This is a genomic window from Aestuariivita sp., from assembly GCF_049276915.1.
GTDB lineage: Bacteria > Pseudomonadota > Alphaproteobacteria > Rhodobacterales > Rhodobacteraceae > Aestuariivita.
This window is the reverse complement of sequence record NZ_JBASXK010000036.1, coordinates 1-46,688: the sequence shown is the minus strand read 5'-3', so window position 1 is coordinate 46,688 and position 46,688 is coordinate 1. Positions and strand designations below refer to the sequence as shown.

Genomic DNA, 46,688 nt, shown 5'->3' with positions numbered 1-46,688 from the left:
GTGGCGGAAGATCTCCGGGCCAAACCGTCTGCCCGAGGTCATTCAGGGGGTTGAGTTCAAGGACGGGATCAAGCAACTTCAAAACGCCGCCTGATGAAGGCCGTCACCAACTTATGGGCATATCTCTTGGAAGGATGTATTTGATGTTTTACAAAGACGAACGGCTTGCGCTGTTCATCGATGGATCGAACCTTTATGCCGCCGCCAAAGCATTGGGATTTGACATCGACTACAAGCTGCTACGTCAGGAGTTCATGCGACGTGGCAGGTTGGTGCGGGCGTTCTACTATACTGCGTTGCTGGAAAACGACGAATACTCACCGATCCGGCCATTGGTGGACTGGTTGCAGTACAATGGCTTTACAATGGTCACAAAGCCCGCCCGCGAATACACCGACAGCATGGGTCGGCGTAAGGTCAAGGGCAACATGGATATCGAGCTGACCGTTGATGCCATGGAACTTGCCCCGCGTGTGGACCACATCGTGCTGTTTTCCGGAGATGGTGATTTCCGCTCGCTGGTGGAAAGCCTCCAGCGTCAGGGTGTGCGTGTCTCGGTTGTGTCCACGATTCGCAGCCAGCCACCAATGATCTCGGATGACCTGCGCCGCCAGGCCGAGAACTTTATCGAGCTTGATGATCTGCGCGACGTGATCGGACGCCCCCCGCGCGAGGTGCCGGTCGTGCAGGATGTTGTCGTGGCAAACAACTAGTTTCCTGCCTGCGGAAATGTCCGCAGATCCTTCAGCAGATCTTCCACCGCTGCCAGAGCCGAGGGGACATCGCGCACGATCGCGTCGATTCCGATCTGGGCGATCAGATCCGGTTCTCTATTGGTGATTTCACCGCTCAGGATAATCTTGAGGTCCGGTCGCACCACCCGCAAGGCAACCACAAGCTTGAGAAGCGCGGCGCGCTGGCGCCTGCCGGATGCCGAGAGGCCCAACAGGACAATATCCACGTCCTGCGCCGCTTCCACGATCTCATCATGGGTCATGTACACCAGATGGGTCACTTCCCACCCGGACCGGCGGAACATGTCAGCCGCCATTTCCACACCCAGGGTGTGCTGCTCACCCGGGACCGCAGCGAAGGCAAGTCGGGGTGTTTCGGTGGCAAAAGCCGGCGGGAATCTGCGGCGCAGATCATCAAGGATCATATAGATCCGCGCCATCGCAACACTGACCTCTTCAAAGGTCATTTCGCTGGTTTCCCACTGCGCTCCCAGATGGCGTGCGGCAACCGCCAGATACCCGTGATAGATCCGCTCCATCGACACACCGGCCTGATGCAACTCATCTATCATCTGATTGGCTTCGTTCTGTTGGCGCGAACAGAGCGCCTCGCACAATATGCGAATATCTTCCTTGGGTGCCGACCATTCGGGCTTGTCGCGCGAACGAAGCCGTTCGATCACCTCTTTGGCAAGCCGTTCGATCGTAGACATGGACATGACCGAACGCAGCGTTTCCAGTGTATCTTCTGGCGCTTTCGGCACGGTGTTTTGTCGGTCCTCGAGCATCTGGCCTTCCTGCTTCTGGCGAACAGCAGACGGAATCATCCACCCCTCAGAAGAATGATCATGCATCATGGATGCACAAAATCCACAAATCCAGACAGCGGCATGACGCCCCATGGGCAGGTACAGCCCAACCGCACTGCCAGCAAAGCGTCATGCGGTCTGGACGATCGTGCATGAACCCCTTACCTCTTGGGCCAAGGAGACAAAGATGACGAAGCCGCCCCTGACCCTCTATCTTGCTGCACCACGCGGCTTTTGTGCCGGCGTCGACCGTGCCATCAAGATCGTCGAAATGGCGCTTGAGAAATGGGGCGCTCCGGTCTTTGTGCGTCACGAGATCGTGCACAACAAATATGTCGTCGACAATCTGCGCGACAAAGGCGCGGTCTTCGTCGAGGAACTGGACCAATGCCCCGACGACCGACCGGTGATCTTCTCGGCCCATGGCGTGCCCAAAGCCGTCCCGGCAGCCGCCGCCGCCCGCAAGATGATCTATGTGGATGCCACCTGCCCGCTGGTCTCAAAGGTGCATATCGAAGCCCAGCGCCATCACGACAACGGCCTGCAGATGATCATGATCGGCCATGAAGGCCACCCCGAGACCGTGGGCACAATGGGCCAATTGCCCGAAGGTGAAGTCTTGCTGGTCGAAACCGTTCAGGACGTCGCCCATGTCACGGTCCGTGATCCCGAACAGCTGGCCTTCGTGACGCAGACCACGCTCAGCGTGGATGACACGGCCGATATCGTGGCAGCCTTGCAGGCCCGCTTCCCGGCGATCGTCGGCCCGCACAAGGAAGACATCTGCTATGCCACGACAAACCGCCAGGAAGCCGTCAAGGCACTGGCACCTCTGGCAGATGCCATGCTGGTGGTCGGCGCGCCGAACTCGTCGAATTCACGCCGCCTGGTCGAGGTTGGCACCAAGGCCGGCTGCAGCTATGCACAGCTGGTACAGCGCGCCACCGATATCGACTGGCGCGCCCTGGAGGGCATCACCAGCATCGGCATAACCGCCGGAGCCTCGGCCCCGGAAACGCTGGTGAACGAAGTGATCGACGCCTTTCACGACCGCTATAATGTCACCACCCGGACCGTGGAAACCGCCATCGAGAATGTCGAGTTCAAGGTTCCCCGCGTACTGCGCGAATCTGCCTGAGCCAGCAGGATGCGCATCCCCGCCGCACCGCTGATCCTGGGCCTCGCCGGGCTGATCCCCTTCCTTTGGGGCGCGGCCACCTATCTGATCGCCCCCCTGGCCGATTGGGGCAACGCGACGCTGGGCGCGCGATTTGTCGGCCCCTATGTCCAGCTGTTTTACGGATCGGTCATTCTCAGCTTCATGTCCGGCGTGCTCTGGGGCTTTGCCACCAGGGCCAACGGCGCGCAGGCCGCCACCGGCTATGTGCTCTCGGTGATCCCGGCGCTCTGGGCCTTCTTCATGACGGGTGGCGGTCCGGTCAGTGCCGGCACAAACCTGATCTTCGGCTTCCTGGGCCTGCTGATCCTGGATTACGCGTTCTTCTCATGGGGGCTGACCCCTCAATGGTGGATGCGTCTGCGCATCCTGCTCAGCGCCATCGTGATTGCCTGCCTGTCAGTCGGAGTGCTGCTATGAGCGATGCAGAAACCCGCGCCGCCTATAGCGCGCGCGCAGATGAATATGCCCGCCTGACCAACGAGGCAAACGCCGCCGATCCGCGCCTGGCCGGGTTCATCGCAGCACTCCCTGCACGGGGATCGGTCCTTGACCTGGGCTGCGGGCCGGGGGCCTCGGCGGCGGTCATGGCCAAAGCCGACCTCAGGGTCCAGGCGGTCGATGCGACCCCGGAAATGGTTCTGCTTGCCGCGCAACACCCCGGTGTCAGCGCGCGACTGGCGCGTTTTGAGGACATAACAGAGCTTCAGGCCTTTGACGGCATCTGGGCGAATTTCAGCCTTCTGCATGCCACCAAGGCAGACCTGCCCGGCCATCTCGCCCGTCTCTACCGGGCGCTGAAACCCAAAGGTCAGTTCCATATCGCGATGAAACTGGGCACCGGCGAGAAACGCGACCGGCTGGGCCGGTTCTATGCCTATTACAGCGAAGACGAGCTGGACACCCTGCTGAGCGAGGCCGGTTTCACCATCACCGAGCGCGCCTATGGCAATGATCCGGGGCTGTCGGGTGACCGGGACGACTGGATCTCGATCCGCGCCCATGCCTGATCTGTTCGCCTATACCGACGGGGCCTGCTCCGGCAATCCCGGCCCCGGTGGCTGGGGCGTATTGATGCGCGCGATGGATGGCGCAACCATTCTCAAGGAACGCGAGTTGCAGGGCGGCGAAGCCGAGACGACCAACAACCGGATGGAACTTCTGGCCGCGATCCATGCGCTGGAAACACTCGAACGGCCCTCCAGGATCACCATCATTACCGACAGCGCCTATGTGAAGAACGGTGTGACGGGCTGGATTCATGGCTGGAAACGCAATGGCTGGAAAACCGCGGCAAGAAAGCCGGTCAAGAATGTCGAACTCTGGCAGCGCCTGGACGACGCGCAGGCCCGCCATGATGTCACCTGGAAATGGGTGAAAGGCCACGCAGGCCATCCCGAAAACGAACGCGCCGACGAACTGGCGCGCGCCGGCATGTCCCCGTTCAAATCAAAGGGTGCCGCCGGCTGAACCCTCGGCCTGCACTTGCTGCCTTGCATCTTTCTGGTCGCAAATACCCAAACACCACCGTCGGCCCGGGGCACGACCAAAGCCTCGGAAGAACTGTCACCTGCGCCAGTGAAACGGCACGATGATCAGCGCGCCGATGGACGAGACGATGGCGTTCATCCCCGCGCTCGAAAACCCGAAGCCGAACATGATGCGCACAAAGTAGAACAGGAATGCCCCACCGACGCAGATGATGATGGACTGCACATACCCATTGCGCGTCCAACCGGTTTTTTCGGACGCATAGCCAATGATCCCGGCAATCACCACGGTACCCATCAAGGTCAAAAACATCTCACGTTCCTCTCAACACAGCGCCCGGCGGGATCGGGTGCCCGCGCAAGAAGACTTCGGTATCCTGCGCGCCCTTCCCGGCGCGCTGCAAGCGCAAAAGCTCGATCGCACCAGTGCCGCAGGCAACCCTCAACGCGCCATCCAGAACCTGCCCGGCATCCCCCGACCCCTCGCTGACCCGGCTGGCCAGCAGCTTCAGCCGCTCACCGTCATGCAAGGTCCAGGCCCCGGGAAAGGGCGACAGCCCGCGGATCAGGCGATCCACGTGCTCGGCGGGCAAGCTCCAGTCCACGCAGGCCTCGGCCTTGTCGATCTTGTGGGCATAGCTCACGCCCTCGACGGGCTGTGCCTCGGGCTCCAGCTGATCCAGCTTGGCAAGCACCTCCACGATCAGTTCCGCGCCCATCACCGACAGACGGTCGTGCAACGCAGAGGTGGTTTCTTCGGGCAAGATTTCCGTCGCGCGCCGCATCAGGACCGGACCGGTATCCAGACCGGCCTCCATCTGCATGATGCACACCCCGGTCCGGGTATCGCCCGCCATGATCGCGCGGTGGATGGGTGCAGCGCCGCGCCAGCGCGGCAAAAGGCTCGCATGAATATTCAGACAACCGTGGCGCGGCGCGTCCAGCACCGCCTGTGGCAGGATCAGGCCATAGGCCACGACAACCGCCACATCTGCCTTGAGATCCGCGAATTCCGCCTGCGCTTGCGCCGTTTTCAGCGAGATCGGGTGGCGGACCTCGAGGCCCAGCGTCAGGGCGCGGGCATGCACCGGCGTGGGGCGATCCTTTTTGCCACGCCCTGCGGGCCGGGGCGGCTGGCAATAGACGCAGGCGATCTCGTGACCCGCCGAGACCAGCGCCTCCAGTACCGGAACGGAAAACTCCGGGGTTCCCATGAAGACGACTCTCATGCGCGCGCCACCAAGACCCGTGTCACAGCTGGACCTTGCGCGCCTTGCGCAACAGCATGCCGCGTTTCATCTTCGAGAGGTTGTCGAAATACATCCGGCCATTCAGGTGATCGATCTGATGTTGCACACTGGTGGACTCGAGATCCGAGAACTCGCGCTGGGTGATCGCGCCATGCTCATCCAGATACTGCACCGTCACCCGCTGCGGCCGCTTGAACCTGGCCGACACGCCCGGCAGGTTGGGCGAGGCCTCGTCATGTTCGCGCAGCTCGGTTGACGCCTGAAGGATCACCGGATTGGCCAATCGCACCGCGCGCCCCCGCTCATCCGAGCCATCCACAACCGCCAGACGCAGCATCACACCGATCTGGGGCGCGGCCAGCCCGACACCGGGCATGGCCTCCATCGTGTCGATCATGTCCGCCCAGATCGCGCGGATCTCATCCGTGATCTCATCGACAGGGGCCGCGGGCGTGCGCAAACGCTTGTCGGGCCAGCTCAGGCAGACACGCACGTTCATGCGGCATACTCCGCTTCGGCCCGCGCGCGGTCTTCGGCCGACAGCCGATCCAGCGTCACGATCCCGTTGAGGTGATCCAGTTCATGCTGAACACAGGCGGCGGCGAACCCCGTGAACACCTGGCTGATCCGCGCACCCTCAAGCGAGGTCCAGACCAGATGCACGCTGTCGGGGCGCGTGATCCGCGTCGTCACGCCCGGGATCGACAGGCAGCCCTCATCGCCGTCCACCAATGTTTCGCTTGCCTGCAGGATCTCGGGGTTGATGTACACCTGCGGATCAGGCCGTCCCTCTTTCCACGAGACATCCGTCACGAACATCCGGTTCAGCACGCCGATCTGAGGCGCGGCCAGCCCGCGCCCCGGTGCGGCATACATGGTCTCAAGCATGTCTTCGGCCTGCGCCCTGATCTCTGCGGTGATCTCATCGACGGGGTCGCACCGCGTGCTCAGCCGCGCATCCGGCCATGTCACGATCTCGCGCAGGCTCATGGGCGCGCCCGCTCGCGCTTGAGCTTTTGCATCTTGCGCGTGATCAGCTGACGCCTGAGAGGCTTGAGGTAATCGATGAACAGCTTGCCATCCAGATGGTCGATCTCATGCTGCACGCAGGTCGCCCAAAGCCCGTCAAACACCTCTTGTTGCGCCTTGCCATCCCGGTCCAGCCAGGCAACCTCGACCTCCTTCGGGCGGGTCACATCGGCATAATGTTCCGGAATGGACAGACACCCCTCTTCATAGACATTCGTCTCGTCCGAGGAGGCGACGATCTCGGGGTTGAACATGATCAGCGGTCTGGGCGCGGCCTCGTCCGGCTTGACGCAATCCAGCACGATCAGACGGTTCATCTCACCGACCTGAGGGGCCGCCAACCCGATACCGGGCGCGGCATACATGGTTTCCAGCATATCATCGGCCAGCTGGCGCAGGCTGTCGGACAGATCGTCGACAGCCGGGCACAGCTTTTTCAGCCTTGGGTCGGGGTGCAAAAGGATCGAGCGTTTCATGCGCCACGATTTAGGCGGTCTTGGATCACATCGCAACGCCTCTTGCACCTGCGCCCCAGCAGGTTAGCTTGCCAATCAGCAACATTCCGGAGATCAGCCATGAGTTTTGACGACATCATCGACCGCCGCGGCAGTCACTGCATAAAGTGGGACATGATGGAGAAACTCTATGGTGTGCCGGCCGGTGACGGTATCGCCATGTGGGTGGCGGATATGGATTTCCGCCCGCCCGAGGTCATTCAGAACGCTCTGAATGCGCTGATCGATCATGGCATCTATGGCTATTTCGGAGATGACAGCGCCTATCTGGCCTCGATCCGGTGGTGGATGTCAGAGCGTCACGGCTGGAGCGTGGATCCGTCCTGGATTTTCACCACCCATGGCCTGGTCAACGGCACGGCGATGTGTATCGATGCCTTCTCGAAACCCGGCGATGGCATCGTGCTGATGACCCCTGTCTATCACGCATTCGCCAAGGTGATCCGTGCAGCAGGGCGCGCGGTCGTGGAATGCGAGATGATCAACGACTCGGGCCACTACGAGCTGGATATCGCGGCCTGGGATGCACAGATGCAGGGCCATGAAACCATGATGATCCTGTGTTCGCCGCATAATCCCGGCGGGCGCGTCTGGACGCGGGCCGAATTGCAGCAGATCGCCGATTTCGCCAAACGTCACGACCTGATCTTGGTCTCGGATGAGATCCACCATGATCTGGTGATGCCAGGCCATACCCATATACCGATGGCAACGGTGGATGCCTCGATCACTGACCGGCTGGTGATGATGACGGCCACCACCAAGACCTTCAACATCGCAGGCGCGCATTCGGGCAATGTGATCATCGAAGACCCTGAGTTGCGCAGCAGGTTCGGCGCGCGCATGGCGGCATTTGGCCTCTCGCCCAACTCGTTTGGTCTGTTCATGGCAACCGCCGCATATTCGCCCGAAGGTGCCGCCTGGGTGGACGAGCTGGTGGCCTATCTCGACGGGAACCGCAAACTCTTTGACGCGGGCGTGAATGCCATCCCCGGTCTCAGCTCCATGGCGCTGGAGTCCACCTATCTTGCCTGGGTCGATTTCTCGGGCACGGGAATGGACATGGCCGATTTCACAGGCCGCGTCCAACAGGGCGCAAGGATCGCCGTGAACCACGGCCCCACATTCGGCAAGGGCGGAGACAGCTTTCTGCGTTTCAACATCGCCACGCCGCGCGCGCGCGTTCAGGACGCTGTCGAACGGCTGTCACAGGCATTCGCCGATCTGCAGTAAGCCACGCGCTTTCGATCAGACCCGGCACCCGGCAGGGCAGCTATCCCTTGCCAAGCAAGGCCACCGGCGCATCAGGCGCGCGGTAGAAATCCAGAGGCGCTGTCTCATGTGCTTCGGTGGACCACTTGAACTCATAGCGCATCTCACCCGCCTCTTCCTCAGAGGCAATGATCAGACACTGCGCCAGATGGCGCGCGCCGTCATAAAGGTCGACATGACCACGCAAGGACGGGGCCAGCGCGGCCTCGACCGCGAAGCCACCTTGCCACATACGCAGCACGGGAAACGTCATCGCATCCGAGTCGACACGCAAGCGCGACGTCTTTCTCAGCGCGGCAATACGCGCGGTATCAAGGTCCTGCTGGACCTCTTTGGGCAGAAAAGTCGTCATGGGCGGCTCCATCCAAGCTCAGGATACACTCTGCGCTGATTCCCTTAAATTTCAAATGACACGCATCAGCACCAGCACACGGTGTTGCAAATTGTGCACTGACGCAGGGTGGTTGCGCGGACCTTCAGGCTGGGTCTTCGGCACGAAGCGCTTATGTTAAGGCAACACCAGAAGAAGGAATGGCGATATGGGACTGCTTGTTGACGGGGTCTGGCATGACGAATGGTACGATACCACATCCACGGGCGGCAAATTCGTGCGCTCGGCTTCGCAGTTCCGCAACTGGATCACCCCCGATGGCAGCGCAGGCCCATCCGGGCGCGACGGTTTCGCCGCACAAAGCGGGCGCTATCACCTCTATGTCTCCTATGCCTGCCCCTGGGCACATCGCACGCTGATCTTTCGCAAACTCAAAGGTCTCGAAGATCACATCACCGTATCTTCCGTGCACCCGGACATGCTGACCAAAGGCTGGACCTTCCAGACGGATGATCATGGTGCCTTGGGGGATGCTCTGTTTGGCGCTGACTTTGCCCATCAGATCTATACCCGCGCGGATCCGGAATACTCCGGGCGCGTGACCGTGCCGATCCTCTGGGACAAAGACCAGAACACGATGGTGTCCAACGAAAGCTCCGAGATCATCCGGATGCTCAACAGCGCCTTTGACGACATCACGGGCAACACCGATGACTATTGGCCCCAGGACATGCGCGATGCCATCGAAGAGGTGAACGAGCGGGTCTATTCGCAGGTCAACAACGGGGTCTACAAATCCGGTTTTGCAACCACGCAAGAGGCCTATGACGAGGCGGTGCGCGAATTGTTCGACACTCTGGACTGGCTCGAGGCCCGTCTGTCAGGCAACCGATACCTGATGGGCACGCGGATCACCGAAGCCGACTGGCGCCTGTTCACCACGCTGATCCGGTTCGATCCGGTCTATCACCTGCATTTCAAATGCAACCGCCGCCGGATCATCGACTACCCCAATCTCTGGGCCTACACGCGCGAGCTTTACCAATGGCCGGGCGTTGCCGAAACGGTGAACATGGCTCACATCGTGCGCCATTACCATTACAGCCACGACTCGATTAATCCCTACCGTATCATCCCGATCAATCCCGTGCTCGACTACACCGAACCCCACGGGCGCGGTTAAGAAGCGGCGGCATAATACTCGACCATGGCCGCCAGATCCTCGGGTGGCGTCGAGGATTGCAGGAATGCGCAGGCATTGGGGCTGTGGGCAAAGATCGAACCGTCGGAAAAGAACGTCGTGTTGGTGACGAAGATCACCCGTGCGTCCGGCTGGCGATAACTGGCGAAATCCGCCACCGCCAAGGCGCTGCCACCCGGCAGCACCAGATCCAGAACAATGATATCGAACGCCTTGTCATAGAGCGCAAGAATCGCGCCTTCCTGGCTTGAGACAAGGTCAACATCACCGCCCTGTCGCTGTAGATGGCGCTGCCACAACTGACCCAGTTCGAGCTGGCTTTGTACGATCAGAACATTCATGTTTGCTTCCTGGGAGGGCTTTGCTCACATCCACGATGTGCTCCCGTCTTAACGGTTTGTTGGGAAATGATTAACAAATCCTTAACGGCTCACGAGAGGGCTTAACATCGCGGTGTTTTCCAAGCAAAACCGGCGGAAACTCGCCCGCCACCGGGCTTACCCAAGGGAACCTTTATGCCTCAATCCGCCCCCTCTAGCGCCCAGCGTGATCACGGTGGCAATCTGGATGCGGCCATCACGCAATATGGCGGTTCGCGCAGGGACTGGCTGGATCTGTCAACCGGCATAAACCCGACGCCCTACCCCCTCTCGACGCTGGCGCCCAGCGACTGGACCGACCTGCCGGACGCAGCCGCCCAATCGGGCCTTGCGGATGCGGCGCGGTCATTCTGGCAGGTGCCGCAGGCCGCCAGCATTCTGCCCGCACCCGGAGCATCGGCGCTGATCGCACGCCTGCCCGGTCTTGCCGCAATCGGCAGGGTCAGGATCACACCGCCCACCTATAACGAACATGCCGCCGCCTTTGCCGCTGCCGGTTGGTCGGTCACGGACACCGGCAAGGCGGATGCGCGCGTGCTGGTGCATCCCAACAATCCCGACGGGAGGCTGTTTTGCGCGGATGATGTCTCGGCCCCCCTCACGATCATCGATGAAAGCTTCTGCGACGTGATGCCGGACAAAAGCCTGATCGCCGAGGCCACCCGCCCCGGCGTCGTCATCCTGAAAAGCTTTGGGAAATTCTGGGGCCTTGCCGGTCTGCGCCTTGGCTTTGCCATCGCCCACCCCGCCACCATCGCACCGCTGCGCGATATGCTCGGGCCTTGGTCCGTCTCGGGTCCGGCCCTTCGCATCGGCACGCAGGCCCTGTGCGACAGCGACTGGGCCGCCAAGACCCGTCTGGCGCTGGCCGAGGCGCGCACGCGACTGGACCGGGCCATGACCGGGGCCGGGGCAGAGATCCGGGGCGGTACCGATCTCTTTGGTCTCTACCAGGTGGAGGATGCCGCACTCTGGCAAGACCGGCTGGCGCGGGCGCATGTCTGGACGCGCATCTTTCCCTATTCCCGCACCCTGATCCGCCTTGGCCTGCCGTCATCGGATCACTGGGCAAAACTGGAAACCGCCCTGTGAGCGCCGCGATCCTGTCAGCCGCCCTCGTGCTGGATGCCGCGCTGGGAGAGCCGAACTGGCTCTGGTCGCGCCTGACGCATCCGGCGGTTCTGATGGGGCGCGCGGTCAGCTGGTGCGACACCCGCTTCAATCAGGGCACCGACAAGCGCAAGGGCGGGATCACAACGGTCGCGCTTCTGCTCGCGGGTGCCATCGTTCTGGGCCTTGTCCTGTCGCTCTTCGGCCCTCTGGTCGAGATGATCGTTGCGGCCATATTGCTGGCGCAGCGCTCGCTTGTTCAGCATGTTCAGGCCGTGGCCGATGCCCTGCGCCTGTCAGTTGCCGACGGGCGCATGATGGTCGCCCGTATCGTCAGCCGGGACACGGCCCAGATGGATCAAGGCGACATCTCGCGCGCCGCCATCGAAAGCGCCGCCGAGAACCTCTCGGACGGCGTCATCGCGCCGGCCTTCTGGTTCCTGATCGCCGGCCTGCCCGGCATTCTGGCCTATAAGGCCGTCAACACCGCCGACAGCATGATCGGCTATCGCACCGAAAAATACGAAGAGTTCGGCTGGGCCGCCGCACGTCTGGATGACGTCATGAACTGGATCCCGGCCCGCCTGACCGCGCTTCTGATCGCGCTGTCTTCGCGGCTGCTGAGCGGGTGGGGCGCCATCCGCGATGATGCCGGGCTGCATCGCTCGCCCAATGCTGGTTGGCCCGAAGCCGCCATGGCGCGCGTCCTCGACGTCGCCCTGTCCGGCCCGCGCATCTATGATGGAGAACGCCACAACCTGCCCTTTGTCCATGAAGACGGCGCGCATGACATCGGCCCCGAATCCATCGACGCGGCAACAAGGACGCTCTGGCGCGCCTGGGGGCTGATGCTGGCTCTGTGCGTAGTGATTGCGATTTTCTGACCAGCGCTTACTGTGCGCGAAATTGGTTTGTCAGGATTTATCATGCGCGTTTTTGCATCTCTCACAGCTTTCTTCATGCTTGCAACACCCCTCCACGCGGCCTGTGGCGGCGCTTTCGGAACCTTCGTCTCGGGCCTCAAGGAAGAAGCCATCGCACGCGGCCACGCGGCGGCAACCGTCAATGCGTTCTTTGCCCAGGCGCGTCTGGATGAGGCCGTGATCCGCGCCGACCGGGCGCAAGGCGTGTTCCAGCGCCCTTTCGTCGATTTCTCCCGCCGCCTGATTTCGCAAAGCCGCATTGACCGGGGTCGGCAGAACGCGCGGACCTATGCCTCGACCTTCGAGCGCATCGAACAGCAATTCGGCGTGTCACGCGGCGTGCTGCTGGCATTCTGGGCCTTCGAGACGGACTACGGCGCGTTCCAGGGCGATTTCAACACGCTCAACGCGCTGGTCACGCTCAGCCATGACTGCCGCCGCCCGGACCTGTTCCGCCCACAGATCTTTGCCGCGCTCAAACTCTATGAGGCCGGAGATTTCGACCCGGTGCGCACCACCGGCGCATGGGCCGGTGAAATCGGCATGGTGCAGATGCTGCCACAGGACATTCTTGAAAACGGCGTGGATGGCGATGGCGACGGCCATGTCTATCTGAAAACCTCGGCGCAGGACGCGCTGATGTCAGGCGGCAAAATGCTGCAACATCTCGGCTGGCGCGCCGGAGAGCCCTGGCTGGAAGAAATCAGCCTGCCCGCCGACATGGACTGGAGCCTGACCGGCCTGCAGACCCAGAAACCGGCCCGGGACTGGGCTGCCCTGGGCGTCACTCCCCGGTCCGGTCAGTTTGCCCGCCCCGACCTGCCGGCATCGGTGATCATCCCGCAGGGCCACAAGGGTCCCGCCTTCCTGACCTATCCGAATTTCCGCGTCTATTTCGAATGGAACCAGAGCTTTACCTATGTGCTGACCGCCGCTTACTTCGCAACCCGTCTCGAAGGCGCACCGGTCTATGATGCAGGCACTCCCGAACCCGGCCTTGACCCCGATCAGATGAAAGCGCTGCAGCGCAAGCTGCAGGAACGCGGTCACGATGTGGGCGGGATCGACGGCATTCTGGGCGCGGGAACACGCGCGGCCGTTCGTCTGGAACAGGCCCGCCTGGGACTTCCCGTGGATGCCTGGCCCACGCGCGCGCTCCTGAACGGTCTCTGAGCCCGAAGCCCGACCGCTCACATGGCCGCGCGAACCGCTGCCATGTGGTCGGGCCTGATGCCACAGCATCCCCCGATCACCTGCACGTTTCGTGCCAGCCACCGACTGGTGAGCGCTGCATAGTCCTGCGGCGCGATGGTGCCCTCGAAGTTCCATTGGGGATCGATGAATTCGCCGGAATGCGCATAGACGCCAACGATGCCGGGCCAGTGTTCATCGGTGACATCAAGGCAGGCATCGACATATTTGACATCCGTATGCATGATATTGACCACGGGTACGTTGTGCCCCTCCAGAGACGCAAGCGCATCCGACAAGGGTTCGCCGTTGTAAAGGCACATCCGGCCGCTGTCATCGGGCTCACAGCTGAAGCCGACCCAGACCGGCAAACCACTGGTCTGCGCGGCTTTCAATGTCACCAGCATGCGGTCAATATCGACCATCATTTCCAGCATCAAAAGGTCCGCCCCTGCGCGCGCCATGATGGCTGACTGGGCCATGACCCCCTCGGCAAGCACCTCAAGGGGAGGATGGTTTTCGGTAAAGGACCAGTACGAAATTCCACCTGCAATCAGAACCTCTGGACTGTGCATCCTGTCGCGGGCCTCGCAAGCCAGTTCCACGCCCCGGCGATTGTACTCTTCGAACAGATGATCGACACCTGCGTCTCTCAGCGTGTGGCGGGATGTGGCGAATGTGTTTGAAATGACGATCTGTGCGCCATGGCGAATGTAATCCTCGTGGATGCTGCGCACGATGACGGGATGGGACAGCGTACCGCCACCGTTCCACGCGTTTTCCAGTTGTGGAACACCGCGCCTTTCAACCTCGGTCCCGGTTCCGCCATCAATCAGAATGGTCTCTGCCCCCTGCAGGCGGGTCAGCAATGTCTCATAGCGCGCCATTCTCAAGACTCCTTTGGGCATCATGGCCATGTCCGCATGTGGTCTGGCAGCGCCTTCACGCATCAAGACAGCTCAACACCCAACACAGCTTGAACGTAAGGATCAGCTCCCTGCCGGGTCAAGACTACGCGGCGCAGGACTTGGCTCAGGGCAGAATGCCCGCCTCGGATTTGACCGGATAGCGTTCGCCACGCGCCGTCAACAACACCAGCCGCCCGCCATTGCGCACATACATGTCGCAGCGTTCAAACCCGTTGCGGTACTCGATGCAGATGCGCCCGCCCTCCTCGACCCGGAACCGACCGAACGCGGTCCCGCCGCCATTGGCATAGGTATAGGAATAAGCCCCGCCCGCGGAAAACAGCGAAACGCCATCGTCGAAGTAAGTCAGGGATCCGCCATCCGCGATCAGCGCCAGAGCCGATGCATCCAGAACCACATCCGAGGTGCGCAGGTTGAACTCCTGTGCCGCGGCGCTGCTGGCCAAAACGGCCAGGACCGGCCAGAGTTTCAAGCTTTTCATCCGACCAGCCTAGACCATCTGTCAAACGGCGCGGATCACATTTCGCGGAGCGGCCCTCAGGCCACCAGAGCTTCGGCCTTCTTGAGATCGACCGACACCAGCTGCGACACACCCTGTTCGGCCATTGTCACGCCAAACAGGCGATCCATCCGGCTCATCGTGACCGCGTGATGCGTGATGATCAGGAAACGGGTTTCGGTCTGCCGGCACATCTCGTCCAGCAAGTCGCAGAACCGCGTGACATTGGCATCGTCCAAAGGCGCGTCGACCTCGTCCAGCACACAGATCGGTGCCGGGTTGGCCAGGAACACCCCAAAGATCAGGGCCAGCGCCGTCAACGTCTGCTCGCCCCCGGACAACAGGCTCAGCGTCGACAGTTTCTTGCCCGGCGGCTGACACATGATCTCAAGCCCCGCATCCAGCGGATCGTCGCTTTCGACCATGACCAGATTGGCCTCTCCACCGCCAAAGAGGTGCTTGAACAGCATCGAGAAATTGCTGTTCACCTGCTCGAACGCGGTCAGCAGACGCTCGCGCCCTTCGCGGTTCAGGCTGGAAATGCCGCTGCGCAGGGTCTTGATCGCCTCTTCGAGGTCGGTCTTTTCCTGCACCAGCGTGTCGTGTTCTTCCTGAACCTCCTTGGCGTCTTCCTCTGCCCGCAGGTTCACCGCACCCAAAGCATCACGCTGACGTTTCAGCCGGTTCACCTCGGCCTCCAGATGATCCGCATGGGGCATCTCATCGGGGTTCACGTCCAGCCGGGTCAGCAACTGGTTGGGCGTAAGTTGCTGATCATCCGCAATCCGCTCGGCCGCCGCCGCGACGGTCTCCTTGGCGGCCTCTGCCAGGGCTTCGGCACGCGCGCGGGCTTCGCGCGCTTCCGAGGCCATGCGCTCGGCGTCACGCTCGGCCTGCAGCGCGGCGCGCTGCGCGGCTTCACCCTCGGACAAGGCGTTGGCCGCATCCGCCTTGCGGGCCTCGGCCTGGGTGATCTCTCCGGCAAGGGCCGCGCGTTTGGCTGCGATCTCTTCGGGGGCCACACGTGCCTCGGCCAGTTCCGCCTCGGATGTTTCCTTGCGCGTCGTCAGCTCGGCGATCCGCTTTTCTGCGGTCTCCAACCGGTGCTTCCAGCCGCTGATCTCCTTGGTGACCTGTTGCGCGCGACCGACGCGGGCTTCGCCTTCACGGCGCAGCTCATCATGGGCCGATCGCTTGGCCATCATGGTCATCCGCGCGGCTTCGACGGTGATCTTGATGTCTTCGACCTCGGCGCGCGCCTCATCCAGATTGCCCAGACCCGCCGCAGCCTGTTCCGCCTCGCGCAGCTGAAGCCGCGCCGCCGTGGCGTCTTCCTTGTGGCGCGTCACCGCAAGGTTCATGGTTTCCAGCCGGCCCTCGGCCAGATTGCGATCCGCCTCGGCCCGGCTCAACGCCCGGCCTGCATCGGCCACCTGAGTGTCTGCCTCGCGACGCGCCTGCCGCGCGGCGCGGTCCACTTCGGTCAACTCGGCCAGCCGCCTTGTCAAAGCCTCATGCGCCAGACGCGCCGCATCGGCCCGTGCGCCGACGCGCTCCATATCCTGCTTGAGCCCTTCCAGCCGGTTCAGCTGCTCAAGCCGCAGGGCCGCGGCACTGGGCGCATCCTCGGCCCAGGCACGATAGCCGTCCCAGCGCCACAAATCGCCGTCAATCGACACCAGCCGCTGGCCCGGCTGCAACAGCGGCTGCAGGCGCGGCCCGTCATCGCCGTCCACCAGCCCGATCTGGGTGATCCGCCGGATCAGGGCCTTGGGCACCGTCACGAAGGCCGCCAGCTGCTGCACCCCATCGGGCAGGCGCTGGTTCTGGGCATAGGGCGGCAAACTGGTCCAACCCGAAGGCCCGTCCTCATCGACCACAGGGGCGCGCAGATCATCCGCCAGCGCGGCACCCAAGGCCTTTTCATAGCCCGGAGTGACCGTCAGCTGGTCCAGCACCTGACCATCTTCCGAGGCATCCCGCTGCACCAGCTTGGCCAGCGCCGACACCTCGGCGCGCAGGGCCCCCATCTCGCCTTCGGCTTCCGACCGCTGGGCGCGGGCCTCGGCTTCGCGGGTCTGTGTCTCGCCGCGCGCGATATCTGCGGCATTCAGCGCTTCATCCGCGCGCTCGGCCAGCACCTGCGCCTCGGCTTCGGCCTTGCGCGCGCGCTCCTGATCCGCGGTGGATGTGTTCAACGCCTCCTGGGCGGCAGCCACCGCCGCCCGCGCCTTTTCCGCTTCGCCTTCGGAACGGGCCAGGGTCTTGCGGCTGTCATCCAGCAAGCGCTGTGCAGATTGGTGACGCGCCGCCAGCCGGGCCACATCTTCGGTGATCTGGCTCAGACTGGTTTCGCGGTTCTGCAGGGTGATCGCCGCCTCATGAGCCACCTCGGCCGCATCCGCCAGGCGCTTGTCATGCCCCTCCGAGGCCTTGGCCAGCTCGCGGGCTTCCCATTCCAGCCGCTCGATCGTTTCGCCGGCATCGCGGTTCAGGCCACCCTCGCGGTCGATATCCCGGGCCAGCTGTTCAATCCGGCTCTGCAAGGTCTCGATCATGTCGCGCGCGCGGGTTTCCTCGTCCGTCAGACGGTCACGCTGCACGACAAGGCGCTGCAACACGGCAGCGGCAATCGCTTCTTCTTCGCGCAGCGGCGGAAGTGCCTCGTCGGATTTCAGCCGGGCCGCCCCCGCCTGGCGCGCGGCGGTCTCGGCCTGCGATGCTTCGGTTGTGCGGCCGCGCAGGGTATCCTCGGCCTTGGAGCGCGCCTCGTCCGCCTCGCGCCAGCGCCGATACAGCAACATGCCCTCGGAAGCACGCAGCTCTTCACCGATCTCGCGATAGCGCGCCGCCTGCCGCGCCTGCCGCGCCAATTGCTGAAGCTGATTTGCCAGTTGCTCGATGACATCATCAACCCGGGCCAGATTGTTCTCGGCCCCTTTCAACTTGAGCTCGGCCTCGTGACGGCGCTGATAAAGCCCGCTGATCCCGGCGGCCTCTTCCAGAATACGCCGCCGCGCCTTGGGTTTGGCGTTGATCAGCTCGGAAATCCGCCCCTGCCCGACAAGTGCAGGCGAATGCGCCCCGGTCGAGGCATCGGCGAACAGCATCTGTACATCGCGTGCGCGCACATCCTTGCCATTGGTCTTGTAGGCACTGCCCACGTCCCGCGTGATCCGGCGCACGACTTCCAGCATATCCGTGTCGTTAAAGCCAGCAGGTGCCAGCCGGTCGCTATTGTCGATCTGCAGCGCGACCTCGGCAAAATTGCGCGCCGGACGCGTCGAGGCCCCGGCAAAGATCACGTCCTCCATCCCGCCACCGCGCATCGAGGTGGGACGGTTTTCGCCCATGACCCACCGCAGCGCTTCCAGCAGATTGGACTTGCCACAGCCATTGGGGCCCACCACGCCGGTCAGCCCATCCGATATGATCAGATCGGTCGGATCGACAAAGCTTTTGAAGCCTGTGAGCCTGAGCTTGGAAAACCGCACCGATGGGACTCCGTGATTCCGGTTGAACGCCTAGCGTGACGGGTCAAACCCCATGCTGTCAACGCCTCAACCGCTGCATATGGAAGCGCTTGGGCGGTTATCCACAAGATATTGACGCTTTTCCCGCCTAAATCGCGATGCAATCATAATCGGCAAACCGCGGCTCCCCCTCCAGCCGCAACGGATCATCTATGCGTTCGCACTCAAGCGCCAAACCCGGTTGCGGTTGATAATCGACGTTGCGCCCGCCGCAATCCAGCTGCCCCAACATCAGCGCCTGATCGCCGGTGACCCGCGTGACACGGCATCCGCTCACCAGCGCCATGGCCGTGGCCGCCCGGCCCTCGATCGGACCCAGCCGGGGGGCATACTGCATGTTGATGCGGATCGCTTCGGCCAAGTCGCCGCGCAGGCGCACATCGAAGGTCGAGCCCTCGACGCTGATACGCTGCGCCACAGCGCCCCGAAACGGCATGGTGGGCGTGTTGCACGCCGCCAGCGCGACGGACAGAGACATGATGAAACCCCGCATCCGGCCATCCTGCGCGAGGTTGGTTAACAAAGCGTTGCGATGCCCGCGGTGCTTTCGATTGCAGCAGGGGCCATCTGGTCATATATTTTGACCAAACCAGCGAGGCCACATGCCCTTCGAACCCGTTCAATCCGAGAAACTCTCGACTTCCGTCGTTCGCCAGATCGAAGGCCTGATCCTGCGCGGCATCCTGCGGCCCGGCGAACGCCTGCCCTCGGAGCGGGAGCTTGCCGAACGGCTGGGTGTCTCGCGCCCCTCTCTGCGCGACGCATTGGCCGAGCTTCAGGAGCAGGGCCTGCTGGCCACCCGCGCCAGCTCGGGCGTCTATGTCGCCGAAGTCCTCGGCTCGGCCTTCTCGCCCGCCCTCACGCGGCTCTTTGCAACCCATGAAGAGGCTGTGTTTGACTACCTCTCGTTTCGCCGCGACATGGAAGGACTGGCCGCCGAGCGCGCAGCCCGCATGGCCTCGGACAGCGACCTCAAGGTCATTCAGGTGATCTTCGACAAGATGGTCACGGCCCATGCCAAGAGAAACCCGCAGGACGAAGCGGCCCTGGACGCGCAGTTTCACACCGCCATCATCGAAGCGAGCCATAATGTCGTCATGCTGCACATGATGCGCGCGATGTTCGATCTGTTGCGCGAAGGTGTGTTTTACAACCGTCAGGTCATGTTCAGATTGCGCACCACCCGCGAAGCCCTTCTGGATCAGCACCGCGCCATCAACACCGCCCTGCAAAACCGCGACCCCGCCGCCGCCCGCGCCGCCATCGACACGCATCTGAACTATGTGGTGCAGGCGCTCAGCGAACAGCAGCGGATGGAGAAGAACGAAAAGGTCGCGCGCAAACGTCTCAAGCAGGAACTGGGAACCTAATACTCGAAAGGCTCGGGATCGCCGTAACCATTGCGCCCCTCGTCACTGGGCTGGATATAGAAATAGATCAGGACAAGGGCACCGATCACCGGGACCAGGCTGATCAGCATCCACCAGCCGCGCCGATTGGTATCATGCAGCCTGCGCACGCTCACTGCGATATTGGGCAGGATCAACGCAAGCAGAACCACCACCGACAAAGGCTTGCCCGCCTCCTCCGCCCAAAGCCCGAACCCCATCACCGGCGCGATTATCAGACCGTCAATCAGCTGCGTGACGCACAGCAGCAGGAACAGCGCCAGCATCCAGAGCCAGAATTCAGGCCGCGAGGCCCGGCCCGAAAAGATCGCATATTTCGACAGAACGGTTTTGACTGCGGGTTTCACTCGATTCACCTCTCACGCTCAGACATCAGCCACCGGCTCCGACACGCGGATGCCTCTCCACATAGGAGAGGCCGGTGCAAAGTTTGAGCCCGCCTTGATGAAAAAAGCCCCGGTGCCGGGCATGGCATCGGGGCTTTGTTCCTGGATCAACCCTGGGGCTGTTTCAGTGCAGCTTGGCATCCACTTCGCCAATCGCATCGTCGATCAGCTTATTGGCCGCAGCCGCCGAGATATCCTTGGCGATGACTTCACGCGCAGTCGCGATGGCAACGGTGATCGCCTGATCGCGCACTTCGCGCACAGCCGATGCCTGCGCCGAAGCGATCTGATCCTCGGCAGTCGCCATGCGGCGCGCGATGGAAGCCTGCAGATCAGCCTTGGCCTGTTCCGCGGCCATTGCGGCCTCTTCACGGGCAGCGGCAACGATTTTCTCGGCCTGCTCCTGCATCTCTCTCTGCTTGCGCTCGTAAGAGGCCAGCAATGTCTGCGCCTCTTCACGCAGCGCGCGCGCTTCGTCCAGCTCGGACTTGATGCCGTCGGCGCGCTTGTCCAGCATGGCGCTCAGCATTCCGGGCACTTTGAAGTAGAAGATCACGCCAATGAACAGGATGAACGAGATCAGGACCACGAAATCGGTATTGGCGAGCGAAAAGAACGGTCCGGATGCAGCAAGCGCAGGGCTTGCAACGCCGGCCGAGAAGATGATGGCGAGTGTGTTGCGCATGATCTTATCCCTTGACCCGAGCATCGACCGCAGCCGCGATGGTTTTGGCATCTGTCTTGCCACCCATGGCCGCAACGATTTCCAGGGCTGTGTCTTTCGCCACTTCCCTCACGCTTTCCAGCGCACCGGCGCGGATCTCGGCAATCGCTTTTGCCGATTCAGCCGAACGTGCGCTGATCTCGGCATCCGCCTTGGCGATGGCCTCATCCAGATCAGCCTGGATTTCGGCCCGTGCCTCTGCGGAAATGCGTTGCGCCTCCGAGCGGGCCTCGGCCAGAGCGCGGTTATACGCCTCTTCGGCTTCGACCGCCTGTTGCTTCAGGTCTTCCGCCTTGGCGATGTCATTCGTGATCGTCCCCTGACGCTCGGCCAACACCGCCCCGATCCGGGGCAGGGCAACGCGCGACAGGATCAGATAGATCGCAACAAGCGTCAGAACCAGCCAGAAGATCTGGTTGGGGAATGTAGAGAAATCCAACTGTGGCATGCCGGGTCCGGCAGCTTTTTCCACGGCGTTTGTTGTCTCGGTAGCCATGTCGTCCTCCTTGGGAAGGGGCCATTACATCGGACGGCGCTGAGACGCGCCGCCCGACCGTAAGGATGAGACTTCCGAAGGGTCTTAGACGGCGAACATCAGCAGCAGAGCGACGAGGAAGGCGAAGATGCCCAGCGCTTCTGCGAATGCGATGCCGATGAAGAGTGTTGCGGTCTGACCGGCAGCTGCCGACGGATTGCGCAGCGCGCCTGCCAGGAAGTTACCTGCCACGTGGCCCACACCGATAGCAGCGGCACCCGAGCCGATTGCCGCGAGGCCTGCGCCGATGAATTGACCGAGTTCTGCGATATTGCCTTCCATGTCCTTAGTCTCCTTACGATGGAATGATGTATATAGCGGTATCGTGGGTCTGTTGACCCACCATTAGTGATGCGGGTGAAGTGCGTCCTTGAGGTACACACAGGTCAGAATGGTAAAGACATAGGCCTGAATGGCCGACACCAGCACCTCAAGACCATAGATCGCGATGACGCCGAAGATGGCGACCGGCGCGATGGCCGTGACCTGCGCAAAGCCGGCGAACACTTTCAGAACCGCGTGTCCGGCCATCATGTTGCCGGCAAGACGGATCGAATGGCTCACAGGCCGCACGAAATATGAGATCAGCTCGATGATCGCCAGAACGGGGCGCAGCGCCAAAGGCGCGCTCGCCACCCAAAACAGGCTCAGAAAGCTTGTGCCGTTCTTGACAAAGCCCAGGATCGTCACGGCGATGAACACGCCAAAGCCCATGACCGCGGTGACCGCGATATGCGACGTCGTGGTGAAGGACATCGGGATCAGGCCCAGGAAGTTGGCGCAGAGGATGAACAGGAACAGCGTCATGATATACGGGAAATACTTGATCCCGTCTTTCCCGGTCACATCCTCGACCATCTTGTAGACAAATCCATAGGCCAGCTCGGCAATGGACTGACCGCGCGATGGCACGATGGCCCGCTTCGAGGTGGTCAGCACCATCAGCGCCGTCACGGCCAGAACCGACAGGAACAGCCACAGCGTGACATTGGTTGGCGTGTACCAGCTGATCGTATCGCCGCCAAAAAGCGCCGAAACCTCAAACTGCTTCATCGGGTCAAAAGAAAGACCGCCACCTGCTGCTTCGGTTGCCACGTTCTAAGTCCTCTCGTCGTCGGCCGGGCTATCGGCCTCTTTGTCCCGCTCGGCCTGGTCGGCCAACTGTTTTTCCTGAACCTCCTTCGCCGAGCGCATCATCGTCTGGATGCCGGCCGCGAAGCCCAGAAAGATAAACACGATCATCAGCCACGGAGAGGTGCCAAACAGCGCATCCAGCCCATAGCCAATCCCGAACCCGATGCCCAAACCGGCAACCAGCTCGATCACCATCCGCCAGGCCAGTTGCGCCTGGGAATAATGCTCGTCCATTCTCGGCTCTGGTGCCTGCGCCCCCTTGGCGGCGGCGATCCGGGCCTCCAGCTCAGCCAATTTCTGCTTCTGGTCTGGCTCCGTCACGCGGGCATCATCCCCTTGGATGGTTTGGTGATGTGCTATTGCTTGTCGGGGCATGAGTCAATCGCCCGCTGCGGCGCGGAAAATTCCGCCCAAGTCATTGCTATAAAACGATTTACCGTCACACCCGACTCGGCCAGCCAATCCGCCGCAGGCCCGATCGGGCAGGTTTCGGGCCGATCTGCATATTCAACCAAATGGTTGACGATTATCCGCCCATGTGGTCAGCCCCTTGCATGATCGCAGATCTTGATACCGTCTTTGCCGCCCTCGCCGACCCCACCCGGCGGCAAATCCTCGTCATGTTGCTCGAAGACGACATGGCCGTGACCGATGTGGCCGAACCGTTCGAGATGTCGCTGGCCGCAATCTCCAAACACCTGACGATCCTGACCCGTGCAGGCCTGATCAGCCAGGACAAACGCGGCCGCGTGAAATGGTGCAAGCTCGAACCGGACGCCATGCGGGACGCCTCGATCTGGATGCAAAGCTTTGGCCAGTTCGAAGCGGTGCATCTGGATGCCTTCGAACGCTTTCTGGAAATCGAACTGAAGCCCGACGACGACTGAGCCGCAAGGGCCCGCCTATGCCTCGCTGTCCTTGAGCAGCAGCAAAAGCGCAAGGATCGTCAGCGCCACCCCGCCCAGCACAAGCCCGCGCGGCGCGCCATTGCCAAGGCCGATCTCCCAGAGGATCACCCAACTGGGCGTGAGATATGTATAGGCCATCACCTTTGCCGATGGCAGCCGCAGGGTGGCGAACTGCAACAACACGAATGTCGCCGATGAGGCAAAGACCGCTATGTAAACCAGCGTGATCCAAACGATCACAGGCAGGTTCGCCCAATCCGTGGCCCGGATGTCGCTCCAGCCCCAGGCGGTCAGGATAACGCAGCCCGCCAGCAGCATGCCGAAGGTAAAGACCACGGCAGGCTCTCCCCGGTTCAGCTTGCGCACCATCGGCGTATAAAGCGCATGTGCCACGCAGCCCCAGAAATAGATGAACTCCCCCTGCCCGATCCGAAAGGCGCGCAGCGCCGCAAGATCCGCGCGGAAAATCACCCAAAGCGCTCCCGCCGCCCCGATCGATAAGGCCAGCGCCATGCGCGCCGTGGTGATCTGGCGCATCAGCAGATAGCCGAAGCCCGCCGCCAGGATCGGCGTCAGGGTGAACACGGCCGCAGCGCTTACCGGCGGCGCGGTCTTGAGCCCCTCGAACATCAGCACGAAATAGACCGCGAACAGCCCGCCCAGAACAAGGTACCTCCAGGGCGCGGCAAAGGCCGCCCTGTTCAGCGTGCCCATGGCCAGCGCCGCAGAGCCGATCACCACCGCCGCAAGCGCAAATCGCGCCGCATTGATCGCAGCCGGCGCGATCTCGTTCGCCGCCATGGATCCCAGCGAAAACGACCCCGCCACAAGCGCCGAGAACAACAACATGGCCGCATGGCCCTTCAGGGCAGGGCTCATGTCTTCCAGTCCCGTGCATAGTCTTTCAGGAACGCCAGAAAGGCCTGCACCTTGATCGTGCGGTGCAGATCCACATGCGTCACCAGCCACAGCTGGGCCGCCCATTCATCCAGTGGCGGGTGTATCTCTACCAGATCCGGCGAACCCGCCGCCTCCCACAGCGACACGAACCCGATCCCCGCGCCTTCCTGAACGGCCTGCGTCAAGGCCTGGTCATCGGTCGAGCGAAACTTGATCGCCTCGACAGGCACATGCGCGCGCAGCCACCGGCTGAAGGGCGCGCGACTGCTGGCATTGTCAGTATCGACAAAGCGATGCTGCGCGAACGCGTCGATCGACTCGGGCACACCATATCGCTCCACATAGTCGCGGCTGGCATAAAGCCCCATGGCCATCGTGACGAAGGGCTGCACCACATTGTCCGGCTGATCCGGAGCCGACCCGGCCCGGATCGCCACATGCGCCTCGCCATATTCCAGCCGAAACAGACGCGTGCCGGTCAGATATCGCACGATGACACTGTCATGGGCCTTCTGAAACGCCGCCAGCGCAGGGGCAAGCAACGGCCCCAGCGAATCCAGCGAGGTCACCACCAGCTCGCCGGATACATCGCTCCCCCGCCCCTTGATCCGCCCCGCCAACTGGTTGAACTGATCCTCCGTCGCCTGGGCGACGCGCAACAGATCCTCTCCCGCCTCGGTCGGAGTATAGCCGCGCGCATGGCGCTGAAACAGCTTGACGCCCAACCGCCCCTCCAGCGCATCGACATGGCGGATCACCGTGGCATGATGCACGCCCAGTTCCTCGGCCGCGCCGCTGACAGTGCCCTTGCGCGCAACCTGAAAGGCGGTTCTGACTTCGTCCCAGTTGTCCATCCAAACCTCACCCGTGTTCTGTGCGCGTGCTCACACATACCAGGATTCATCCAGCGTTGCGTTCGCCTTGGCAAGAACCATTTCCGGCCCCCCTCGGATCGCGCGCCGCCGCCCGACCAAGCAAACCAACCCGATATCTTGACTCGCGCCCCCGCGCCCTCTATCAGCCGCCTCACATCCGGAAGACCTGTCTCTTCCGGTCCCCTCCAGACAGGGGATCGCCCTCCACCAGCGCGTTGCGCCCGTGGGGGCGTTTGTGCATTGAACCGTCCCTGCCTATCTGATGGGGGCACATGACAACCGGCAAAGGAGACCGAGACATGTTTGAAAATCTATCCGAACGTCTCTCCGGCGTCTTTGACCGGCTGACCAAACAGGGCGCGCTTTCCGAAGACGACGTCAAGACCGCCCTGCGCGAAGTCCGCGTCGCCCTACTCGAGGCCGATGTCTCCCTCCCCGTGGCGCGCGATTTCGTCAAGGCCGTGCAGGACAAGGCCACCGGCCAGGCCGTGACCAAATCCGTCACACCGGGCCAGCAGGTCGTCAAGATCGTGCATGACGAACTGGTCCATGTGCTCAGGGGCGACGATGATCCCGGCGCGCTGAAGATCGACAACCCGCCCGCGCCCATCCTGATGGTGGGCCTGCAGGGCTCGGGTAAAACGACCACCACCGCCAAACTGGCCAAACGGCTGAAGGACCGCGAGGGCAAGAAGGTCCTCATGGCCTCGCTCGACACCAATCGCCCCGCGGCGATGGAGCAACTGGCGATCCTCGGTGCCCAGATCGGCGTCGACACCCTGCCCATCGTCAAGGGCGAAGACCCGGTGGCCATCGCCCGGCGCGCCAAGACCCAGGCCTCGCTTGGCGGATATGACGTCTACATGCTGGATACGGCCGGTCGCCTGCATATCGATCAGGAACTGATCGCACAGGCCGCAGCCGTGCGCGACGTTGCCAATCCGCGCGAAACCCTGCTTGTGGTGGACGGGCTCACCGGCCAGGACGCGGTCAATGTCGCGACGGAATTCGACGACAAGATCGGTGTGACCGGTGTCGTGCTGACGCGCATGGACGGCGACGGTCGTGGCGGCGCGGCGCTCTCGATGCGCGCGGTGACCGGCAAACCCATCCGGTTCGTCGGTTTGGGCGAAAAGCTGGACGCCATCGAGACCTTCGAACCCGACCGCGTCGCGGGCCGGATCCTCGGCATGGGCGACATCGTCGCCCTGGTCGAGCGTGCACAGGAAACCATCGAGGCCGAACAGGCCGAAAAGATGATGCGCCGCATGGCCAAGGGTCAGTTCAACATGAACGACCTCAAGATGCAGCTTGAACAGATGATCAAGATGGGCGGCATGGAAGGCATGATGGGCATGATGCCCGGCATGGGAAAGATGGCCGCCCAGGTCAAGGACGCGGGTTTCGACGACAAGATCCTGCGCCAGCAGATCGCCCTGATCCAATCCATGACCAAACGCGAACGCGCCAACCCGCAACTGCTGCAGGCCAGCCGCAAGAAGCGCATCGCCAAGGGCTCGGGCATGGAAGTGTCCGACCTCAACAAGCTGCTGAAGATGCACCGCCAGATGTCGGACATGATGAAAAAGCTCGGCAAGGGCAAAGGTGGCATGATGAAACAGGCGATGAAAGCGATGATGGGCAAGGGCGGCATGGACCCGGCCGCCATGGCGCAAGGCATGGATCCCAAGGCGCTGGAAGCAGCCGCCAAGCAGATGGGCGGCAAACTGCCCGGTCTGGGCGGCGGCATGTCCCTGCCTCCGGGCCTGTCGGGTTTCGGGAAAAAGAAATGACCCGCCCCTTCTTCTTGCTTCAAATACGGCCCGCAACGCCCAAGGCCCAGGCCATGCGCCGCCAGTTGCGCGCAGAGGCTGTGGCGCAATGACCACCAGCTTCGTCATACCGACGCTGGAAACCCCGCGTCTTGTCCTGCGCGCGCCCGGCCTTGAGGATTTTGCGCCCATGACCGCGTTCTATGCCACGGATCACGCGAAATTCGTGGGCGGCCCGCTGACGGCGGAACTGGCATGGCGCGCGCTGGCGATGGAAGCCGGGCATTGGCTGCTGCAAGGCTTTGGCCGCTGGACGATCGTCGAAAAGGACACAGGCAAATGGGTCGGCATGACCGGTCTGTGGTTCCCGGACGGGTTTCCCGAACAGGAACTGGGCTGGGATCTGGCCGAACATGCGACCGGCAAGGGTTATGCCACCGAAGCCGCCACCGCCGCGCGCGCCTATGCCTATGACGTGCTGGGTTGGACGACGCTGATCAGCCTCGTGGCCGATGGCAACGAGGCATCCGCTGCCGTGGCGCGCCGCCTCGGAGCCAGCCTCGATGGCCGCTTCACCCATGCCCGTTTCGGGGCGATGGATCTCTATCGCCATCCCGGCCCCGAGGCTCTGAACAGCGATGATGACGGCTCGGTAGAGGCTTACGCATGACCTCCGTGACCATCCCCACGTTGGAAACCCGCCGTCTGATCCTGCGCGGACCCGAGCCCGAGGATTATCCGGACTTCAAAGCGACGTTCACCAGCTATCGCGCGCGGTTCATGGGCGGGCCGCTCAATGCCTATGAAAGCTGGATGCTCTATGCCGCCGAGATCGGCCACTGGATGATCCGCGGCTATGGCATGTGGATGATCCACGACAAGGCAACCGATCAGACCTATGGCATGGCCGGTGGCTGGAAACCTGCCCAGTGGCCCGAGGCAGAACTGGCCTGGGTGATCTGGCCCGGCGCGCAGGGCCACGGCTATGCGCTGGAAGCGACCCATGCGGCGCGGGCCTATCTCTATCGCAACGGCTGGGAGGGTGCGGTCAGCTATATCGACCCCAAGAACCTCGACAGCATCCGGCTTGCCGAACGGCTGGGTGCCAAGAAGGACGCCGAGGCGGCCTCGATCGACGGCAATGACGCCGTTTACCGCCATCCTTCGCCGGCCCAGCTCAAGGACACGCAACTGGCCCATGGCATCGACATGGAGATCGCCCATTATGCCGATCCGCTGTTCAAACCGAAAGGATGGGCGCTTGACTGACCCTCACCAATCAGGGCGCGCGTATGCACGGGGTGTGTACGGAGTGTGTACAGCCTGTGCATCGCCCCTTTTGCCCGCCGGAGACACCGCATGAGCGACACCACCACCCGCGCCGCCGACCTGCTCAAAGAGCATCGCGAAAGCATCGACAGGCTCGACGCGATCCTGATCTATACATTGGGTGAACGCTTCAAGCACACCCAGTCCGTCGGCCGCCTCAAGGCCGAACACGACCTTCCCCCGTCCGATCCCGCCCGCGAAGCGGCCCAGATCGCACGGCTCGAAGACCTGGCAGAGCGGGCCAATCTGGACCCGGAATTTGCCAAGAAGTTCCTGCGCTTCGTCATCGACGAAGTGATCCGTCACCACGAAAGACACCAATCCTGAGGCTGGGCCAACCCCACCTCGACACCGCCATTCAAAGGAGAAACTCACAATGGCTATGAAAATCCGACTGGCCCGCGGCGGGTCCAAGAAACGCCCATCCTACCGCATCGTTGCTGCCGACAGCCGCATGCCCCGCGATGGCCGCTTCATCGAGAAACTGGGCACCTATAACCCGCTGCTCGCCAAGGACAGCGAAGAGCGCGTCAAGATGAACATGGAGCGCGTTCAGTACTGGCTGGACCAGGGCGCACAGCCCACCGACCGCGTCGCGCGTTTCCTCGAAGCCGCTGGCGCTATTGAGAAAAAAGAGCGTGCGAACCTTCTGAAAGGCGAGCCCGGCAAGAAAGCCAAAGCGCGCGTCGAAGAAAAGGCCGCCAAGGCAGCAGCAGCCGCTGAAGCCGCCGCAGCCCCGGCCGAAGAAGCGCCTGCAGAAGAAGCGCCCGCATAAGAAGCAGCAACAGAAGAAACCGCAGGATAAGCACGCGCCTGCGTGTGTGTTTCGCAAGGAGGCAGCGTCACCGCGCTGCCTCCTGTCGTTTGCGCGCCGCAGATTGCACACGGATTGCAACCCGCCCGGGTTGACGCGCGCCGTTTAATGGATACCTGCTGTTTCTTGGTGGGTTGTTTGAAGACAGGGACATGAAATCGCATGGTCACATCTGACATGATCTGCGTTGGCGCAATCGGCGGCTCTTACGGCGTGCGCGGCGAAGTGCGCCTGAAAAGCTTCTGTGCCACCCCCTCCGACATTGCCGATTACAGCCCGCTTTCCAATGAGGATGGCAGCAGAAGCTTCACACTCAGCCTGACCCGCCCGATCAAGAACGGCTTCGCGGGCAGGATCGCCGGCGTCTTGACGAAAGAAGAAGCCGACGCCCTCAAGGGCGTGCAGCTCTATGCCCGCCGCGACCAGCTGCCCTCGCTTCCTGATGACGAGTATTACCACGCAGACCTCATCGGCATCCAGGTGGTCGACACCGGCGGTGCGGAACTTGGATATGTGAAATCTGTCCAGAACCATGGGGCCGGAGACTTGCTGGAACTGCATAGCCCGGCGCTGTCTACAACGGTCTTGCTGCCCTTTACACTCGAGGCCGTGCCAACGGTCGATCTGGTCTCGGGACGCATCGTCGCCGATCCGCCAGAAGGGCTGTTCTGAGGATGCCGCGCCGTGTCGTCATCCATGCCGGGTTTCACAAGACCGGCACGACCTCGATACAGCAAACGCTCAAACTGAACCGTCCACTGCTCAAGAGCGTGATGCGCAGCGTGCTGCGTCCGGGCATGAAGGATCTGGTCAGCGCCGCGCGCGGCTTTTCCGGTTACGGCGATGCGCTCTCGCGCGCCAAATTCCACAATCGTTTCGGTTCGTTCCTCTATGAACAACCGCCCATGCGCCGCCGCGTGCTGTGCCTGTCGGCGGAAGAGCTGTCGGGTCATCTGCCGGGCCGTCCCAACGTGCCGACCTATCGCGCCGCCGTTGATCTGGCGGTCGATATGGCCGCCGGGGTCAAACTGGTGTTTCCCCAGGCGGAACTGGTGTTCTTCTATACCACCCGCAATCCGGATGATTGGCTGGCCAGCGCCTATTCGGAACATGTGAAATCCTCCTCAATGACGATGGAGTTCGACGAATTCGCCACCCGTTTTCGCAGCGCCGCCGATCTCGACAGCATCATCGAGCAAGTCGCCGGGGCGGTGTCGGGCCGAGTCATTCAGTCTCGGCTGGAAGAAACGCTTGATGACACGTTTGGCCCCGCCAGCCGCCTGCTTGATATCTGCGAAGTCCCCCAGGATCTGCGCGATCGGATGACCCGCCCCGATCCGGCAAATCGCCGTCCGGATCACAGCGTGATGGCCGAACTGCTCAAGGCCAACCGGACCATCAAGAACAAGACCGCCCTCAAGGCCGTCAAGCAGGATATCCTTGCCCAGGCGCGCAAAGGCCCCGTATAGCGCAGCCATGACAGATACCCCCAATCGCGCCCAGGGGCGCAAATCCATCAGCGTCAGCGTCAAGCCGCGCGCCCTCATGACCGATACGCCGGATCTGCATGGCGTGTGGAAAGCCACCGTCATCACGCTGTTCCCCGAAGCCTTTCCGGGCATCCTTGGACTCAGCCTGACCGGCAAGGCGTTGAAAGAGGGGCTCTGGCAACTCGACACCATAGACCTGCGCCGGCATGGCATCGGCAAACACCGCAATGTGGATGACACCCCCGCCGGAGGTGGTGCCGGCATGGTGCTGCGCGCCGACGTCATGGGCCCGGCCATCGACGAGGCCCGACGCGGGGCCAAGGGCCATCATCCGCTGATCTATCTCAGCCCGCGTGGCCGCCCGATGGATCAGCAACTGATGCAAAATCTCGCCCGCAACGATGGGGTCACCCTGATCTGTGGCCGCTTTGAAGGCCTCGATGAGAGGGTCATCCAGCATTACGGAATCCAGGAAGTCTCGCTTGGGGATTTCGTGATGACCGGCGGCGAACTTGCCGCGCAGGCTCTGATTGATGCCACCGTGCGCCTGCTGCCCGGGGTTTTGGGCAACGCCGCCTCGACACAGGAAGAAAGCTTTTCTTCCGGGCTGCTGGAACATCCGCAATACACCCGTCCCGCAGAATGGCTCGGTCACGAAATCCCCGACATCCTGATGTCCGGCCATCATGAAAAGATCGCCGAATGGCGCCGCCAGCAGTCCGAAGAGATCACCAGGGCACGCCGCCCCGACCTTTGGGAGCGCTACACCTCCAGGAAGCAGGACTGACCTCGCCGTATTGCCTTGCCTGTCTCCGGGGCCCGGTGTCAGGCACCACCAAAGCCCGACCGCCACCACCCCTCCGCTTAGCCCTTGATCGCATCCGTGCTTGGCCCTATACGACCCCAGAGGTTCGGAATCGCTTGTGCGGCTCCGGCCTTTTGGTTTTGTCAGACCGCGCGCTCCGGGCTTCTTCACCCAAAATGTGCAGCGGGAAAACCGATAGACAAGGAATGATGACCTGCATCTCTGGCGGGCGGCCGATGGGCCGGACCCGGTGAAGACCAAGAGCTCTGAGGCACGCAAATCTTCGTGGATCAACCACGAGCCAGTATAGGAGATGATCAGATGAACCTGATCGCACAGATCGAGGCGGAACAAATCGCCGCCCTGGGGAAAACCATCCCCGATTTCAAAGCCGGTGACACCATCCGTGTCGGCTTCAAGGTGACCGAAGGGACGCGCAGCCGTATCCAGAACTATGAAGGTGTGTGCATCGCGCGCAACAACGGCAAAGGCATCGCCGGGTCGTTCACCGTTCGCAAGATTTCCTTCGGTGAAGGCGTGGAACGTGTGTTCCCGCTCTACTCGACCAACATCGACAGCATCGAAGTCGTGCGCCGTGGCCGTGTGCGCCGCGCGAAACTGTATTACCTGCGCTCGCGTCGCGGCAAATCGGCCCGTATCGCAGAAGACTCAACCTACAAGCCCCTCAAGGGCGCCGACGCGTAAGGATTGGCACGATGAAAAAAGAGATCCATCCCGATTATCACCTCATCGACGTCAAGATGACCGATGGAACCATAATTCAGATGAAATCGACCTGGGGTGCCGAAGGCGACACCCTGTCGCTGGACATCGACCCCACAGTGCACCCGGCATGGACAGGCGGCAACTCGCGTCTGATGGATACCGGTGGCCGCGTGTCGAAGTTCAAGAAGAAATACGAAGGCCTGGGCTTCTAAACCCCGCCTGTGTTGGCAAACTGAAAACGCCGTGCAGCCTGCGCGGCGTTTTTTCATATGTGCAGGCGATATGGCGGGACCTTTGCGCAAGCAGGCGCATCCGCAAGGCGCAGGCCCTGAACGCACGGCACGGGCCCGCCCTCTTTAGCAGCAGCCATGTCACAATACCGGGCACTTGCGCGCAACAGCGCTTCCCTTGATGAGCGACACAACATATAGTGTTTCAAACATGTTTCACCGCCCTCCAAGAGGCGGCCAAAAGGATCGGGCATGGCACATATAATCGTCGTCGGGAATGAGAAGGGTGGCGCAGGCAAGTCGACCGTGTCGATGCATGTGGCCAGCGCCCTGTCGCGGCTGGGTCACAAGGTCAGCTGCCTTGATCTGGACCTGCGTCAACGCACGCTCAGCCGCTATATCGAGAACCGCCGCACCTTTATCCAGAAATCCGGCATCGACCTGCCGCGTCTGGATTTTCACGACCTGCCCGAGATCGATGCCTCGACACTCAAGCCAGGCGAAAACATCTATGATCACCGCCTTTCTGCTGCGGTGGCACGGCTCGAACCCGACAGCGACTTCATTTTGATCGACTGCCCCGGCTCGCACACCCGGCTCAGCCAGGTGGCCCATTCTCTGGCGGACACGCTGATCACGCCGCTCAATGACAGCTTCATCGACTTTGATCTGCTGGCGCGCATCGACTCGCGGGGCGAAAAGATCCTTGGCCCCTCGGTCTATTCCGAAATGGTCTGGAACGCGCGCCAGCTGCGCGCGCAGGCCGGGCTCAAACCCATCGACTGGATCGTGATCCGCAACCGCCTCGGCACTCAGCGCATGGTGAACAAGGAAAAAATGGAGCGCGCCATAGACATGCTCTCCTCGCGCATCGGCTTTCGCACCGTTCCCGGCTTTTCCGAGCGCGTGATCTTCCGCGAGCTCTTCCCACGCGGGCTCACGCTTCTGGATCTGCGCGATATCGGCGTGAAGAACCTCAACATCTCCAACATCGCGGCTCGTCAGGAATTGCGGGACATGATGAAGGGCGTGAAACTTCCCGGCGTCACGGTCGATATCTGAACACGCCACCGCTTCTTTCTGGTTTCAAATCCCCCGGGGGAGGCCGCAGGCCGGGGGCAGAGCCCCCATACCGCTGACGATACGTAGTGGGCTGTGCAGCACCACAGATATGTCACAGGGTCTGCGCCTGTCACGCCCCGGACAGCGCCAGCAAAATCTCGCGCAAGCGTTTCACATCCTCTGCAGCGAACTGCTTGGTCAAAGCCGCGTCATAATCCTCGGCCACCTTGCGCAGATCCTCATAGGCTGTCCGCCCCATCGCCGTCAGGGACAGTTTCTCGGATCGCCGATCCGCCTCATCGCGGCTGCGTACAAGGAACCGCCGGTCACTCAGTTTCTGCACAGCCCGGCTGATCTTGGTCTTGTGCATGCGGGCGCGCTCGCCGATTTCCTTGGCCGTCAACTCGCCATAGATGCCCAGATGGAACAACACACGCCACTCGGTGCGCAGCATCCCGTAGCGGCTTTTGTACACCTGCTGAAACATCAATGAGCTTTCTTCCGCCGCCTGGTTCAGCAGGTACGGCAGGAAAAGCCGCAGGTCCAAGTCATCTTTTTCGCGCATTCCGGCACCTCCGTCTTGTTAGTTACAAAATCAACTATTACGAACGCAACCAGATTTGGAGGAACCGCAGATGAACCGTCCCACCAGCCCACATAGTTTTGTCCAGGCCAGCTCGCCCACGGGAACGACCGAAGGCTACATGCCCGGCTTTGGCAATGATTTCGAAACCGAGGCCCTGCCCGGTGCCCTGCCCCAGGGCATGAACAGTCCCCAGAAGGTCAACTATGGCCTTTACGGCGAACAGCTGAGCGGCACCGCCTTCACCGCCCCAAGCCACCAGAACGAACGCACCTGGTGTTACCGCATCCGCCCCAGCGTGAAGCACACCCATCGCTTTGAAAAAATTGATCTTCCCTACTGGAAATCCGCGCCGCATGTGGACCCTGACGTGATTTCCCTGGGCCAGTATCGCTGGGATCCGGTGCCGCACACGGACTCGCCTTTGACCTGGCTGACAGGGATGCGCACGATGACCACGGCGGGAGACGTGAACACACAGGTCGGCATGGCCAGCCATATCTATCTGGTCACTGCCTCCATGAAGGATGCCTATTTCTTTTCCGCCGACAGCGAATTGCTGATCGTGCCCCAGGAGGGCCGTCTGCGCTTTGCCACCGAGCTGGGAATCATTGATCTGGAACCCAAGGAAATCGCGATCATCCCGCGTGGTCTGGTGTATCGTGTCGAAGTGCTGGAAGGGCCTGCACGCGGCTTTGTCTGCGAAAACTACGGCCAGAAATTCGAACTGCCCGGCCGGGGGCCGATCGGGGCCAATTGCATGGCCAATCGCCGGGATTTCAAAACGCCCGTGGCGGCCTTTGAAGATCGCGATGCCCCTTCCAGCGTCACCGTGAAATGGTGCGGCCAGTTCCATGAAACGCGGATCGGCCACTCCCCTCTCGACGTTGTCGCCTGGCATGGAAATTACGCGCCGGTCAAATACGATCTGCGTACATATTGCCCTGTCGGCTCGATCCTGTTCGATCACCCGGACCCGTCGATCTTTACGGTACTGACAGCGCCATCCGGGGTGGAAGGAACCGCAAACATTGATTTCGTTCTCTTCCGCGAACGCTGGATGGTGATGGAAGACACCTTCCGCCCGCCCTGGTATCACAAGAACATCATGTCCGAGTTGATGGGCAACATCTATGGCCAGTACGACGCCAAGCCCAAGGGCTTTGTTCCCGGCGGCATGAGCCTGCACAACATGATGCTGCCGCATGGGCCGGACAAGAACGCCTTCGAGGGTGCCTCGAATGCCGAGTTGAAACCCGACAAGCTGGACAACACCATGTCCTTCATGTTTGAGACCCGCTTTCCGCAGCACCTGACCGGCTTTGCCGCGAACGAGGCCCCCTTGCAGGACGACTACATCGATTGCTGGGCGGATCTCGAAAAGAAATTCGACGGCACTCCCGGCAAGAAATAATGGTTGCGGCGGGGTTGAACCTCGCCCGACATACCCTCCCGCATGGCGGGGCCGCGCGCCGCCGACCCAAAGGAAGTACAAATGCCCCTGATGAAAAGCTGGGTGGAAAGCGCCAACGCGCCCAACCACCCCTTTCCGCTGAACAACCTGCCTTATGGTGTCTTTTCCACCGAAGGAACCGATCCGCGCCCCGGTGTGGCCATCGGTGACATGATCCTCGACATGGAGGCCGCCGAGGCCGAAGGGGTCGTCACCCTGTCCGAATACCCCTTGTTCGACGTCCCCTTCTGGAACGAAGTCATGGAAGAAGGGCCTGCCGTCTGGGCCGCGCTGCGCGCAAGGCTGACCTCCTTGCTGGCCGAAGGCTCCGCTGAACGCGACCGGGTCGAACCCTTGCTGGTGCCCATGGCCGATGCAGACTTGCACATGCCCTTTGCAGTCAGTGAATACACGGATTTCTATGCAGGTCGCCATCATGCCACCAATGTCGGGACGATGTTCCGCGGTGCCGAAAATGCGCTGCCACCCAATTGGTTGCATATCCCGATCGGATACAATGGCCGCGCCTCTTCCGTGGTCGTGTCCGGCACCGACATCCGTCGACCCTGGGGCCAGTTGAAATCACCCGATCACGATCTTCCGGCCTTCCTGCCTTCGCGTCGCTTTGACATCGAACTGGAGATGGGCGCGATTGTCGGGATGCATTCGGACGGCCCCGTCACCGTGCAGGAAGCCGACACCATGATCTTTGGCTATGTCCTGCTGAATGACTGGTCCGCCCGTGACATCCAGGCTTGGGAATACCAGCCGCTGGGCCCGTTTCAGGCCAAGGCAACAGCCACCTCGATCAGCCCGTGGATTGTCACCAAGGCCGCCCTTGAGCCGTTCCGGGTCAACGCACCAGAGCGCGAATTCGAGCTGCTGGATCACCTCAAGGATGTCGGACCCATGTTGTATGACATCAAGCTGGCGGTGGACATGGCACCCGAGGGCAAGGCCGCGACCACCATTGCTCGCACGAATTACGCGCAACTCTATTACTCTGCCGCGCAACAGCTGGCGCATCACTCAAGCTCGGGATGCCCGATGAGCGTAGGCGACCTTCTGGGGTCCGGCACAATCTCAGGCCCGACCAAGCCCGAGCGCGGGTCATTGCTTGAGCTCAGCTGGGGCGGGAAAGAGCCGCTCACACTCGACACTGGCGAACAGCGCAGCTTTATCGAGGATGGCGATACCCTGACACTGAAGGGTTTTGCCGAGGGTGATGGATATCGCATCGGATTTGGGGACTGCACCGGCACGGTGCTGCCCGCGCTGGACGATCCGTACAAACGCTGAAGGACGGCCCCGATGCACCACATGAACCCGCCCGATCACTCGGAGCTGGCGCAATTCAAAAAGACATGTGCGCGCAACGCTGCCGAAAACATCGCCGGCATCGCGCGGTCCGGGTGTCGCAATCACCGGACCGATGCGACGGCCCGGGCACTGAAAACTACACCGGCGCAGATCGCCGTAAAGGTCATGCCGGATCGGGATGGCGACAAACAAGGGATGGAACAATGAGCAAAGCATTCGCGTCACAAGGTGACATGGCCGAGAAACAGATCAGCTTTACCGAGGTCGGGGAAGGCCTCTGGGCCTTCACGGCCGAGGGCGATCCAAACTCGGGCGTCATCATCGGCGATGAGTCCGTGATGATCGTCGAAGCCCAGGCCACGCCCCGCCTTGCCAACAAGGTGATCGAGAAGGTCCACGAAGTGACTGACAAACCGATCACCCATGTGGCGCTGACCCATTATCACGCCGTGCGCGTACTGGGCGCATCTGCCTTCGGTGCGCAGCAGATCGTCATGTCTGATATGGCCCGCGCGATGGTGGTGGAACGCGGACAGGAAGACTGGGACAGTGAATTCCAGCGCTTTCCACGCCTGTTTCAGGGGCACGAGTCCATTCCCGGGCTTACTTGGCCCACAACCACGTTCAGCGACACGATGACGATCTATCTGGGAAACCGCCGAGTGGACCTGATGCACCTGGGCCGCGCGCATACTGCGGGCGACATCGTCATTCATGTCCCGGACCAGAATGTCATGTTCACCGGCGATATCGTTGAATACCACTCGGCCTGCTATTGCGGAGACGGGCATTTTTCCGATTGGGGCGACACGCTGGATGAGATCAAGGCCTTTGATGTCGATGCGATTGCGCCGGGCCGTGGTGACGCGCTGATGGGCCGCGACATGGTCAACAAAGCCATAGAAAACACCCGTGACTTTGTCGAAAGCACCTATCGCCCAGCCGCCAGAGTGGCGGCACGCAATGGCACCCTCAAGGAAGCATGGGACGCGGTACGCGCCGAATGTGACCCGAAATTCGCCGATTACGCGATCTATGAGCATTGCCTGCCCTTCAACGTCGCGCGCGCCTATGACGAGGCACGCGGCATCGACACCCCCCGCATCTGGACCGCCCAGCGCGATATCGAGATGTGGGAAGCGTTGCAGTCCTAGGACAGTCAGAAGCGGATGGCGCGCGCGCAGAGATGACCAAATACGCCCCCACCAAAGGTGATCTGCAATTCCACCTCGGTTTCAGTCTGGTGGGTCTGGCTCTGATGTGCGCTGGAGTGTTCTATCGCGGCCTGCCCAGCCGGCCGGCCATGTTCGAAGTGATCGGCGTGTCGACCCTGTTCCTTGGCGGCACCGCAATATGGACAATGCGTAAGTTGAAGAAAGGAGAATACTCCGATGGCTTATGATTACGCCCCCTATCCGTTCATCGCCCCTCCGGGCTTGACGGAAACCGAACCGCGCCACCCGGTCGCGATCATCGGTGCAGGCCCGATTGGCCTGGCACTGGCGATCGACCTGGCCCAGCGCGGAATCAAGTCGGTGGTTCTGGATGACAACAATGTCGTTTCGGTCGGCTCGCGCGCGATCTGCTGGGCCAAGCGCACGCTTGAAATCTTTGACAGGCTGGGCGTGGGCGAACGTATGCTGGAAAAGGGTGTGACCTGGAAAATCGGCCGTCAGTTTCACGGCTCTGAGGAGGTCTACTCCTTCGACCTGCTGCCGGATGATGGACACAAATACCCCGCCTTCATCAACCTTCAGCAGTATTATGTCGAAGAATACCTGATCCAACGCGCGCAGGAGTTTCACGACCTGATCGACCTGCGGTTCAAGAACAAGGTCACCGCCCATGAAGACAAGGGGGATCACGTCCGTCTGACCGTGGACACGCCCGAGGGCAGCTATAGCCTTGAGACCGACTGGTATATCGCCTGCGACGGGGCCGGGTCGGCGACACGCGAACGCATGGGACTCAGCTTTGAGGGGCAGACCTTTCAGGAGCAGTTCCTGATCGCAGATATCGAGATGGAAGACAGCCCGTTCGGTGACCACGCGGTCCCGGAACGCTGGTTCTGGTTCGATCCGCCCTTTCATCCGGGCAAATCCGCGCTGCTGCACATGCAGCCCGACAACATCTATCGGATCGACTTGCAACTGGATGTGGATGCGGATGCGCAGACCGAGGCCACCGAAGAAAAGGTCCTTCCCCGGATCAAAGCCATCGTGGGCGACAAACCATTCCGTCTGGACTGGATGAGCGTCTACAAGTTCCGCTGCATCAAGCTGGATCAGTTTGTACATGGCCGGGTGATCTTTGTCGGCGACAGCGCCCATGTCGTGTCGCCCTTCGGCGCGCGCGGAGGCAATGGTGGCATTCAGGACGTGGACAATCTGGGCTGGAAACTGGCCGCTCTGTTGCAGGGCAAGGCAGACGGAAAGCTGATCCAGAGCTATCATGACGAACGCAGCCATGGGTCGGCCGAGAACATCCTCAATTCCTCGCGCGCGACGAATTTCATGACGCCAAAGACGCCGATCGAAGGCCTGTTCCGCGCCGAAACGCTGCGTCTGGCGCATAACCAGCCATTTGCGCAGAAGCTGCTGAACTCAGGCCGTTTGTCTGTGCCGTGCTCGCTGGAACACTCGGCGCTGCAAACTCCCGGCATTGCCCCGATTGCCCCGGGCCGCGCTGCGGTGGACGCGCCTTTGACCGGGCCGGATGGCGACAGCTGGTTGATCGAACATGTGCAGGGGCGCTTCACGCTGGTCGGGTTTGGCGATGTCGCTCTGCCCGAGGTCGAGGGCGTCGCGCGGATTGGTATCAACCAGCGCGCCGACTATCCCTGCTTCACCGCAAAGGCCAATCACGCAATCCGCCGATACGGGGCGAATATGGCCTATCTTTTCCGGCCCGACGGCCATGTCTGCGCAGCCTTCACAAGGCCGGACGCAAATGACATTCAGATGGCCATGCAACGCGCTATGGCTCAAACACCACAGGAGGTCGCATGACTGTGTATCCAGATCGCCTCAGCCCCAATCAGGATGATGTCTACAACGCCCTGATGGATGCCCATGACGGCCTGAGCGAAGCCGCCAGTCACGCTCTGAATGCGCGGCTGGTCCTGATGATGGCCAACCAGATTGGCGACCCGACCATCCTGAAAGAGCTGATGGTCACCGCAAGGAGCTATTCGGATGAGTGAGGTCACACTTTATGATTTCTGGCGGTCGTCGGCCAGCTATCGCTGCCGGATCGCGCTGAACCTTGCAGGTCTGGACTATACCTCGATCCCGATCGACCTGACCCAGGGCGTGCACAAGACACCCGAGCACATGGCGCGAAATCCTCAGGGATTTGTGCCCGTGCTTGAGATTGACGGTCTGCGCCTCACCCAATCCCTCGCGATCCTCGATTATCTCGATCAAACCCGCGATCTGGGGCTTTTGCCCAAAAAGCCCGCTGCCCGTGCCCGGATGCAAGCCCTTGCCCACTCCATAGCCGTGGATATCCATCCGGTCTGCAATCTGCAGGTTGCAGCCTATGCGGTCGAGATAACGGGCAACCCCGATATGCGCGCGCAGTGGATGCGCCGCTTCATCCGGCCCGGCATGATCGCCTTCGAGGCGCTGCTTTCGGCCTATGAACAGACGCCCTTTGCCTGTGGGTCCAATCCCACACTGGTCGATATCTGCCTCATGCCGCAGGTCTATAACGCCCGCCGCTGGGGGGCCGAGATCGAAGATCTGCCTCACACGATGGCTGCCGTTCAGGCCTGCGAAGCGCATCCTGCCTTTCAGCGCGCGCATCCCGATCAGAACGAGCCGTGATCCTCGAGCGGCCTGCAGAATGGCTGTTGTCGGGTCGCAGAGTGTTGCCCTGCCGCAAATCCTGCGCGCTATTCGGCTGCCGCCCAGACCTCGACCTCGACCTTGAATTCAGGTCGGGTGAAGCCTGACACGATGACCAGCGTGGACGAAGGAAGCTGGTCATCAGAACAGGCGCTGAGAAATGCATCCCGGGCAGCCATATAGCCCTGCATATGCGCACGATCCGTTACATAGGCCGACACATGGATGACATCTGCCGCGCCCATGCCCGCTTCGGCCAGGATGGCCGAGATATTGCCGAAACAGATTTGCGCCTGATCAAACGGATCTTCGGGCACCGACCCATCCGCCGCCAGCCCCAATTGCCCGGACGTGCGCACGATCCGCATACCTGCCGGCAGCTCGATCCCGTGGGAATACCGTGCAAAGGGGGCCGAGATCGAGGCGGGGGCAAGGGATTTCATCTGGAACTCCATCAGTTTCGCGTCGCACCACTCTTGCCCGACTCGGATTTGTTTGAAAGTGTTTCGGGACAATCTCTGGCACGGATATTCTCTTCAGGGCCACGCAATGATCAATTCTTTGAAGGGAATGACCGATGACTCAACGTGTCGTGCTTGTACGCCATGGCCACGGGCCAAATGACGACCGGGTCGTGAACTACCTGACAGAGGTCGGCTTCGTCGCCGACATCCGGAAACCTTTCGCGGGCGATACCCTCGGGGACATTACGGATGATGTCGCAGGCACCGTGATTTACGGCGGCATGTACAACGCCTATGACGCGGCACTGCACCCGTTCCTGAACGAAGAATACCGTTGGATTGGTGCGGCGCTGGATGCGGGCATACCAATGCTGGGTCTGTGTCAGGGCGCGCAGATGATCGCGTTTCATCAGGGCGAATGGGCCGGAGCCCCCGATCACGGCAGACATGAGTTCGGCTTTTGTGAGGTCACGCCAACAGGGGCTGATCCGGATTTCATGCCCGGTCCGCTGCATGTCGCGCAGTCGCATTTTCACACGTTTGATTTGCCCAGAGGTGCCGTGCACCTTGCGCGCTCGGAGCAGTATGAGAATCAGGCGTTCCGTCTTGGTGAAAAAACCTATGGCTTTCAGTTCCATCCGGAACAAACCATCGAGGGATTTCGCCGCTGGCAAAACGAAAAAACCGCGACCTATGAACAACCCGGCGCGCAGGATCGCGCAACGCAGGACAAGCTCATGTACACCCATGACGCGGCACAAGCCGAATGGTTCTATACGTTCCTTGCAGGGTTTCTCGGTCGCCCATGAAGGCAACGGTCTCGCAATGTAAAAAGTCCATGTGTCTCTTTTGAACCTTGGATTGTCGGTGATGACACTTGGGAGAAAACCTGTTTCCTTGCAACTTACCCTCTCTTGCAACTACGGTGGGCGCAGAAATCTGATGGGCTTGTGTGTTTTCCTCGGAAACATTGACAGGCTGACGTCAAAGTAAATCGGAGCGAACGGATTAGCGCAGCGTGAAGAACGCTCGGTTCCCGAACTACAACACAGATAACATAACAGGCAGGACTCAAAACCTGCATCCCAGTCTAACAGAGAGGAAGACGATGACCTTTTACACACGCACCGGCAAACCACTGCCGAAAGAGATCGTGGACAGCGCCGCCAAGGTAGGCACTGACCCGGTCAACCGCCGCGAGTTTCTGGCTCTGGCCAGCGCCTTTGGAGCGACCGCCGCCACAGCCTATGCCATGATCGGCATGCCCGCGCCTGCCTATGCCGCGGCCCACAAAATGGGTGGCACAGTGCGCATCCAGCAGGAAGTCCGCGCGCTGAAAGACCCGCGCACCTATGACTGGTCACAGATCGCCAACTTCTCGAATGGCTGGCTGGAGTATCTGGTTTTCTACGAAAACGATGGCACCTTCTCGCCCAGATTGCTGGAAAGCTGGGAGGTGAACGATAACGCCACCGAATACACTCTGAACGTCCGCAAGGGTGTCAAATGGAACAATGGCGACGACTTCACCGCAGAAGACGTGGCCCGCAACATCGCCGGCTGGTGCGACAAGAACCTTGAGGGCAACTCGATGGCCGGCCGTATGGCGGTTCTGGTCGACGACGCAACCGGCCAAGCTCTGGACGGCTCCATTGTGGTCGTGGACAGCCACACCGTAAAGCTGATGCTGCCGAAACCCGATATCTCGCTGATCCCCGGCATGGCGGATTATCCCGCCGCGATCGTCCACAGCTCGTTTGACGCGGACCGGATGCTGGACAATCCGATCGGAACCGGCCCCTACCTGCCCGAGAGCCTCGAAGTTGGCGTCAAAGGTGTGCTGGTGCGCAACGAGAACCACACCTGGTGGAACGCCGGCAATGGCGCATGGATGGACCGTGTCGAGTTTGTCGACTTTGGAACGGACCCATCGGCATGGGTCTCCGCAGCCGAGGCCGATGAAGTTGACATGCTCTACTCGGTGGATGGCGATTTCATCGACATCATGGCAACGATTGATGGCTGGACGCAGCATGAGATCGTCACGGCGGCCACGATCGTGATCCGTCCCAACCAACTGGCCGAAGTGGACGGCATGAAGCCCTATGCGGACAAACGCGTCCGTCAGGCCATCGCCATGGCCGTGGACAATAGCGTCCTGCTGGAACTGGGCTATGGCGGTCGCGGCATTCCTGCCGAAAACCACCATGTCGGCCCGATGCATCCGGAATATGCCGAACTGCCCGCGCGCAAGGTAGATCCGGCAGCCGCGATGGCGCTGCTGAAAGAAGCCGGCATGGAAGATTTCGAAATGGAAATCCAGTCCATCGACGACTCATGGCGCAAGGACACCACCGATGCGGTGGCGGCCCAACTGCGGGATGCGGGCTTCAAGGTGAAACGGACAGTTCTGCCCGGTTCGACCTTCTGGAACGACTGGACAAAGTATCCGTTCAGCTCGACCAACTGGAACCACCGTCCTCTGGGTGTCCAGATCTGGGCGCTGGCCTATCGTTCGGGCGAAGCCTGGAACGAGTTCGGCTATGCCAACCCCGAGTTCGACGCAATTCTGGAAAAAGCTCTGGCAACCTCCGACATTGAGGCGCGCCGTGCGCTGATGGCCCAGGGCGAGGCGATTCTTCAGGATGATGCGGTTACGATCCAGCCTTACTGGCGCTCGCTCTATAACCACACCAAGAACAACCTTGTGGGTGGCGGGCATCATATCTCGTTCGTAATCGATCCGGCGGCACTGGCCTGGACCTGATCCAACCATCTGAAGGGGCCGCTGTTATCAGTGGCCCTTTTTTTGTCTATTGCTCATCTGGCCCCTCATGTTCGAAACAAGCGTTCTGATTGCTCAAACCGTGTCCATCAGTGCAATTGCCGCCTGGCTGGCAACGGGAGTCTATGACAACATCCGCTATCCCGAGAACAATGAGCTCTACACCGCGCAGGTGATGTCCATAGAGCGGATGCGCCAAGAATACCCCGAGGAATATGCGCGCATCGCCCATCGTGCGATCAATACGCGCAGTATCCAACGCGCCGCGTTCAAGCTGGTTGTGATTGCGGAACTGCTGACATGTCTCGTGTTGTTTGCCGGTGTCCTGGGACTGCTGATGGCCATGATCGGCACAGGCTCGGTCGAGACCGGGCGCAGCCTTGCACTGCTGGGTGCCACGATGTTTACAGGCGTTTGGGCAGGTTTTCTGGTGGTGGGCAATTACTTTTGCTACTGGTTCTGCCACGAAGGTGCACAATTCACCCATTACCAGATGACACTCTGGGGCATGGCAAACATCATATTATTGGCGGCGGTCTGAGAAATGGCAGGACATGGATACGACAGTGGGCGACTGAACCTGCCCTTTGTGGGCATCTGCACCTTTGGCAAGTATCCATATGTATCGGATTGGGATGCCATACGCGCGGATGTGGCGGTGATGGGCGCGCCATTTGATGGTGGGACGCAATGGCGCTCGGGAGCGCGGATGGGGCCACGTGCGGTTCGCGAGGCGTCCACGTTGTTTTCCTTCGGCCATGCCGGGGCCTATGATTTTGAAGACGATGTCACCTATCTGGATCCCTCGAAGGTCACCATCGTGGACATCGGGGATGCTGACATCATTCACACCGACACATTGCGCAGCCATGCCAATATCGAACATGGTGTCCGCAAGATGCTTGCGGCCGGTGCTTTGCCGGTGGTGATCGGCGGGGATCATTCCATCAATATCCCCTGCATCAACGCCTTTGACGAGCAGGAGCCGATCCATGTCGTGCAGATCGACGCCCATCTGGATTTCGTCGATGAGCGGCACGGTGTACGCATAGGTCATGGCAACCCCATGCGCCGGGCCGCTGAAAAACCCTATGTCACCGGTCTGAGCCAGATCGGGATACGCAATGTCTCTTCGACCGCGCGCGAAGGCTATGCCGATGCACGCAGCATGGGGTCAGACATTCAATCGGTGCGCCATGTCCGGGCGATGGGCATAGACGCAATGCTTGCGCGCATTCCTGCGCGGAGCCGGTATTACCTGACCATCGACATCGACGCCTTTGATCCCTCGATCGCACCCGGAACCGGGACACCAAGCCATGGTGGCTTCTTGTACTATGAAGTGCTGGAGTTGATTGACGGGCTGGCGCAACGTGGCGATATCGTTGGGCTGGATCTGGTCGAAGTGGCTCCGGATTATGATCCGACAGGATCGACCTCGATTCTGGCGGCGCAGGTCCTGATGAACGCAATCGGACGCATCCTGCATCACCGAAGCGCATGAGGCATGCGGGCTGGCAAACCAAGCCGCACCCGGCCGCGTCGGATCACCGGTAAAAGCCGAAACCGGCGATCGACACATCAGCCTCAAACGCACGACCAATGGCCAGAACACCAACGCGCCGCAGCCGCGCCGGGTTGAATGTTGCCGCAGTCCGATGCGGCTGGAAGTCAGAAAACGGTATCTTCACCGTCTGCCAATCTGTCGGGGCAACCACTTCAGTGCGAAACGACTCCCAAGGTCGCATCAGGGCATCGGTACGCAGGCGAATATCATATCGCTCGCCGTTGCCCCGCATTCTGAACGTCACCCCGAGAAACTTGCTGGCATCGACAAGCCCGCCTTGCCGATTGAGGTTCGCAGCCATCTGAACAAAGCCACCATTGTTCTCTAACGACACCGCTCCCATGAGGCGGGCGGCATTCCCATCGGCAGCCGTGACGCTGCCTTGCGACACGCCGCCCATGACCGTATCTGCGACAAACTCCCAAGCCAGATCCAACTCCATGTCAGCTCCTTGTGCGGTTGATTCAGAGGCGGCCTCGCGCAGCACACAGAAAAGGTTCAGGGCTTCCTTGTCACAGTGTCAGATGCGCTTGGCACCACGCTTAACGTCTTGGTGACGAGGATGCCAACGCGAAAGCCTGCAGGGGATTTTGCCCCCGGGTTGCTTCGATATGGCTTGAGCTCGGGCAGAAGCGCGCGCGTCACCCGATAAGGAAGTCACCGATGATACGATTGAAAATATCTGGCTTTTCAAGATGCGCGGCATGAGCACAGTTCGGGATTACCGCAAGGCTTGCATCGCTTATGGTCCGCCAGAGCTGTTCAGTCTGTGCAGGTGGCGCGATGCTTCCCGCCCTCGGGCGTCAGCTCGAATTTCAGGGCGCCGAAGTCGTCGATGACGATCCAGTTATGCGAGGCGATCGTGGCGCAGGCGCTGGGCGCGAGGCGGGCTTCGATCTCTTTTGCAGCGCTGTGGAAGTCGGCGATCAAGGTGGCGGTCGGGCTGGTCATGGCTTGGGCCTTTCTGGTGAGTTGCATCGTTTTGGCACGATCACAATCGCTCTGAGAGGCTGATTATCGTAGCAAAATCAGAGCAATAACCTTGCTTTATGATCACTCGGCAGAGGTCGTTGCATCGACCCACGTCCCGTCCTGCCAGACATAGAGATGGGACAGTTCGCAGGTCGGGCGCGGCAGGTTGCGGGGCGCTCGGGGTGGATCGAAACAGTCCAGCGTCTCAGCCCGGACCTGCCGGA

At 61.4% G+C, this 46,688-nt stretch carries 59 protein-coding genes; 35 read left to right on the top strand and 24 right to left on the bottom strand.

What is annotated here, in order from left to right; translation table 11 throughout:
- The first annotated feature begins 143 nt into the window (after positions 1-143).
- The gene (locus tag WAO69_RS03665; protein ID WP_422176694.1) at positions 144-713 is read left to right on the top strand and encodes an NYN domain-containing protein; all 570 of its coding nucleotides are present in this window, start codon (positions 144-146) and stop codon (positions 711-713) included.
- Here the strand turns inward: WAO69_RS03665 and WAO69_RS03660 are convergent.
- Entirely contained in the window at positions 710-1,522 is an 813-nt protein-coding gene (locus WAO69_RS03660) for a cobalamin B12-binding domain-containing protein (protein ID WP_422176693.1), read from the bottom strand. The genes WAO69_RS03665 and WAO69_RS03660 overlap by 4 nt on opposite strands.
- A 208-nt stretch (positions 1,523-1,730) precedes the next feature.
- Here WAO69_RS03660 and ispH point away from each other — a divergent pair, with 208 nt between their 5' ends.
- Genes ispH through rnhA form a run of 4 tightly spaced genes read left to right on the top strand, consistent with a single transcriptional unit; the run spans position 1,731 to position 4,190 of the window.
- Positions 1,731-2,681: a 4-hydroxy-3-methylbut-2-enyl diphosphate reductase gene (ispH, locus tag WAO69_RS03655; RefSeq protein ID WP_422176692.1), complete on the top strand. Its 951-nt coding sequence runs from the start codon at positions 1,731-1,733 to the stop codon at positions 2,679-2,681.
- A gap of 9 nt (positions 2,682-2,690) precedes the next feature.
- Complete coding sequence (locus tag WAO69_RS03650; RefSeq protein ID WP_422176691.1) at positions 2,691-3,140, top strand: DUF3429 domain-containing protein; 450 nt, start codon at positions 2,691-2,693, stop codon at positions 3,138-3,140.
- The gene (locus WAO69_RS03645) at positions 3,137-3,730 is read left to right on the top strand and encodes a class I SAM-dependent DNA methyltransferase (protein ID WP_422176690.1); all 594 of its coding nucleotides are present in this window, start codon (positions 3,137-3,139) and stop codon (positions 3,728-3,730) included. Before WAO69_RS03650 ends, WAO69_RS03645 begins: the two co-directional genes overlap by 4 nt.
- Positions 3,723-4,190: a ribonuclease HI gene (gene rnhA / locus WAO69_RS03640; protein WP_422176689.1), complete on the top strand. Its 468-nt coding sequence runs from the start codon at positions 3,723-3,725 to the stop codon at positions 4,188-4,190. Before WAO69_RS03645 ends, rnhA begins: the two co-directional genes overlap by 8 nt.
- A gap of 96 nt (positions 4,191-4,286) precedes the next feature.
- Here rnhA and WAO69_RS03635 read toward each other — a convergent pair whose 3' ends face one another.
- Genes WAO69_RS03635 through def (WAO69_RS03615) form a run of 5 tightly spaced genes read right to left on the bottom strand, consistent with a single transcriptional unit; the run spans position 4,287 to position 6,965 of the window.
- Positions 4,287-4,523 (bottom strand): hypothetical protein, encoded by a 237-nt coding sequence (locus WAO69_RS03635; protein ID WP_422176688.1) that lies wholly within the window; start codon positions 4,521-4,523, stop codon positions 4,287-4,289.
- Between the two features lies 1 nt (position 4,524).
- The gene (gene fmt / locus WAO69_RS03630) at positions 4,525-5,439 is read right to left on the bottom strand and encodes a methionyl-tRNA formyltransferase (protein ID WP_422176687.1); all 915 of its coding nucleotides are present in this window, start codon (positions 5,437-5,439) and stop codon (positions 4,525-4,527) included.
- A gap of 22 nt (positions 5,440-5,461) precedes the next feature.
- Positions 5,462-5,959, bottom strand: a complete 498-nt coding sequence (gene def / locus WAO69_RS03625) for a peptide deformylase (RefSeq protein ID WP_422176686.1) — start codon at positions 5,957-5,959, stop codon at positions 5,462-5,464.
- Positions 5,956-6,450, bottom strand: a complete 495-nt coding sequence (def, locus tag WAO69_RS03620; RefSeq protein WP_422176685.1) for a peptide deformylase — start codon at positions 6,448-6,450, stop codon at positions 5,956-5,958. The genes def (WAO69_RS03625) and def (WAO69_RS03620) overlap by 4 nt, the downstream gene beginning before the upstream one ends.
- Positions 6,447-6,965 carry a peptide deformylase gene (def, locus tag WAO69_RS03615; protein WP_422176684.1) on the bottom strand — a complete coding sequence of 173 codons (519 nt, stop codon included), beginning with the start codon at positions 6,963-6,965 and terminating at the stop codon, positions 6,447-6,449. The genes def (WAO69_RS03620) and def (WAO69_RS03615) overlap by 4 nt, the downstream gene beginning before the upstream one ends.
- A gap of 99 nt (positions 6,966-7,064) precedes the next feature.
- On the opposite strand from def (WAO69_RS03615), the gene WAO69_RS03610 reads away from it, so the two are divergent.
- The gene (locus tag WAO69_RS03610) at positions 7,065-8,237 is read left to right on the top strand and encodes a MalY/PatB family protein (RefSeq protein ID WP_422176683.1); all 1,173 of its coding nucleotides are present in this window, start codon (positions 7,065-7,067) and stop codon (positions 8,235-8,237) included.
- A 40-nt stretch (positions 8,238-8,277) separates the two neighbouring features.
- Here the strand turns inward: WAO69_RS03610 and WAO69_RS03605 are convergent, their stop codons facing one another.
- Positions 8,278-8,628 (bottom strand): hypothetical protein, encoded by a 351-nt coding sequence (locus WAO69_RS03605; RefSeq protein ID WP_422176682.1) that lies wholly within the window; start codon positions 8,626-8,628, stop codon positions 8,278-8,280.
- A 187-nt stretch (positions 8,629-8,815) separates the two neighbouring features.
- Between WAO69_RS03605 and WAO69_RS03600 the strand changes: the two genes are divergently transcribed.
- Positions 8,816-9,790 carry a glutathione S-transferase family protein gene (locus tag WAO69_RS03600; protein ID WP_422176681.1) on the top strand — a complete coding sequence of 325 codons (975 nt, stop codon included), beginning with the start codon at positions 8,816-8,818 and terminating at the stop codon, positions 9,788-9,790.
- Here the strand turns inward: WAO69_RS03600 and WAO69_RS03595 are convergent.
- Positions 9,787-10,149: a response regulator transcription factor gene (locus WAO69_RS03595; protein WP_422176680.1), complete on the bottom strand. Its 363-nt coding sequence runs from the start codon at positions 10,147-10,149 to the stop codon at positions 9,787-9,789. The two genes, WAO69_RS03600 and WAO69_RS03595, sit on opposite strands and share 4 nt — an antisense overlap.
- Positions 10,150-10,323: 174 nt before the next feature.
- Between WAO69_RS03595 and WAO69_RS03590 the strand changes: the two genes are divergently transcribed.
- Genes WAO69_RS03590 through WAO69_RS03580 form a run of 3 tightly spaced genes read left to right on the top strand, consistent with a single transcriptional unit; the run spans position 10,324 to position 13,394 of the window.
- On the top strand, positions 10,324-11,280 hold the full coding sequence (locus tag WAO69_RS03590; RefSeq protein WP_422176679.1) for a threonine-phosphate decarboxylase: 957 nt from the start codon (positions 10,324-10,326) through the stop codon (positions 11,278-11,280).
- Positions 11,277-12,182 carry an adenosylcobinamide-phosphate synthase CbiB gene (gene cbiB / locus WAO69_RS03585; protein ID WP_422176678.1) on the top strand — a complete coding sequence of 302 codons (906 nt, stop codon included), beginning with the start codon at positions 11,277-11,279 and terminating at the stop codon, positions 12,180-12,182. Before WAO69_RS03590 ends, cbiB begins: the two co-directional genes overlap by 4 nt.
- 42 nt (positions 12,183-12,224) lie before the next feature.
- Entirely contained in the window at positions 12,225-13,394 is a 1,170-nt protein-coding gene (locus WAO69_RS03580) for a lytic murein transglycosylase (protein WP_422176677.1), read from the top strand.
- A gap of 17 nt (positions 13,395-13,411) precedes the next feature.
- On the opposite strand, the gene WAO69_RS03575 is transcribed toward WAO69_RS03580, so the two are convergent.
- The 4 genes from WAO69_RS03575 to WAO69_RS03560 form a co-directional block, all read right to left on the bottom strand.
- A complete protein-coding gene (locus tag WAO69_RS03575; RefSeq protein ID WP_422176676.1) occupies positions 13,412-14,299 on the bottom strand; it encodes a homocysteine S-methyltransferase family protein in 888 nt (295 codons plus the stop codon).
- 145 nt (positions 14,300-14,444) lie between these two features.
- A complete protein-coding gene (locus WAO69_RS03570) occupies positions 14,445-14,822 on the bottom strand; it encodes a hypothetical protein (protein WP_422176675.1) in 378 nt (125 codons plus the stop codon).
- 56 nt (positions 14,823-14,878) lie between these two features.
- Entirely contained in the window at positions 14,879-18,334 is a 3,456-nt protein-coding gene (gene smc / locus WAO69_RS03565) for a chromosome segregation protein SMC (protein WP_422176674.1), read from the bottom strand.
- A gap of 127 nt (positions 18,335-18,461) precedes the next feature.
- Positions 18,462-18,851, bottom strand: a complete 390-nt coding sequence (locus WAO69_RS03560) for a hypothetical protein (protein WP_422176673.1) — start codon at positions 18,849-18,851, stop codon at positions 18,462-18,464.
- Positions 18,852-18,975: 124 nt separating this feature from the next.
- Between WAO69_RS03560 and WAO69_RS03555 the strand changes: the two genes are divergently transcribed.
- Positions 18,976-19,743, top strand: a complete 768-nt coding sequence (locus WAO69_RS03555) for a FadR/GntR family transcriptional regulator (RefSeq protein ID WP_422176672.1) — start codon at positions 18,976-18,978, stop codon at positions 19,741-19,743.
- Here the strand turns inward: WAO69_RS03555 and WAO69_RS03550 are convergent.
- From WAO69_RS03550 to WAO69_RS03525, 6 genes are all read right to left on the bottom strand, one after another.
- On the bottom strand, positions 19,740-20,129 hold the full coding sequence (locus tag WAO69_RS03550) for a DUF805 domain-containing protein (RefSeq protein ID WP_422176671.1): 390 nt from the start codon (positions 20,127-20,129) through the stop codon (positions 19,740-19,742). The genes WAO69_RS03555 and WAO69_RS03550 overlap by 4 nt on opposite strands.
- Before the next feature lie 163 nt (positions 20,130-20,292).
- Positions 20,293-20,853 carry a F0F1 ATP synthase subunit B gene (locus WAO69_RS03545; protein ID WP_422176670.1) on the bottom strand — a complete coding sequence of 187 codons (561 nt, stop codon included), beginning with the start codon at positions 20,851-20,853 and terminating at the stop codon, positions 20,293-20,295.
- 4 nt (positions 20,854-20,857) lie between these two features.
- On the bottom strand, positions 20,858-21,388 hold the full coding sequence (locus tag WAO69_RS03540; RefSeq protein ID WP_422176669.1) for a F0F1 ATP synthase subunit B': 531 nt from the start codon (positions 21,386-21,388) through the stop codon (positions 20,858-20,860).
- Between the two features lie 84 nt (positions 21,389-21,472).
- The gene (locus WAO69_RS03535) at positions 21,473-21,709 is read right to left on the bottom strand and encodes a F0F1 ATP synthase subunit C (protein WP_050928673.1); all 237 of its coding nucleotides are present in this window, start codon (positions 21,707-21,709) and stop codon (positions 21,473-21,475) included.
- 63 nt (positions 21,710-21,772) lie between these two features.
- Positions 21,773-22,522 (bottom strand): F0F1 ATP synthase subunit A, encoded by a 750-nt coding sequence (locus tag WAO69_RS03530; protein ID WP_422176668.1) that lies wholly within the window; start codon positions 22,520-22,522, stop codon positions 21,773-21,775.
- A gap of 3 nt (positions 22,523-22,525) precedes the next feature.
- A complete protein-coding gene (locus tag WAO69_RS03525) occupies positions 22,526-22,882 on the bottom strand; it encodes an AtpZ/AtpI family protein (RefSeq protein ID WP_422176667.1) in 357 nt (118 codons plus the stop codon).
- A gap of 233 nt (positions 22,883-23,115) precedes the next feature.
- On the opposite strand from WAO69_RS03525, the gene WAO69_RS03520 reads away from it, so the two are divergent.
- Positions 23,116-23,448 carry an ArsR/SmtB family transcription factor gene (locus WAO69_RS03520; RefSeq protein WP_422176666.1) on the top strand — a complete coding sequence of 111 codons (333 nt, stop codon included), beginning with the start codon at positions 23,116-23,118 and terminating at the stop codon, positions 23,446-23,448.
- Positions 23,449-23,463: 15 nt separating this feature from the next.
- Here the strand turns inward: WAO69_RS03520 and WAO69_RS03515 are convergent, their stop codons facing one another.
- Complete coding sequence (locus WAO69_RS03515; protein ID WP_422176665.1) at positions 23,464-24,348, bottom strand: DMT family transporter; 885 nt, start codon at positions 24,346-24,348, stop codon at positions 23,464-23,466.
- Positions 24,345-25,223 carry a LysR family transcriptional regulator gene (locus WAO69_RS03510; protein WP_422176664.1) on the bottom strand — a complete coding sequence of 293 codons (879 nt, stop codon included), beginning with the start codon at positions 25,221-25,223 and terminating at the stop codon, positions 24,345-24,347. The genes WAO69_RS03515 and WAO69_RS03510 overlap by 4 nt, the downstream gene beginning before the upstream one ends.
- A 320-nt stretch (positions 25,224-25,543) precedes the next feature.
- On the opposite strand from WAO69_RS03510, the gene ffh reads away from it, so the two are divergent.
- The 11 genes from ffh (at position 25,544) to WAO69_RS03455 (ending at position 33,472) form a co-directional block, all read left to right on the top strand.
- Positions 25,544-27,037, top strand: coding sequence for a signal recognition particle protein (ffh, locus tag WAO69_RS03505; RefSeq protein WP_422176663.1), 1,494 nt, complete (start codon positions 25,544-25,546; stop codon positions 27,035-27,037).
- A gap of 88 nt (positions 27,038-27,125) precedes the next feature.
- On the top strand, positions 27,126-27,686 hold the full coding sequence (locus WAO69_RS03500; RefSeq protein ID WP_422176662.1) for a GNAT family N-acetyltransferase: 561 nt from the start codon (positions 27,126-27,128) through the stop codon (positions 27,684-27,686).
- On the top strand, positions 27,683-28,285 hold the full coding sequence (locus WAO69_RS03495) for a GNAT family N-acetyltransferase (protein WP_422176661.1): 603 nt from the start codon (positions 27,683-27,685) through the stop codon (positions 28,283-28,285). The genes WAO69_RS03500 and WAO69_RS03495 overlap by 4 nt, the downstream gene beginning before the upstream one ends.
- A 90-nt stretch (positions 28,286-28,375) precedes the next feature.
- Complete coding sequence (locus WAO69_RS03490) at positions 28,376-28,672, top strand: chorismate mutase (protein ID WP_422176660.1); 297 nt, start codon at positions 28,376-28,378, stop codon at positions 28,670-28,672.
- A 49-nt stretch (positions 28,673-28,721) separates the two neighbouring features.
- Complete coding sequence (gene rpsP, locus WAO69_RS03485) at positions 28,722-29,120, top strand: 30S ribosomal protein S16 (protein WP_422176659.1); 399 nt, start codon at positions 28,722-28,724, stop codon at positions 29,118-29,120.
- A 201-nt stretch (positions 29,121-29,321) separates the two neighbouring features.
- Positions 29,322-29,831: a ribosome maturation factor RimM gene (rimM, locus tag WAO69_RS03480; RefSeq protein WP_422176658.1), complete on the top strand. Its 510-nt coding sequence runs from the start codon at positions 29,322-29,324 to the stop codon at positions 29,829-29,831.
- 2 nt (positions 29,832-29,833) lie between these two features.
- Positions 29,834-30,628, top strand: a complete 795-nt coding sequence (locus WAO69_RS03475; RefSeq protein WP_422176657.1) for a hypothetical protein — start codon at positions 29,834-29,836, stop codon at positions 30,626-30,628.
- A 7-nt stretch (positions 30,629-30,635) separates the two neighbouring features.
- Positions 30,636-31,436, top strand: a complete 801-nt coding sequence (gene trmD / locus WAO69_RS03470; protein ID WP_422176656.1) for a tRNA (guanosine(37)-N1)-methyltransferase TrmD — start codon at positions 30,636-30,638, stop codon at positions 31,434-31,436.
- Between the two features lie 339 nt (positions 31,437-31,775).
- The gene (gene rplS, locus WAO69_RS03465; RefSeq protein ID WP_422176655.1) at positions 31,776-32,159 is read left to right on the top strand and encodes a 50S ribosomal protein L19; all 384 of its coding nucleotides are present in this window, start codon (positions 31,776-31,778) and stop codon (positions 32,157-32,159) included.
- 11 nt (positions 32,160-32,170) lie between these two features.
- Positions 32,171-32,392 carry a 50S ribosomal protein L31 gene (gene rpmE, locus WAO69_RS03460; protein WP_422176654.1) on the top strand — a complete coding sequence of 74 codons (222 nt, stop codon included), beginning with the start codon at positions 32,171-32,173 and terminating at the stop codon, positions 32,390-32,392.
- A gap of 270 nt (positions 32,393-32,662) precedes the next feature.
- On the top strand, positions 32,663-33,472 hold the full coding sequence (locus WAO69_RS03455) for a division plane positioning ATPase MipZ (RefSeq protein ID WP_422176653.1): 810 nt from the start codon (positions 32,663-32,665) through the stop codon (positions 33,470-33,472).
- Between the two features lie 130 nt (positions 33,473-33,602).
- Here the strand turns inward: WAO69_RS03455 and WAO69_RS03450 are convergent, their stop codons facing one another.
- On the bottom strand, positions 33,603-34,037 hold the full coding sequence (locus WAO69_RS03450) for a MarR family winged helix-turn-helix transcriptional regulator (RefSeq protein ID WP_422176652.1): 435 nt from the start codon (positions 34,035-34,037) through the stop codon (positions 33,603-33,605).
- Positions 34,038-34,107: 70 nt separating this feature from the next.
- Between WAO69_RS03450 and hmgA the strand changes: the two genes are divergently transcribed.
- The 8 genes from hmgA to maiA all read left to right on the top strand — a co-directional run bounded on the left by hmgA (position 34,108) and on the right by maiA (position 40,655).
- On the top strand, positions 34,108-35,469 hold the full coding sequence (gene hmgA, locus WAO69_RS03445) for a homogentisate 1,2-dioxygenase (RefSeq protein ID WP_422176651.1): 1,362 nt from the start codon (positions 34,108-34,110) through the stop codon (positions 35,467-35,469).
- An 81-nt stretch (positions 35,470-35,550) separates the two neighbouring features.
- The gene (gene fahA / locus WAO69_RS03440; protein ID WP_422176650.1) at positions 35,551-36,807 is read left to right on the top strand and encodes a fumarylacetoacetase; all 1,257 of its coding nucleotides are present in this window, start codon (positions 35,551-35,553) and stop codon (positions 36,805-36,807) included.
- A 12-nt stretch (positions 36,808-36,819) separates the two neighbouring features.
- Positions 36,820-37,035, top strand: a complete 216-nt coding sequence (locus WAO69_RS03435) for a hypothetical protein (RefSeq protein ID WP_422176649.1) — start codon at positions 36,820-36,822, stop codon at positions 37,033-37,035.
- Positions 37,032-37,982 (top strand): MBL fold metallo-hydrolase, encoded by a 951-nt coding sequence (locus WAO69_RS03430; protein ID WP_422176648.1) that lies wholly within the window; start codon positions 37,032-37,034, stop codon positions 37,980-37,982. Before WAO69_RS03435 ends, WAO69_RS03430 begins: the two co-directional genes overlap by 4 nt.
- A 32-nt stretch (positions 37,983-38,014) precedes the next feature.
- Positions 38,015-38,230 carry a hypothetical protein gene (locus WAO69_RS03425; RefSeq protein WP_422176647.1) on the top strand — a complete coding sequence of 72 codons (216 nt, stop codon included), beginning with the start codon at positions 38,015-38,017 and terminating at the stop codon, positions 38,228-38,230.
- The gene (locus tag WAO69_RS03420) at positions 38,220-39,836 is read left to right on the top strand and encodes an FAD-dependent oxidoreductase (RefSeq protein WP_422176646.1); all 1,617 of its coding nucleotides are present in this window, start codon (positions 38,220-38,222) and stop codon (positions 39,834-39,836) included. The genes WAO69_RS03425 and WAO69_RS03420 overlap by 11 nt, the downstream gene beginning before the upstream one ends.
- Positions 39,833-40,030, top strand: a complete 198-nt coding sequence (locus tag WAO69_RS03415) for a DUF2783 domain-containing protein (protein ID WP_422176645.1) — start codon at positions 39,833-39,835, stop codon at positions 40,028-40,030. Before WAO69_RS03420 ends, WAO69_RS03415 begins: the two co-directional genes overlap by 4 nt.
- Positions 40,023-40,655 carry a maleylacetoacetate isomerase gene (maiA, locus tag WAO69_RS03410; protein WP_422176644.1) on the top strand — a complete coding sequence of 211 codons (633 nt, stop codon included), beginning with the start codon at positions 40,023-40,025 and terminating at the stop codon, positions 40,653-40,655. Before WAO69_RS03415 ends, maiA begins: the two co-directional genes overlap by 8 nt.
- A gap of 68 nt (positions 40,656-40,723) precedes the next feature.
- Here the strand turns inward: maiA and WAO69_RS03405 are convergent, their stop codons facing one another.
- Positions 40,724-41,119 (bottom strand): RidA family protein, encoded by a 396-nt coding sequence (locus WAO69_RS03405; RefSeq protein ID WP_422176643.1) that lies wholly within the window; start codon positions 41,117-41,119, stop codon positions 40,724-40,726.
- A 134-nt stretch (positions 41,120-41,253) separates the two neighbouring features.
- On the opposite strand from WAO69_RS03405, the gene WAO69_RS03400 reads away from it, so the two are divergent.
- The 4 genes from WAO69_RS03400 (at position 41,254) to speB (ending at position 45,429) form a co-directional block, all read left to right on the top strand.
- Positions 41,254-41,949 (top strand): glutamine amidotransferase-related protein, encoded by a 696-nt coding sequence (locus WAO69_RS03400; RefSeq protein ID WP_422176642.1) that lies wholly within the window; start codon positions 41,254-41,256, stop codon positions 41,947-41,949.
- Positions 41,950-42,248: 299 nt separating this feature from the next.
- Positions 42,249-43,907 carry an ABC transporter substrate-binding protein gene (locus WAO69_RS03395; protein WP_422176641.1) on the top strand — a complete coding sequence of 553 codons (1,659 nt, stop codon included), beginning with the start codon at positions 42,249-42,251 and terminating at the stop codon, positions 43,905-43,907.
- A 67-nt stretch (positions 43,908-43,974) separates the two neighbouring features.
- Entirely contained in the window at positions 43,975-44,466 is a 492-nt protein-coding gene (locus tag WAO69_RS03390) for a DUF2165 family protein (protein WP_422176640.1), read from the top strand.
- A gap of 3 nt (positions 44,467-44,469) precedes the next feature.
- Positions 44,470-45,429 (top strand): agmatinase, encoded by a 960-nt coding sequence (gene speB, locus WAO69_RS03385; protein WP_422176639.1) that lies wholly within the window; start codon positions 44,470-44,472, stop codon positions 45,427-45,429.
- Between the two features lie 43 nt (positions 45,430-45,472).
- On the opposite strand, the gene WAO69_RS03380 is transcribed toward speB, so the two are convergent.
- Both WAO69_RS03380 and WAO69_RS03375 read right to left on the bottom strand, forming a co-directional pair.
- Positions 45,473-45,979 carry a CIA30 family protein gene (locus WAO69_RS03380; RefSeq protein WP_422176638.1) on the bottom strand — a complete coding sequence of 169 codons (507 nt, stop codon included), beginning with the start codon at positions 45,977-45,979 and terminating at the stop codon, positions 45,473-45,475.
- 275 nt (positions 45,980-46,254) lie between these two features.
- Positions 46,255-46,443, bottom strand: a complete 189-nt coding sequence (locus tag WAO69_RS03375) for a hypothetical protein (protein ID WP_422176637.1) — start codon at positions 46,441-46,443, stop codon at positions 46,255-46,257.
- Between the last annotated feature and the right edge of the window lie 245 nt (positions 46,444-46,688).

What these genes read in the sequence shown, in the direction of transcription:
- def (WP_422176684.1), bottom strand. Translation starts at nt 6,965, where the DNA reads ATGAAACGCTCGATCCTTTTGCACCCCGACCCAAGGCTGAAAAAGCTG.
- WAO69_RS03580 (WP_422176677.1), top strand. Translation starts at nt 12,225, where the DNA reads ATGCGCGTTTTTGCATCTCTCACAGCTTTCTTCATGCTTGCAACACCC.
- WAO69_RS03660 (WP_422176693.1), bottom strand. Translation starts at nt 1,522, where the DNA reads ATGCTCGAGGACCGACAAAACACCGTGCCGAAAGCGCCAGAAGATACA.
- WAO69_RS03420 (WP_422176646.1), top strand. Translation starts at nt 38,220, where the DNA reads ATGGCTTATGATTACGCCCCCTATCCGTTCATCGCCCCTCCGGGCTTG.
- WAO69_RS03570 (WP_422176675.1), bottom strand. Translation starts at nt 14,822, where the DNA reads ATGAAAAGCTTGAAACTCTGGCCGGTCCTGGCCGTTTTGGCCAGCAGC.
- WAO69_RS03495 (WP_422176661.1), top strand. Translation starts at nt 27,683, where the DNA reads ATGACCTCCGTGACCATCCCCACGTTGGAAACCCGCCGTCTGATCCTG.
- def (WP_422176685.1), bottom strand. Translation starts at nt 6,450, where the DNA reads ATGAGCCTGCGCGAGATCGTGACATGGCCGGATGCGCGGCTGAGCACG.
- trmD (WP_422176656.1), top strand. Translation starts at nt 30,636, where the DNA reads ATGACAGATACCCCCAATCGCGCCCAGGGGCGCAAATCCATCAGCGTC.
- WAO69_RS03515 (WP_422176665.1), bottom strand. Translation starts at nt 24,348, where the DNA reads ATGAGCCCTGCCCTGAAGGGCCATGCGGCCATGTTGTTGTTCTCGGCG.
- fmt (WP_422176687.1), bottom strand. Translation starts at nt 5,439, where the DNA reads ATGAGAGTCGTCTTCATGGGAACCCCGGAGTTTTCCGTTCCGGTACTG.
- WAO69_RS03645 (WP_422176690.1), top strand. Translation starts at nt 3,137, where the DNA reads ATGAGCGATGCAGAAACCCGCGCCGCCTATAGCGCGCGCGCAGATGAA.
- maiA (WP_422176644.1), top strand. Translation starts at nt 40,023, where the DNA reads ATGAGTGAGGTCACACTTTATGATTTCTGGCGGTCGTCGGCCAGCTAT.
- rpmE (WP_422176654.1), top strand. Translation starts at nt 32,171, where the DNA reads ATGAAAAAAGAGATCCATCCCGATTATCACCTCATCGACGTCAAGATG.
- WAO69_RS03435 (WP_422176649.1), top strand. Translation starts at nt 36,820, where the DNA reads ATGCACCACATGAACCCGCCCGATCACTCGGAGCTGGCGCAATTCAAA.
- rimM (WP_422176658.1), top strand. Translation starts at nt 29,322, where the DNA reads ATGGTCACATCTGACATGATCTGCGTTGGCGCAATCGGCGGCTCTTAC.
- WAO69_RS03490 (WP_422176660.1), top strand. Translation starts at nt 28,376, where the DNA reads ATGAGCGACACCACCACCCGCGCCGCCGACCTGCTCAAAGAGCATCGC.
- WAO69_RS03390 (WP_422176640.1), top strand. Translation starts at nt 43,975, where the DNA reads ATGTTCGAAACAAGCGTTCTGATTGCTCAAACCGTGTCCATCAGTGCA.
- WAO69_RS03590 (WP_422176679.1), top strand. Translation starts at nt 10,324, where the DNA reads ATGCCTCAATCCGCCCCCTCTAGCGCCCAGCGTGATCACGGTGGCAAT.
- WAO69_RS03600 (WP_422176681.1), top strand. Translation starts at nt 8,816, where the DNA reads ATGGGACTGCTTGTTGACGGGGTCTGGCATGACGAATGGTACGATACC.
- ispH (WP_422176692.1), top strand. Translation starts at nt 1,731, where the DNA reads ATGACGAAGCCGCCCCTGACCCTCTATCTTGCTGCACCACGCGGCTTT.
- ffh (WP_422176663.1), top strand. Translation starts at nt 25,544, where the DNA reads ATGTTTGAAAATCTATCCGAACGTCTCTCCGGCGTCTTTGACCGGCTG.
- WAO69_RS03665 (WP_422176694.1), top strand. Translation starts at nt 144, where the DNA reads ATGTTTTACAAAGACGAACGGCTTGCGCTGTTCATCGATGGATCGAAC.
- WAO69_RS03535 (WP_050928673.1), bottom strand. Translation starts at nt 21,709, where the DNA reads ATGGAAGGCAATATCGCAGAACTCGGTCAATTCATCGGCGCAGGCCTC.
- WAO69_RS03540 (WP_422176669.1), bottom strand. Translation starts at nt 21,388, where the DNA reads ATGGCTACCGAGACAACAAACGCCGTGGAAAAAGCTGCCGGACCCGGC.
- rplS (WP_422176655.1), top strand. Translation starts at nt 31,776, where the DNA reads ATGAACCTGATCGCACAGATCGAGGCGGAACAAATCGCCGCCCTGGGG.
- WAO69_RS03510 (WP_422176664.1), bottom strand. Translation starts at nt 25,223, where the DNA reads ATGGACAACTGGGACGAAGTCAGAACCGCCTTTCAGGTTGCGCGCAAG.
- WAO69_RS03475 (WP_422176657.1), top strand. Translation starts at nt 29,834, where the DNA reads ATGCCGCGCCGTGTCGTCATCCATGCCGGGTTTCACAAGACCGGCACG.
- speB (WP_422176639.1), top strand. Translation starts at nt 44,470, where the DNA reads ATGGCAGGACATGGATACGACAGTGGGCGACTGAACCTGCCCTTTGTG.
- WAO69_RS03575 (WP_422176676.1), bottom strand. Translation starts at nt 14,299, where the DNA reads ATGGCGCGCTATGAGACATTGCTGACCCGCCTGCAGGGGGCAGAGACC.
- WAO69_RS03545 (WP_422176670.1), bottom strand. Translation starts at nt 20,853, where the DNA reads ATGCGCAACACACTCGCCATCATCTTCTCGGCCGGCGTTGCAAGCCCT.
- WAO69_RS03605 (WP_422176682.1), bottom strand. Translation starts at nt 8,628, where the DNA reads ATGACGACTTTTCTGCCCAAAGAGGTCCAGCAGGACCTTGATACCGCG.
- rnhA (WP_422176689.1), top strand. Translation starts at nt 3,723, where the DNA reads ATGCCTGATCTGTTCGCCTATACCGACGGGGCCTGCTCCGGCAATCCC.
- fahA (WP_422176650.1), top strand. Translation starts at nt 35,551, where the DNA reads ATGCCCCTGATGAAAAGCTGGGTGGAAAGCGCCAACGCGCCCAACCAC.
- WAO69_RS03520 (WP_422176666.1), top strand. Translation starts at nt 23,116, where the DNA reads ATGATCGCAGATCTTGATACCGTCTTTGCCGCCCTCGCCGACCCCACC.
- WAO69_RS03415 (WP_422176645.1), top strand. Translation starts at nt 39,833, where the DNA reads ATGACTGTGTATCCAGATCGCCTCAGCCCCAATCAGGATGATGTCTAC.
- rpsP (WP_422176659.1), top strand. Translation starts at nt 28,722, where the DNA reads ATGGCTATGAAAATCCGACTGGCCCGCGGCGGGTCCAAGAAACGCCCA.
- WAO69_RS03595 (WP_422176680.1), bottom strand. Translation starts at nt 10,149, where the DNA reads ATGAATGTTCTGATCGTACAAAGCCAGCTCGAACTGGGTCAGTTGTGG.
- WAO69_RS03650 (WP_422176691.1), top strand. Translation starts at nt 2,691, where the DNA reads ATGCGCATCCCCGCCGCACCGCTGATCCTGGGCCTCGCCGGGCTGATC.
- hmgA (WP_422176651.1), top strand. Translation starts at nt 34,108, where the DNA reads ATGAACCGTCCCACCAGCCCACATAGTTTTGTCCAGGCCAGCTCGCCC.
- WAO69_RS03375 (WP_422176637.1), bottom strand. Translation starts at nt 46,443, where the DNA reads ATGACCAGCCCGACCGCCACCTTGATCGCCGACTTCCACAGCGCTGCA.
- WAO69_RS03635 (WP_422176688.1), bottom strand. Translation starts at nt 4,523, where the DNA reads ATGTTTTTGACCTTGATGGGTACCGTGGTGATTGCCGGGATCATTGGC.
- WAO69_RS03400 (WP_422176642.1), top strand. Translation starts at nt 41,254, where the DNA reads ATGACTCAACGTGTCGTGCTTGTACGCCATGGCCACGGGCCAAATGAC.
- def (WP_422176686.1), bottom strand. Translation starts at nt 5,959, where the DNA reads ATGAACGTGCGTGTCTGCCTGAGCTGGCCCGACAAGCGTTTGCGCACG.
- WAO69_RS03405 (WP_422176643.1), bottom strand. Translation starts at nt 41,119, where the DNA reads ATGAAATCCCTTGCCCCCGCCTCGATCTCGGCCCCCTTTGCACGGTAT.
- WAO69_RS03500 (WP_422176662.1), top strand. Translation starts at nt 27,126, where the DNA reads ATGACCACCAGCTTCGTCATACCGACGCTGGAAACCCCGCGTCTTGTC.
- WAO69_RS03610 (WP_422176683.1), top strand. Translation starts at nt 7,065, where the DNA reads ATGAGTTTTGACGACATCATCGACCGCCGCGGCAGTCACTGCATAAAG.
- WAO69_RS03555 (WP_422176672.1), top strand. Translation starts at nt 18,976, where the DNA reads ATGCCCTTCGAACCCGTTCAATCCGAGAAACTCTCGACTTCCGTCGTT.
- WAO69_RS03430 (WP_422176648.1), top strand. Translation starts at nt 37,032, where the DNA reads ATGAGCAAAGCATTCGCGTCACAAGGTGACATGGCCGAGAAACAGATC.
- WAO69_RS03455 (WP_422176653.1), top strand. Translation starts at nt 32,663, where the DNA reads ATGGCACATATAATCGTCGTCGGGAATGAGAAGGGTGGCGCAGGCAAG.
- WAO69_RS03395 (WP_422176641.1), top strand. Translation starts at nt 42,249, where the DNA reads ATGACCTTTTACACACGCACCGGCAAACCACTGCCGAAAGAGATCGTG.
- WAO69_RS03425 (WP_422176647.1), top strand. Translation starts at nt 38,015, where the DNA reads ATGACCAAATACGCCCCCACCAAAGGTGATCTGCAATTCCACCTCGGT.
- WAO69_RS03450 (WP_422176652.1), bottom strand. Translation starts at nt 34,037, where the DNA reads ATGCGCGAAAAAGATGACTTGGACCTGCGGCTTTTCCTGCCGTACCTG.
- WAO69_RS03560 (WP_422176673.1), bottom strand. Translation starts at nt 18,851, where the DNA reads ATGTCTCTGTCCGTCGCGCTGGCGGCGTGCAACACGCCCACCATGCCG.